A 57,671-nucleotide genomic window follows, 5' to 3' on the forward strand; every position below is an offset into this window, starting at 1 on the left:
CGGGTTTGTGTTCATACACGATGACCTGCTCGCCCTGCTCCAACTTTCGCCTTGCCATGCTTCCCTCCTATGTTCGGGCCCGTCAGGGCCGGTTTCCGCTGAGAAGCCCAGAGACGGCCACTCAGCGGCATTCTTTCGATTTTCGCTGCCACCCCAGCGCGGACGCGCGGTTTGGCGGCTGTGGCGGCGCTCAGGGCGTCAGACATTCACCAAAGGCCGCTCCCAAGCGCGGTTCGTGAGATATCGCCACGCGTCCATTACCGGCAGGCCAGCGGCCTCGCAGTCGCGCTGATAGGCCGGGATCGCGTCAGTGGCCGCGCGGCGATCGTCCGCGCCCAGCTTCCGCCAAGTCAGGCGAGCTTTCTCTTTGCCTTTGCGCTTCAGTGGGTACGCTGACCAGAACCGATCGAACGACTTGTCGCTCGCGATGCGATCGGCCTCGCGGCGGACAACGCTGAACAGGTCGCGCGGACTCATCCCGCGAAGCGTGGCGATGTCGCATAGGGACTCAATCCGGCGAAGCAGATTTCCGGGCTTCATCTCGGGCAAAGCCGCCTCAAGGGCCCGCCTCGCCTCTGGATTCGCTCTGAGCCGGTTTTCATCATTGACCCAGATTCCGGCGTCGTTGTGCTGAGGCGCGTGCGGCGTCCCCAAAGACGCCGCCGCGCCGTCCTCTCGCGCGCGCGCAAAGGTCGGGGGAAGATCTGGGGCAGATCGTGGGTACGCCATGTACCCCCTTTTGGGAACGTCATGTACCCCCTTCTGACACGCAGCGTACCCCCTTCCATCATCCGCATCCCGCGAAGGGGCTACGCCATGTATCCCCTTTTCCGAACGGGGTACGTCATGTACCCCCTTTTCCGCCGTATCGCCCGGCGCAATGGCATCATCGCCGATGCTCGTGTCGGGGTCGCCTTCAGCGTCCTGCGCAGACTTGGGTTCGTTTTGACCCCAAGTGGATTGCGTGGCCTCGTGAGTGTCGCCATCCTTTGCCATCGCGCGCTGGAGCTCCTCGATCGTCTGGTCAGGGATGAAATCGTAGGTGATCTTGCGGCCGCGCCCGTCGCCTTCTCGCCTGGCAGAAAAAACCTTGGCCTTTTCAAGATTGCGCAGCTCGGCCTTGACGCGGTTGCGGCCGGTCCGGCGGATCGCGGCGATGGTCTGCTGTGATGGTCGCGCGCCGGCGGCTGTGCCGCTATCTGCATGGCCGAGAACGATCATCGCGGTGACCTTCTCGGCATTCGTCAGATCGCTTAGCAGGATCGACCAGAAGGCCCGGAACCAGGGCGATTTCTTACTGCCTCGTTTGCGCAGGACGCGCGCCCGGATCTCCGCAGGTGATTTTTCAGGTGAGAAATCCATGATCGCCGCCTTTCGCGCTTGCTTTTCGCGCGCCGACGCGGCAACCTACAGGCGCGTTTGATGATTCGTGAATGTGCCGCGGGGTCCAGTGTCGGCTGGGCGCCGCGGCTTTTTTCGTTCCGGGCATCACGCGACTTCCTCCTTATTGATCTGCTCGATCAGCGCCCGAATATCCTCGGCGCGCCAGACGGTCGCGCGGCCGATCTTCACCGGCTGCGGGAAGCGCCCCGATTTCACGCCGGCCCACCATCCAGAACGCGAAACCGGAATAATCGGCGGGATCGGCGGGTTCGCCGTGTCGTCGCCGATGATGTGCTTGATCCGCAGGAAGCCCGTGGAAGGCAAATGCTGCATTTTTTCCTCCTTCGTCACTCTTCATCGTCTAACGAAGACCATAAAGGTGCAACTTGCGGAGTCAAGAAAGTATATCTCAACCTAAAATAGATTTTTCTTGGTTTTCATCATTTATTCAAGGCGCGCGTTCGACGAAAGTCGGTGTCAATTGATGATAGACACTTGCGAATGACCGGGATGGCCGCGCGCGATGACTGCCCGAAGCGAGCGGCCGGCGGGGAAGGTTTGGAGTGTGCGGAAGGCGTGCGAGGGGCGTTCAGTTGACGCCGTCGGCCAACTGTTTGTTGCCCTTCTTCTTCATCTCAGAGGCGACAGCACTGGCCGTGGCGTTGCCGATGGCCTGCGGTGAGGCGTTCGTCTGGTTCACGCTCACGCTGACGGAAACGCCGCCCACGTTGGTCACGTGGTTGTTGGTTTCCTTCACCGGCTTGACGATCGGCAGATCGGCCGCGGGGCCGCGCGGCGCGCGCGTGCCCGTGTTCGCGCCGCGGCCAGGCACGACCCCGCTCGGCAAGGTGCGCTGGCGCGCGTCCCCAGCCCTCTTCGCCTGTTCCTTCAGCTTTTCGACCGCGCCCAAAGCTTTCGCGGGGTTCTCCAGCCCGAAGATGTTGCGCCCGATCCAAGTGCCGCGCAGCGACTCCACGACGTCGATGTTTTCGCGCAGCCAGCCCAGCGCATCCGCGAGGCCGCTGATGGCGTCCGCGACGGTCTTGATCGGCGTGCCGACGAGCCAGCCGACGAACTTGCCGATCGCTTTGCCGACGCTGTTGAAGCTGCCAAGCCAGCCTTCCGGCCATTCGATCCCGAGAAGCTCGCCAAGGCCGTCAGAGAGCCGCCCGAACAGCCGCCCGACGCCGGTGTCGGCAAGACCCTTGAGCGAGTCGATGGCCGGCTGCAGGCCTTCGACGAAGCCCGACCACAGCCCGCCGCCGAACGCCGCGAGCGGCTTGCGCAGAACGACGATTGCCGCCGCGATGGCGGTGATCGCCCAAGCCATGGGCGACAAGGCGAGGCCGGCGAGCTTGCTCAGTCCACGCGTGAACAGGCTCAGCCCGCCGGCCGGCCCCGCCAGCTTCGAGAACGCCCCGCCCACGATGCGCGCCGCCGATTTCAGCATGAACAGCTTTGCCGCGGCGCGCGCAAGGCCCATGACGATCCCGAGCCCCGCCATCGCCGTCAGGGCCGTTCCGATCTTCACGAGCCCGCCTGTGATTTCGGGATGCGCCTTGGCGAAATCCGTGATCGCGCCGAAGGCGTCGCGCGTGGCGCGGGCGATCGCGCGCAGGGGCGAGAGAAGGTTCTGATTGAGAACCACCAGCGTTTCCTTGATCGCGTTCCAGGCGCCGGTGAGATCGCTGGACGTCTTGTCGAGCTGGATCAGATATTCACGAGTGAGCGCGCCCGGGCCGCGAAGATGAACGCCGCGTTCAAGCTCGTCGTGCTTTTCGAGCAGCACGTCGAAGCCGCCGATGATCTTGTTGATGCGGCTGGTCTGCGATAGCCCGAGAATATCGACGAGGATTTCCTTGCGGGCGATCGGATCGGTGACGCCGCGCAGGCGTTTGATGAAGCTCAGGAAGCCCGCGAACTTGTTCTCGTGAAGGCTTTCGGCCAGCTCGCGGGCATCATAGCCCAGAGACGTGATCGCGTTCGCGCCCTTCTTCGTGGTGTGCGCGGTCTGCAGGCGGGTGAGGATCATGCGCAGGCTCAGACCAGCCCGGCGGGCCTGCTCGCCCATCGTCAGCATGGCCGCGCCGACGGTGGCCGTCTGCTGCGCGGTAAAGCCGAGCTCTTTCGCGTCCGCGCCGACACGATTGAAGAACTTCAGAATATCCTTCGCCGAAGCGATGGTCGTGTTATCCAGGTGGTTGATCCAGTCGGCGACGGTGCGCACTTCGGTCCAGTCGCGCAGCTTGAAGATGCTCTTCAGGCGGATCATCGCCTTGGCGGACTCGCCGGCGTTCAGATCCAGCGCGACGACCATCTTCGAGATCAGGCGAACGACGTCCTTGATATCCTCGCGCCCGCGCACGCCCAGCCGTCCGGCCTCGAAGGCCATTTCGGCGGCCTGCTTGTGCGACACGCCCAAGGTGCGCGTCATCTTCATCAGCTCGCGGCCGAAGGAGCGCGTGTCAGCGGCCGACATGTCCGTGACTTTGCGGACCTGCGCCATCTGGTCCTCGAAATCGACCGCGAATTTTGTCGGGATGCCGATGGCCGCGCCGGCCCCGATGGCCCACTTCGTCAGCGATTGCTGGTAGTGCTGGAGCTGCTGCTGCTGCTTGCGGATCTGCTGGCCGGCCTGCTCGACTGAGCCGAGCATGTTACGAAAGCCGCCGCGAAAGGACTGATTGAAGTCGCGCCCGACGCGCTTGATGCGCTCAAGCTGTGACCGAATCCGCCGCGCGGCTTGCGTGAACTGATCGCGCAGACGAACGAGAACGGAAACGTCGAGATCGGCCATGCGGCGCGCCCTTTCTGCACGTCGCCCATGCCGTCACTCGATCCGCAGCGCGATCTACATCATCGGAACCGATTTAATCCGATTTAATCCACGCTTGACCAGTATTGTACAACTCTTGGGCGCCATCAGATCGAGAACCAGCCGGCTGTGTGCTTCGTGATGACGGGCCAAATCAAGATCAGCCCGGCTGACGGCTCGATTTCCTCGGATGATAGTCAGTCCTGAACGGAAAAACAACCATCCGGGGGCGATTCAGGCGCGAATTTATGCTTGCGGGCCACAGTCAGGCGCTTGCCCGCGCCAGGGGCGTGACGTTCGCGCCGGCGGGGACCGCGCAATGCGCCGCCCAGGCTTCCATCAGCTTGCGGCGCTTCTCGAAGAGATCGCCGCGCCGGTAGGCCGCTTCGACCTTGTTGTCGATGGTGTGGGCCAGGGCCATTTCGCAGACATCGCGCGGGAAGCTCGACACCTCACCCGCCCAGTCGCGGAACGCCGAGCGGAAGCCGTGCGGGACGTAGTGCCCGCGGGGGCCGTCCTTGCCGTAGCCCATGCGGCGCATCGCCTGCAAAAGCGCCATGTTTGACAGCGGCCGGCCTGGGCGCGCGCCGGGGAACACGAACGGGCTGTTGCCCACGCGCGGCAGGCTTTCCAGAAGCGCGAGAGCAGGGGCGCTGAGCGGGACGCGATGCTCGCGGCGCGCCCCGGCGACGGCCTTCATGCGTTCGGCCGGCACGGTCCACACGCCCGACTCGAGATCGACTTCATCCCAACGCGCGCCGAGCACTTCGCTTGTGCGGCACGCGGTGAGGATCAGGAAGCGCAGCGCGGCGTAAGCGAGGCCGGGCGTCGCCTCCAGCTCACGATAGAAAGCGGGCAGGTCGCTGTAGGGCATCGCGGGGTGATGCGCGGTCTGCTTCACGCGGCTAGGGTTCGGCAAGAGCTTGTCGAGATGGCCGCGCCAGCGCGCCGGGTTCATGGCGTCGCGGTAGCCGTGCGCAGCGCCGTAGTCGAGCACGTTTTCGATGCGCCCCTGAAGGCGCTTGGCGGTTTCGGTCTTGGAGAGCCAGATCGGGCGCAAGACCGCCAGAATGTCGTCGGTTCCGAGCGCATCGACGCTGCGCGCCCCGATCTTGTGGCGCGCGTAGGTTTTCAGGGTCGCAACCCACTGCCTTGCGTGCTTCGGGTTGCGCCAGCTCCGCCGGTGCGCGCGAATGTACTCCGCCGCGAGCGACGTGAAGGTCGGCACGGCGCGCTTTTCGGCGTCGCGCGCGACGATCGGGTCAATGCCGGCCTTCACCTGCCGACGGGCCCGCGTGGCGACCTGGCGGGCCTCAGCAAGCTCGACATCGGGAAAGCGGCCAAGCCCCATGTCGCGGCGCCTGCCGTTGATGGTGTAGCGGAATACCCATTTGCGCGCCCCGCTCGTCGCCACGACGAGGCGCAGCCCGCCGCCATCGTGATAGATGCCCGGCTTCGCGGCGGCCGCCTTGCGCGCGGTCAGTTTATGTACGGCCATGATCCTGGTCCCACATTGCGTCCCACAGTTTGCATAGATTACAGCGGACGCGCGCGGACAGTCAAGGACAATAAATCGCTGATATACAGCGGCTTTTCGGATCGTATCGGACGGCCAAAAACCCCATGTTGGCGGACACCCCCTCCGCCACGCTGCATCCGTCCACGTTCACGCAGCTTCGCCCACAGGTCTTGAGCCGGATTGCATAAGTGCACTAAAAATACACAGGTTCCTGCCGTCGGCCGCACTGTCCTTTCGAGCCAGCACCGTGACTGCGTCCCGTGTCCGGCTCTTTTCGGCGATCATGGCGGAACAACTCTGACGCAGGCGAGGAGCGTCGTGAGCGGATTGACGCCTCACCACGCTGTCCGAGCGCGCAAGACGCGTGCCAGTTAGGGAGCAGCTCATGCATAAACATCTGACGAAATTTGCCAGTGCCATAGCCGTGGCGGCTTCGCTTGCTGCTGGTTCCTCAGTCCACGCACAGGAGGAGCCCATCAAGATCGGCGCGATTTACATCTTCTCGGGCGTCGCGGCGACCTATGGTGAATTCGCGCAGCGCGGCGCGGATCTGGCCGTCGAAGAGATCAACGCGAGCGGCGGCGTGCTCGGCCGGCCGCTGGAGATCACCTATGAGGACAGCCAGATCAAGGCGCAGACCGCCATTCAGGCCATGCGCAAGCTGGTCTATCAGGAAGAGGTCGATGTGCTGATGGGCCTCGACTCGAGCGGCGTGGCCACCGGCGTTGTCCCGATCGTCCCGGAAGTCCAGACGCCGTTCATCATCACCCATGCGGCCACACCCGATGTCACTGGCAAGCTGTGCAACGAGTGGACCTACCGGGTCAGCGTGAACATCAACCAGAACGTCAAGGGCGCGGCGACCATGGCCGCTGAAACCGACGCTCAGACCTGGACGACGGTCGGCCCGGACTATGCTTTCGGCCGGCAGTCCTGGGACTTCTTCCAGCAGTATCTCGGGGAGCTGAACCCCGATGCAGAGTTTTCCGATTCGCCGTCCTTCCCGGCCTTCGGCACGGAAGATTTCACGCCCTTCATCAATGCCGTGATCGACGCGCAGCCTGACGGCGTGTTCGTCTCGCTGTGGGGCGGCGACCTGGTCAACTTCATTCGCCAGGCCAGCGATCTCGGCTTCTTCGAGCAGGACTTCGAGGTCATCATGTCGCTGGGCGCGGCAACCGAGGTTCTCTCGGCCCTGGGCGATCAGATGCCGGAGGGCGTGACCGTGGGCACGCGCTACTGGTACGCCGGCCCCGACAACCCGACCAACGACGCGTTCGTGAAAGCCTATCGCGAGCGTCACGGCACGCCGCCGAGCTATAACGCGCAGAATGCCTACGCAGCGGTCTATGCCTACAAGAACGCGATCGAGACGGCCGGCGAGGTCGACAAGGCCGCGATCCGCGATGCGCTTTCAGGCATGACCTTCCAGGCGCCAATCGGCGAGGTAACCTTCCGTGAAGGCGACCACCAGGCGGTCGTGGGGCCGGCTTACGGCGTCACCAGGGACGATCCCGACAGCGAAATCGCGATGCTTGAGCCGCTGCGGCTGTTAGCCGGTGAAGACGTCACGCCAGCAGTCGAAGACACGGGCTGCAATCTGGCCCAGTAACATGCGCAACGCCGACCGCGGCCGGCTGTAAACCGGCAGGCCGCGGCGGCCACTCGCCCCTCATTCACATCCCCCCGGAGTGATCATGGAAAGCGTCGTCGCGGCACTGTGGAACAGCCTGGAACTGGGCGTTCTGCTCTTCCTGATTGCCGTTGGACTGAACATCATCTTCGGCGTGCTGAACATCATCAACTTCGCGCACGGCGCGCTGTACATGCTCGGCGCTTATGCCGCCTTCACACTGACAGGCCTGCTCGGGCTGCCGTTCTGGATCGCGCTGATTGCCGGGCCGCTGCTGGTGGCCGTGCTGGCCGCGGTCGTCGAGCGCGTGATGCTGCACAACATCTATGACCGGCCGATCACCGACACGCTTCTGCTCACCTTCGCCCTCCTGCTCATTATCGACGAGGCGGTGAAGTGGGTCTGGGGCACGGGGATTCATATCGTCGAGCCTCCGGAAATCCTGGCCGGCACCTTCTCGCTGCTGGGCACGCAGCAGTCGGTTTACAGCCTGTTCGTGCTTGCCGTCGGCATCGTCGTGGGCGGGGGCCTGTGGCTGTTCTTTACCCGCACACTGGCCGGCAAGGTCATGCGCGCGGCGGCCAGCGATCGGAAGATGTCGCGGCTGGTGGGCATAAACGTGCCCCTCGTCTTCACAGCCGTGTTCGCGCTGGGCGCGGGCATCGCCGCACTCGGCGGGGTGATCGCCGCGCCGATCCGCGCGATCTCGCCTGGCATGGGCAGCAACATCATCGTCGAGTCGTTCATCGTCGTGGTCATCGGCGGGCTCGGCAGCTTTCCCGGCGCCTTCCTCGGCGCAATCGTGCTGGGTGCCATCCACGGCTTCGGCTCGCGGTTCCTGCCCGAACTGAACATTGTGCTGCCATTCATCGGGATGGCGGTTGTGCTTCTTCTCAAACCGCAGGGTCTGATGGGGCGCTCCGCGATATGAACTCCTGGAAACTCTTGGCTGGCGCGGTCCTCGCAGCGTTGCTTGTCGCGCTGTGGTTCCTGCCGTCTTGGTCGCCCTACTTCTATATCTTCGTGGCGACCGAGATCCTGATCCTCGGTCTGTTTGCTGCGGGCTTCAATCTCGTCTTCGGCTACACCGGCATGCTGAGCCTCGGGCACGCGGCGTTCTTCGGCTTCGGCGCCTATGTCGTCGCGATGCTGGCGCTGCACCTGGAGGCGCCGCTGTTGCCGGCGCTCGCCGCGGCGGTCATCGGCAGCGGCCTGCTGGCGCTGGTGATCGGCTTTTTCTGCGTGCGCCTGACCGAGGTGTATTTCACCATGCTCACGCTTGCCTTCGGCATGATGGTGTTCTCAATCGCTCAGCAGTGGCGCAGCGTGACCAATGGCTCGGATGGCATCACCGGCTTTCCGGTCAGCGAACTCGGTCTCGGCCTGGGACTGACGCTGGGCAATCCCGCCGTGTTCTATCAGGTGACCCTCAGCGTGGTGGTGCTGGCTGCGGCGGTGCTCTATATCATTACGCTCTCACCGTTCGGCCTGGTGCTGAAGGCCATGGCGGAGAACCCCGAGCGCGTGGCATTTACGGGCATTCCGGTGCGCCGCTACAGGCTTTACAGCTTCGTGCTCTCGGGCATGTTCTGCGGGCTGGCCGGCGGGCTGTTCGCGCCTTTTACGCGCGTCGCCTCGCCGGAGATGCTGCACTGGTCGCAGTCGGCCGAGCCGGTGCTGATGGCCATTCTCGGCGGATCAGCCACCTTTCTCGGCCCGTTTATCGGCTCGGCGATCTTCGTGCTGCTGGAAACCTGGATCACGAGCTTCACCGAGCGCTGGATGCTGTTCCTCGGCATCGTGCTTGCGCTGATGGTGATATTCCTGCGTCGCGGGTTGTTCGGCACGGCAGTGGATTTCGTGCTGGCAAGGGCAAGGAGGCGCGATCATGCAGCGTGATCCAATCCTGCAGGCGGAGAACGTGACCAAGCGGTTCGGCGGCGTGACTGCGGTCGACGGCGTCTCGGTCAACCTCGCAGTGGGCGAGACCGTCGCGCTGATCGGGCCGAACGGCGCTGGCAAGACGACCTTCTACAATGTCGTTTCCGGCCGCATGGCCCCCACATCCGGGCGCATCCTGTTCGAGGGCACCGATATCTCCGGCAAGCCCGCCCACGAGATCGCGCGGCTCGGCATCTCGCGCTCGTTCCAGGTGACCAACGTCTTCAACGAACTGAGTTTGCGGGAGAATGTGCAGGTCGCGCTGGTCAGCCACCGCGGCAAGAGCCTGCGCCTGTTCAGTGTGCTGAGCTACGACCGCGCGTTGCGCGAGGAGGCGGACGCCGTCCTCGCCAGGCTGGGACTGGCCGAGATGTCCGAGCAGCGGACCGGCACGTTGTCCTACGGCGACAAGCGCCTGCTGGAACTGGCGATCGTGCTGGCCACCGAGCCGCGGCTGATTCTGCTCGATGAGCCAACTGCCGGCCTTACGCCGGAGGAAACGCGCAAGGTCATCCGGCTGATTGACGGCCTGCGCGCGGACCAGCCCTACACCTTCTTCATAACGGAGCACGACATGGAGGTAGTGTTCAATCTGGCCGATCGCGTTCTCGTCATGCATCGCGGCCGACTGCTCGCACAAGGCACGCCTGACGAGGTTCGCACGGACCCGCATGTGAAAGCGGCTTATCTCGGCGAGGATGACGAAGCGGCGGCGTAATGCTGGAAGTCAAGGACATCCACACGTACTACGGCGAAAGTCACGCGCTGCACGGTGTCAGCCTGGCTGTCGGAGAAGGCGAAACGGTCTGCCTGCTGGGGCGCAATGGCGCGGGCAAGACGACAACCCTCTCCTCGATCGTCGGCATCCAGCCGGCGCACTCGGGCAAGATCACGTTTCTGGGCCAAGAGATCACCCGCAAATACGCATATGCCATCACGCGGATGGGCCTGTGCCTCGTTCCCGAGGACCGGCGCATCTTCCCGGACCTGACGGTCGAGGAAAATCTTGAGGTCTCCGCGTATCACGGCGACCGAGAGATCACCTGGACGACGGAGCGGGTGTTCGACGAGTTCCCGATGCTCGCCGAACTGCGGCACCAGCCGGGCGGCACGCTCTCCGGCGGGCAACAGCAGATGCTCGCGATCGCCCGGGCGCTCGTGGGCCAGCCGCTGCTGCTTCTGCTCGACGAACCAAGCGAAGGACTGGCGCCGGTGATTGTGCAGCAGATCGGCCGGCTGATCGACCAGCTATCGGAGACCACCACGATCCTGTTCACGGACCAGAACCTCCGATTTGCGCTCAAGCACGCCCAACGCTGCTACATCCTGGAAAAGGGGCAGGTGGTCTATCAGGGGACGACGCAGGAGCTGCGCGATGATCCCGAGCTGCAGCACAAGTACCTGTCGGTTGCCTAGAGACCACCGAAGATCCGGCAGAGCGATCAGCGCCAGCGATAACAGCATCGGCTAACTGGGGGCATTTGGCGGCGTAGCGGGTTTGCCAGCGCGTTCCTTTTGCCCCCCGACCGGCGGGGAACGATCGGTTTTCAGGGTCAAAGAGGAACGGCGGGTTGCCCTCTCGACCGGGGCTCCCACTACCTCGAAGCTCCTGATCCTGATTCAGAGATGCGGTGAAAGCGCCCCCTTTCTCCAAAAAAGCTGGCACCGCCGGGCGCAGTAAACTGCCCGTCGGCACTCTGTTCGGCAACGCGCTCCTGTTGTCTCAAACGAAACAGCATTCATACGGGCTGTGGCGTTATGCGCCCCAGCGCAACGCCGCGGTGTGAACAGGGGCGTCCCACATCGCCTTCATCTCATCGTCGAGCTTGATGAGCGTGATCGAACAGCCGGCCGTCTCCGGCGAGGTGCAGTAATTGCCCACCAGGCTTCGCGCGACGTTGAGACCACGCGTCTCGCAACGGCGCAACGCCGCGTCGAGCCTGGCTGTGCAGCGAGCTTTCGACGGCAACGTCATCATTGGTCAGGACGGTCGCGGTCGGGCCTTCGCCCATCTCGGCCACCATCTCGAAGTTCATGACGATGTCGCCGCACAGGCTCACCTTGACACTGCGCGCCTCGGCCGTCAGCCCGGCGGCGGGCACCTCGATCATGATGACCATGCGTGGCAGCGCGCAGGCGATCCCAGCGCGGCGCAAGTCCGCGACCCTCGGTCATCATTTCGCGCGCCTGTGCGAGTTTGTTTGGGATCGTGACCATCGGGAACATGACGTTCACCGGCCCGAGCGCCGCAGCACCCCCCTTATAGAAACGATGCATATTTCGAAGAAATCTATGGGCTCACCGGCCAGACCCGCCCCCAGTCCTCGGCCATGTCGACGATCAGCCAGCCGCGATCCGGGCCTTCGTCCAGCCCGCGAACCAGCTTGCCGACGGGGCTCTCGCGGTCATAGGCGAATTCGCGTGCGCCATCGGTGTGGTGCACGATCATGCCGAAGCGCGGGCCATCGCCTGCCGTCGTCCATTCCAGCATCTGGAAATCGCCGTCGGAGTTGCCGGCAGCGAAGATCGGGCGCTTGCCGATCCGGCTGTCGATGGCCAGCGGCTTGCCGGCCTTGTCGTTGATGAAAAAGATGCCCGGCTCTTTCAGGATCGCCGGCGCGCCGTTGGCCTCATAATCTGCTGGCCCGACGCTGCCGACCACCTGATGCGGCGGGATGCCATAGGCCTCGGCGGCGAAGGCGCGGATGAAGTGCACGCCGCCGCCCGAGACGATCCAGGTCGAGAAGTCCTCATCGCGGAGATAAGCGAGGAGTTCCAGCATCGGCTGGTAGAGCATTTCGTTATAGGCCATGCCGGTGGTGGGGTGACGAGTGCTCTCTAGCCAATCCCGCACGTCTGCCTGAAACGCGTCGACGCTGACGCCTGAATGCGAAACCGCCAGCACCTCCAGCAGGCCCTCCTTGCCGTGTGCCAGCAACCCCTCGACATCGCCGTTCGCGGCGGCCTTGAGCGCATCCGAGTTCAGGATCGACGGGTCGGCTTCCGCCTTCTCGCGCACGCGGTCGATGGCGTAGAGAAGCTGGAAATAGAACGGCTTCTCGGCCCACAGCGTGCCGTCATTGTCGAAGACGGCGATGCGATCTGGCGGAGTCACGTACTGATCGGAGGCGGGGTCCGTGACGCTCTCGACAAACGCGACGATCCGCGCCTTGGCCTCGGTATCCCGCCACGACGGAAGCGGATCGGCCAGCAGCGGCATCACGCTCAGGCAGAGCGCGGCCCCAGCGGCCAGAGCATATCGGGCAAGCATGGTTCGCTCCTGCCTAGAGTGCGCAACACGTCATGGAGGCGCCTTGGCATCAGGCGCGGGTCAGCGCGCGCCCACCGCCCCCGCCTCCAGGGCTTCCATCACCTGGTCGATGCTGAAGCTGGCCGGCTTCTGGCGCGGCGGAAACTCCTTGAACGTCTCCAGGAACCGCTGCACGTAAGCCTGCGCCGGCACCAGCACGAAGGCGCGGTCAAGCAACCAGTCGTAATAGGTGTTCGAGGTGATCTGCGCCCGCTCGTAAGGGTCCCGCCGCAGATTGAAGAGCAAGGGAATGCGAAGCGGCGTGAACGGGTTTGACCAGGCTTCCAGAGTGTTCGGCCGGCGCTGCTCCAAGAATACCACCTTCCAGTCCTGGTAACGCAGCGCGGACAGGTCGCCGTCGTCCGTGAAGTAGAAGATTTCCTTGCGCGGGCTTTCGTCCGCCTCGCCCTTCAGCAGCGGGAGGATGTTGTAGCCGTCGAGATGAACACGGTAATCGCGGCCGATCGCTTCCATGCCGTCGGTGCGCAGCTTCTCCTGCACGTTCGGATCGCCCGCGATGGCCAGCAAGGTCGGCAGCCAGTCCATGTGGTGAACGATCTCGTTCGTGACCGCGCCCGCCTCGATCTGGCCCGGCCACCGCACGAAGGCCGGGACACGCCAGCCGCCCTCGAAGTTGGTATTCTTCTCGCCGCGGAAGGGCGTCATCGCCGCGTCCGGCCAGGTGTTCATGTGAGGGCCGTTGTCGGTCGAGTAGAAAACGAGCGTGTCGTCGGCGATGCCGAGTTCGTCGAGCAGATCGAGAAACTTGCCGACATGCATGTCGTGCTCGACCATTGCGTCCGCGTACTCGTTCTGGCCGGAGATGCCGCGGATTTCGTCCTTGATATGCGTGCGGAAATGCATCCGCGTGCCGTTCCACCAGACGAACCACGGATTGCCGGCCTCGGTCTGCTCGCGGATGAATTCGATGGCCGCGTCCGAAGTCTCGTCGTCGATGACCTTCATGCGCTCTCGGGTCAGCGGCCCGGTGTCCTCGATCTCTTGGGTGATTTGGTCGCCGTCATAGTTCGCACTGGAGCGTATGACGCCGCGCGGCCCGAACTTTTCGAGGAAGGTCTGCCCATCCGGCATGACCGCATCGCGCGGATAGTCCGGGTGTTCCGGCTCTTCCTCGGCATTGAGGTGGTAGAGGTTGCCGAAGAACTGGTCGAAGCCATGATTGGTCGGCAGGTGCTCGTTCTTGTCGCCCAGATGGTTCTTGCCGAACTGGCCGGTGGCGTAACCCTGTTCCTTGAGGAGCCCGGCGATGGTCGGGTCTTCCTCGCGCATCCCGAGATCGGCGCCCGGCAATCCAACCTTCGACAGCCCGGTGCGGAACACGCTCTGGCCGGTGATGAACGAGGAGCGCCCAGCAGTGCAGGACTGCTCGCCGTAGTAATCGGTGAAGCTCATGCCCTCGTTGGCGATCCGGTCGATGTTGGGCGTGCGATAGCCCATCATCCCGCGGTTGTTGAACGAGATATTGGTGATGCCGACGTCGTCACCCCACAGGACGAGGATGTTCGGCTTGTCCGTCTGCGCCTGCGCCGAGGCGGCTGACAGCAGAACTTGCGCGGCGGCAATGAACAGATAGAGGCCGATAACGTGGCAGATAATGGCGCGCGCCCAGTGAAAGGCGTGTCGGCCTGGGGCGTGATGAGGCATGACTGGCTCCCGCAATGAGGCATCGGGTCAAAGAGCGCGGTGTCGGTCGAGCGGCGACTTGGCCGCTGGTCGCGCTCAGTGCATCGCTTCAGACTAGCGCAGATTCTTCACGCAAGGCACTCGGATATTTGGCAGAAGATAAAGCAAAAAATTTCCTCAGTAGAGGAATTATTCACAAAGCCGATTAAAATTGCGCGTTTCGATCGGACAAATCCGATTATCAAATATTTCATCCATTTATCAAAAACTTGCCTTTCGCGCATTCGCTCCCGCGCTAGTTGCGTTCGAGACCGATGATCCGCTCCTGCATTTTCCCGGCTGTTCTGTCGGCGCTGGCCGTTCTGGCGACCGGCCTGTCGCTATCGGGTGCGCCGCCCGCGCCGCACTACGTGGGCTCGCAGGCTTGCGTCGGTTGTCACGCCGATGCGGCAAAGGCTTGGGAGAAATCGCACCATGCATTGGCGTGGACCAAGGCGAACCAGACGACCGTGCTGGGTGACTTCGACGGCGCGCGCTTCGCCCAAGACGGCGTGTGGACGCAGTTCAATATCGAGGACGGCCAGCATGTCATCGCGACCGAAGGCCCCGAGGGAAAAGAGCGCGCCTATCCGGTCAAGGGCGTTGCCGGCATCGAGCCGCTACAGCAATACCTGCTGGAAACCGCGCCGGGCCGGCTGCAAGCCTTCGACATCGCATGGGATACTGAGAAAAAGCACTGGTACCACCTCTATCCCGGTCAGGACCTGAAGCCCGGCGACGGGCTGCACTGGACCGGCCCTTACAAGACCTGGAACGCGCGGTGCGCCGATTGCCACGCGACCGGGTACGAAAAGAATTACGATCCGAAGGCGCGGCGGTACACGAGCACGCAGGCCGAGATTGGCGTGGGGTGCGAGGCGTGCCACGGACCGGGCGCGGCGCATTTGGCGTGGGCGGAAGCCCCTTCGCGCCAACCCGTCGGACCGGGCTTGACCGACAAGGGCTTCACCATCGGATTCGACCCCGACAGCGCCGAGACCGAAATCCAGCAATGCGCCGCCTGCCATTCCCGCCGCGAGCCGCTGGGCGATGCCAGCCCTGTGCCCGGCACACCGTTTCACGATGCCTACAATCTGGCGCTGCTGCGCGAGGGGCTTTATCACGCCGACGGGGCAATCCTCGACGAAGTCTTCGTCTACGGCTCCTTCCTGCAATCGAAGATGTACGAGAAAGGCGTGCGCTGCAGCGACTGTCATGAACCACATTCGGCGGAGTTGAAGCTTGAGGGCAACGCCATCTGCACGCAGTGTCATTCACCGGCCGGCAACCCGCGTTTCCCGAGCCTGCGCAAAGCGGAATACAGCGATCCCGCGCATCACTTCCACGAGCCGGGCGCGCCGGGTGCGCAGTGCAGGAGCTGCCACATGATCGAGCGCGTCTACATGGGCATCGATGGCCGGCGCGATCACAGCTTCCGCGTGCCGCGCCCGGACCTGTCGGTGAAGATCGGCACGCCGAACGCCTGCACCGACTGCCATGCGGACAAGGGCGCCGAATGGGCGGCCGCGAAGGTCGCGCAGTGGTTCCCCGACGGGCGGTCGGGCACGCCGCATTACGGCGAGACGCTGCACGCCGGGCGCACGAATACTTCGCCCGAGACGCGCGACAAGCTGCTGGCGCTGGCGCGCGACACCTCAGAGCCCGCGATTGTGCGCGCAACGGCACTGGACCTGCTGCGCCGGATGGTGGACGCGAGCGTACTGGATGAGACCGTGCCGCTGCTGCGGGACGACAGCCCGCTTCTGCGTGCGGCGGCCCTCCGGCTGTTTCAGGCGGCTCCGGCGGAGCGCCGCCTTCAGGCCGCCGCCGGGCTGCTTGATGACCCCGTGCGCTCCGTCCGGCTGGAGGCCGCGAAGCTGTTGATCGGTCAGCCCCTTGGAGCACTTTCCGCAGCGCAACGGCAGGCCGCCCAGGCCGTGCTGGCGGACTATCAACGCACGCTGTTCGCCCGCGCCGACTATCCCGAGACGCAAATGCAGATCGCCGGCGTGGCGATGACCCTTAGAAATTTCGGCGCGGCCCAGGGCGCACTGAAAGAGGCCTTGCGGATGGACCCGCAGCTCGCGGATGCGTGGCTTACGCTGTCACGGATCCAGGCGGCGCTGGGCCAGCGCGACGAGGCCCTCAAGACGCTGGAGCGCGCGTCCCGGAACGTGCCGGACAATGGCGACATCTTTCACCTGCTCGGCGCGCTCTACGCGCAGCAGCAGGCGCACCAGAAGGCAATCGAAGCGCTTGAGAGAAGCTTGGCGCTCGCGGGGTCGTCGCCCGAACGGCTGGAAATGCTCGCGCTTGAGAACTTGTTCGCAGGGAACCGCGGTAAAGCGCGCGAATATGCCGGCCGATTGCGGGACTCCTATCCGGGCCATCAGCCAAGCGCGCCGATCCGGCGACTGCTTAAGCCGAACTGAGCCGCCTCACTGCACGGGCACGAAGACCGTGAAGAAGGCGGCGTCGCCCTCAAGCCGGTTTTTCGCGTCGAACTCGTGATACCAGCGCAGCCGCCTCGACACCGGCGTCTCGCCAATCTGGAAGTTGTAGCCGACGAACGGCCCGACCGCCGCCACGCGCCCCTTGAAGTCGCCAAGGGCAGGCGGCCCCCCGCTGTCGGCACTGATCTGCTCGTAGTAGTAGCCGACCACGCCCGCGCTGAACTGCTGAGTGAAGCTCTTGATCGCCGCGAATTCCAGATGGAACTCGTTGCCGGTCTGGTAGCCTGTATCCGGGTTCTCCGCGTGGGTCGTGAAACCGGCGGCAGCGGACAAATCCAGCCCGATATTCGGGTCGAGCCATGTAACCGCCGCGGTCACGTCCAGCCCCCATCGGTTGAAGCCGATGTCTGCAGCGGAATTTTCGTCCCATTCGCCAATCGGAATGTTGAGCAAGGCGCCGACATTCCAGTGCCAGTTGCCGCGGTTCCAGCCCACGAAGGCGGAGGCAACCGGATCGCCAAAAGCGAGTTCATCATCACGGATTGTTCGCCGCAATGCGGCGTCCTCCGAGGAGAGATTGCCGGCCGCGAAAATGTCCTTCCACCCGATGGGAACGATCATGCCGAAACCGAAATTCCCGCCCAGCACGGTCAGCGGGGTGACGACCAGCGGCGTCAGCAGCTTGTAATAGGCATCGGCCTCGACCTCGAAGCCCGCCTGAACCGTCACATCGCCGATCTCGAAGGCGCCTGAGCCGGATGCGTCTCCCGTGTAGTAGTAGTCGTCGCTTTGCAGATAGACGCCGGGCGGCGGGATGATGCCGGCTTGCGCGTTCTTGGAGCCCAGCAGGTAAAAGCTTGACGCGCCTTCCGCGGCTTGCGCGTTGTCCGTGTGTAGCGTGCACAGCACGACGCCCGCGCAGATCAGTCCCGCCAATCGACGAAGCATCGTTGTCCCTCCAGTGCCCGGCGTGTGTGGCATAGGAACACACGCTCAGATTGCATACCGGGACTTTCCGCAACGAATCAGGGCACGTCAACGTGGAGCGGGTGCGCTTCACGCCATTCACGCGCAAGCACGCGCGCTTTACCCGCTGATGGTGTAGCGGGGACACAGAATTGGGGTCGCCGCATCAGCCCGAAGCGCGGTGCTTGAGGCTTTTGCCGGTGCACGCATCACCACGCCGCGCAAGCGCGGGCCGCCCGCGGGGACCGGGGGACAAGCCTCCAATCTGCTTGGCGTTTCGTCTCCAAGTCATCGCGGATAAGCTTACAAGAGGTGAGCCTGCTCGTGGCAACTGAGGACGTACCTTGCCGAGCGACGCCGCCTCGGGGTGAACTGGTGCGCTCCTCGGCTTGGTGCTTGCCGTCAGCCACTGCCACCCTGCCGATGTCTGCCGTGTCCATGGCCGGATATGTGCCGCTCTCGAACCTCCGGCGCGTTTTTCCAATGATTTGCGACAGTAGCGACACAGCCGCCACCCTGGTCGCTGGCCTGGGTTAGCGTCGTGGACCCCGGGCTTCTCCGGGTCACCGCTCGCTCGGGCCGACCGCTGACGCGTTGGCGCATCGCGCGGTCGCCGGGCACTACCTGATGATGAGCTTGTCTTCCGCCTGCGCGGGCGACACTGGCTCCTCGATGCGCGGGGCGGCGCCGCCGCGCAGGATCGAGTTTCCGGCATACAGCGTGCGCTGATCAATTGGCGACGGGTTGAGCCAGTCCTCTTCGGACATCTGGCCGCTCTGGCCATACGCCGCGAGCGCGTTCGCGTAGCAGGCCTTGTGGATTTGCTCCTGCGGAATGCCGCGCTCGGCTGCGAGCTTCGCCGTCTTGGGAACGGCAAGGCTATCCGAGACGCCCCAGTCGCAGGCCGAATCCACGATGATCCGCTCCGCCCCGTACTGCTTGAGCAGTTCGACCATCCGCTCGTTGCCCATCTTCGAGCCGGGATAGATCGAGAAGGCGGCCCAGAAGCCGCGCTGCAGCGTCTCGGCGATGGTCTCCTCGTTGTTGTGGTCGACGACGACCTTGTCCGGCGGCAAGCCATGTTCCTCCACCACGTCCATCGAGCGCGATGTGCCGCGCTTCTTGTCGCGATGCGGCGTGTGGATCATCACGGGCAGGTCGAGTTCCTTGGCCAGTTCGAGCTGGGCGCGGAAATACTTGTCCTCCAGCGGGGTCTGCTCGTCATAGCCGATCTCGCCGATCGCCACGACGCCGTCCTTCAGCGCGAAGCGCGGCAGGATCTCCATCACCTGCTCGGCCAGTTCCTCGTTATTGGCTTCCTTGGAGTTCAGCCCGATCGTGCAGTAGTGGCGGATGCCGAACTGCCCGGCGCGAAAGCGCTCCCAGCCGACGATGGTGGACAGATAGTCGATATAGGTGCCGACATATGTGCGCGGCTGGCCGATCCAGAAGGCCGGCTCGATCACGGCGACGACTCCGGCGGCGGCCATGGCCTCGTAGTCGTTCGTGGTGCGCGAGATCATGTGCGCGTGCGGGTCGATGTACATCGGCGTGGTCATGGCGCGGCTCCTTGTCTTCACGCGGCGTCGAGACGCGCGCTCAAGACGTCCCAGGTCAGGGTACCGTCCGCAATTTGCGCGGCGAGCTCATGCATTGCGGCAAGGCGCTCGGCGGCCAGCGGCGACGGGCTTACGCTCAGCGCCAGCGCGGCGGCCGCTTGTTCATTCGGGTCGCTGCTACGCGCGGCCTGGTCCAGATCGGCGAGCGCCGCCTCGTCTTGCGCAAACGGCCCCACGCACCGCCAAAGCTCGGGCGAGACCGGCCGCCCGGCCGCCCAGCGCTCATGGGCATAGTCGCGCAGCATCTGCGCCAGTTCCGCATTGGCCCGCTCATCCAGCCCCTGGATCGGGTGCAGCCGGCTGTCCACGAACAGCGCCTTGAGCACCATGTGGTTCCAGCGCGACTCGTCAAAATACAGGCGCGGATAGGGGTTATTGTGCGCGACCGCCTCGAAGATCGCGCGCATGTTCGATCGCACGCCCTCGGCGGCCTGGGGCTCCAGCGCCTCGGGCGACGGGTAGAGGATCAGCCCGCGATAGAACGCAATCGCCTCCGCCACGTCGGCTGTTCGGCAGAGCTGGCGGAAGCGCTCGGGAAAGTCGTTGCGGCCCGCGACGGTCTGCAAGAGGGTCAGGACGCGAGCGGTGCCGTCGACGCTCCACCCTTGCGGGGACCACCCCGGCTGCACGCGTTCAGCAGCAGCAAGGTCGTCGGCGGTGAGATCGAGATCGGCCTTCCCGAGCTTGCGCGGGATCAGCCCCAGCGTGATGAAGAGGTCTTTCTCCGGCGTCGCTGCGCCTGCGGCATTGCGCTCCTCAAGCCATTGCCAGTGCTCGGGCGGAAGCTGGCGCTGAAGCCAGCCTTGCATCAGATCGCGTGCTGTCATGACCGGGCCTCTATCGTTTTCTGAAAGCGTTGTTCGGCCCGTTGCTTCATCGGCTTGTTATCTTTAAGCATCTCACCGAGCACGGTAGCCAACAGCCGCCAGCTTGTGAAGGGCAGATCACCGCCAGGTATCACCGGCATCGCGGGGAGATGATGACACCGACACTGGTCATCCTGGTCGTCGGGCTTTCGCCCGATCTTGTGGGAGAGCACACGCCGAACCTGTCGCGTCTCGCCAAACAGGGCGGCATGCGCCCGATGAAGCCCGTGTTGCCCGCCGTCACCTGTAGCGTTCAGTCCACGCTGATGACCGGCCGGCCGCCTTCGGGCCATGGCGCTGTCGCCAACGGCTGGTACTTCCGCGATCTCGCCGAGGTGCTGCTCTGGCGGCAGCCGGACATGCTGATCGACGGCGAGATGATCTGGGAAGCGGGCCGCAACCGCGATCCCGACTTCACCTGCGCCAAGATGTTCTGGTGGTACAACATGTACTCCAGCGCGGACTGGAGCGCGACGCCCCGCCCGATGTACCCCGCCGATGGCCGGAAGATCCCCGATCACTACGCGCAGCCGCAATCGCTGCGCGACGAGCTGAACGACAAGCTGGGCATGTTCCCGCTGTTCAAGTTCTGGGGGCCGGCGACCGACATCTCGTCCAGCGAGTGGATCGCCGATTCGACCATCCACGTGTTGGAGACGCGCCAGCCGACGCTCGCCCTGACCTACTTGCCGCATCTGGATTACAACCTCCAGCGGCTGGGACCGGACCTGTCGCATCCGCGGCTGCAAGAAGATCTCCGGGAAGTCGACGCGGTTTGCGGGAGATTGATGGAGGCAGCGGAACGTGAGGGCCGGCATGTCATCGTGGTTTCGGAATACGGCATCACGCCCGCAACCGACGCGGTGCACATCAACCGCGCCCTGCGCGAAGCCGGCCTGATCGCCTGGCGCGAGGAAATGGGGCGCGAGGCATTCGACCCCGGCGCCTCCGAAGCCTTCGCAATGGCGGACCACCAGATCGCGCATGTCTACGTGCGCGATCCAGAGCGCATCGCGGAAGTGCAGGCGTTGATCGCTGGGCTGGACGGTGTGGAACAGGTGCTCGACGAGGAGGGCAAGCGCGCCTACGGGCTGGACCACCCGCGCTCGGGCGAACTCGTGGCGATCGCCGCGCCGGACCGCTGGTTCAGCTATTACTACTGGCTGGACGACGACCGCGCGCCGGACTACGCCCGCACCGTCGATATTCACCGCAAACCCGGCTATGACCCGGTCGAGTTGTTCATCGACCCGGACATCAGGTGGCCCAAGCTCGCGGTGGGCTGGCGGCTGGGTTTGCGCAAGCTGGGCTTCCGGCGGCTTCTGGACGTCATCTCGCTGAAGGATACGCAGCTCGTGAAGGGTTCACACGGCCGGCTGCCCCACAGGCCGGAAGAAGGGCCGCTTGTGATGAGTTCGCAGCCCGACCTGCTACCCGAGGGTACGGTAGAGGCGACGGGCTTCAAGCAACTCGTGCTCGATCATGTCTTCGGTCTGTCCTGATAGACATGCGCCGCCAGTGTCATGCTCCCCAGCGCGCCCGAAGGACGTGCCGAGCCGCCGACTGGCGGCCGGCCCGTTGGGCCGAAACCGGCGGACGGATGTCCGCCGGAAAGCCAAGAAACCGGATTGCTTCGCTATGCTCGCAATGACGTGATTCTGGCGGCTCAAGTGCCGGGAATGACGCGCTGAAAGGCGATCGTCAGCAGGAACCCGGCCAGCGCCACCGCCGCCAACTCTGCGGAGAAAATGCTGATCAGCGCCGCATCATAAAGTGCCATGCCCGCGATCAGGCTCACGACCCCGCGCGGCACGTCTCCCGGCGCGCGCCGCAGGAAGCGGCGCACGGCGAGCGCGGCCCAAGTTGCGAACACGGCAAGGATCAAAATCGGGAGAATCGCCCCCTGCGAAAGCACCGCGACGATGATCAGGGGCAGCGTCAGCAACAGCAGCGGCCACAAGCTGCCCATCTGGTTCAGCGACTCCTGCTTCGCCGCATAGGTCAGCCCCGCCGTGTAGCTCCATAGGCCGAGGGCGGCCAGCAGCACGGGCGTTTCTGCGGGCCCGGCGACCGCCGCCGCCGCGATCAGGTACACCAGAAACCGGCAGGCGCCCATAATGACAGGCGCGAGCGTGGTGCGCTTGTGCAACCAGTCATAGAGCAGGATAGCGCCGGCGAGTGCGACACCCAGCCAGCCCGCGGCCGCGCTCACGGCGAACAACAGGAGCACACCCGCCAAGAGTTGCCCCGCGCCCAGCAGGAACACGGTACTGCGGCTGATCTTGCCGGTCGGTATGGGCCGGTTCGAGCGCTGCGCCGCGTCGATCTCCGCGTCGAACGCATCGTTGAGGAACATGCCGCCCGTGTAGTGAAGCGACACCGCCAGGATCAGCAGCAGCATCGTCGCGAGGTCGGGCGCCATGAACCGCACCGGCTCCGCCGCGAAGGCCGCGCCCAGCACGGCCCCGGCCAGCAGGTTCGTCCAGACCGTCGGCAGGTTCGACACCCGACCCAGGATCAACAGCGTGCGCAGCATCAGGCATTCAGGCGGGTCGTCACCCAGGACAGCTCGCGCGCGATGGCGTCCTCGACCGGCACATTCCGCAAGTCTGGCGGCAGGACATCCCAGGTATAGGTTTCCACTTCGAGGTGATCGGAGATCGGCGCTTGCCGGTGCAACTCCAGAACCTCGGCGAGCACGTGCTGGGTCGTGCTGAAGTGCTCCAGCTCGGCAAGGAACAGCGGCACGTGGAAATGCACGCGCCACTCGTCGTAGCTCTGCGCCTCGGCGGCCGCAAAGGCATCGGGCAGATCGAGAAACCGCTCCAGTGTCTCGCCGCGCCGCGCCACGACCTGATGCAGATAGGTTTCCTCATCGAAGGCGCGCAGGCGTTCGAGCGTCTCGGGCGTCACGCGCCGCAGATGCAGCGCCGCGCTAAGCTGGAGCTTGGGCACGGCGATGCCCGCTCCCCGCAGCGCGGCGACCGATTCCCCGGGGTCTTCGTACTCCACGGCGGCGTGGCAGACATCGAAGCATACGCCGAGATGCCGGCGCAGCGCCTGTTCCGCCTGCGCCGAAGACAGGCCGGTCAGTTCACCCATGCGCCGAACAGAGTTGACGTTTAACAGCCAATCCTGAAAAAAGGTGAGAGCTTCGCCGGTCGTCTCAAGGTAGCAGTGCGGCTCAGGCTCCAGCGCCAGCGCGATCTGCTTTCCGGTCTCCTCGGAAATCCGATGCAGATGCACCGCATGGCGCAGAAGATGCTCGCGCATCGCCTCTTCCTGTCCGCGCCCGACCGGGCGAAAGGCGCAGGGTACCGTGCTGATGCTGCCGGTCATGCCCTCCGGCAGCAGCCGGGCCAGCAGATCCGCCAGCCGGTTCGTATAATCGAGCCGCGCACCCTCGGCCCAGCTCGGCTCATACACCTTCGCCTTCACGGTGGTGTCGTGAAACGGGCCGTAGGGAAAGCCGTTGATCGTGAAGACGTAAAGATCGTTTTCCGAAAGGAGGGCCGCGAAATCCTCTAGATTGTTTGGTGCGGCCAGCGCCTCCGCCGCCCGCGCCGACAGCCGCAGGCCCACGCCGAAAGGCTGCTCGGGGCAAACCCGCTGCTTCACCCGCGTGACGCGCTCCGCCACCGTGCGGCGCGTTTCCGCCCAGGTCTCACCCGGATGAATGTTCGTGCAGTAGGTCAGGCAGCCCAGCTCCCCCCGCAAGTGCATCAGACTTCTCTTCGCTTTTCCAGCCAGTCTATGGCTTCGAGCACCTTGTCTTCGGCGATCTCGTGAACGTCCACGCCGGTGCCGATGTCGCTGAGCATGGTCACGGTCAACTCGCCGCCGAGATGCTCGCGGAACTCCCGCAGGCCGCGCAGGACAGCCAGGTTGCCACTCGCGTCGATCTTGCGCAGCGCCGGATGCCACAGCTTGAAACCCAGATGCTCCAGGAGGAAGCAGACGCGATCATCCTCTCCTTGCGGCAGCAGCCCGGAAAGCACAGAGTAACGCGTGTCGAGCGCGATGCCGATGGCGACTGCCTCGCCGTGGCGCAAGTGGTGATGCGTGATCGATTCCAGCTTGTGCGCGGCCCAGTGGCCGAAATCCAGCGGCCGCGCGCTGCCCGTCTCGAACGGGTCGCCGCCATGCGCGATCTGGTTCATGTGAAGTTCGGCGCAGCGCCGGATCATGTAGGCCATCGCATCCGGCGCGAAGATCGACAGCGCGTCGGCGTTGCGCTCCAGCCAGCCGAAAAAGTCTGCGTCGCGGATCAGCGCGACCTTCACCGCCTCGGCCATCCCGGCGATCATTTCGCGCACGGGCAGCGTGTTCAGCAGCTCGGAATCGTTGATGACCGCAAAGGGCGGGGCGAAGGTCCCGACGAAGTTCTTGACGCCATTCAGGTTCACGCCGTTTTTCACGCCGACGCCAGAGTCGTTCTGGGACAGCACGGTGGTGGGGATGCGAACGTGGCGAACGCCGCGATGCGACGTTGCCGCGACCAGCCCGACCATGTCCAGCACCGCACCGCCGCCGACCGCGATCACATAGGAGTGGCGGTCGATGCCGTGCTCGTAAACCTGATCCTGGGCCTGCTCGACGAAGGCCAATTCGTTCTTGACCTTTTCGCCGCCCGGGACGGGGCGCGGCGGCGCCACCAGCGTCATGCGGTTGCCGTGGGCCGTGGCGTATTCGGCGATCCGGGACGGGAGGTCGGGCGCGCAGGCCAGCAGGCCGTCATCGACAAAGACGAGACAGCGGTGCTGCTTGTCCGGTTCAAAACGTGTCAGCGTGTCGATCAGCGCCGGGTTGTCCGGACGAAACACGCCCGAGGTAAACACAACCGGGTACTCGTATGGCACCGAAAACCGCTGCCAGTGGATATTCGTTGCCGATGCCTCTCCCGTCTCAACTCTGCTCATGCCAAACTCCCGGCTGTGTCTTCCGCACTCTCTCAGGCCTTGCCACTATGGCGCAATATCCCGTAGGGAACGAATTCGAAAACAATGATCATTCTGCGCATGGGAGGGCCGCATGCGTTACATCTCTGGCGCGCTCGCGCTGTTTCTGCTCCTTTTCGCCGTGGCTCAGTACAACGATCCGGACGGGCTGTTCTGGGCGGTGGCGTATGGGGTTCCCGCTCTGTGGGCGATTGGTTTCGCTTTCGCTCCGTCGGCGCTACGCGGCACTGTGCCGGCGGCGCTGTTCACCGCCTGCGCGATCATCGCTTTCGTCGGCGTATACTACTTCTGGCCGCAGGCCAACGAATGGTGGCGTCAGGACGTCTGGTGGAACGATGAGGCTGCGCGCGAAGGGATGGGGCTGATGATTGTCGCTGCATCATTTCTCTTTCTCGCTGTGGCGATATTTCGCACCCGCCGACATGCGTGATAGGGTCGCACCTGTTTCTCCGCTGTCAACCTAATCAACTGAGGCGGCGGAGCAATGACGGGCTTGCGGGTATCACCCCTCGTGATGCTCGCAGGCGCGTCCAACTAATTGGCTTTGCCCAAAACAGGGAACGGTTGCTGACGCCCTGCGTTGGGGCAAGGCCGCAAAAAGGAGGAAGAAATGAACCGCGTATTATCGACGCTTGCAGCTACAGCCATCGCCCTCGGGCTCGGCACCGCGGCGCACGCGCAGTCGGTCCCGCAGACCGTGGACGAGGTGGCGGAGCCTGGCGGCACGCTGCCGGGCAACCCCGAGATCGCGCTCGTCAAGGTGGCTGAAGGCTTCGCTGACCCGACGAACGTCACCAGTGCCAACGATGGCTCTGGTCGCATTTTCGTCGTAGAACGCGTCGGCCGCGTGAAGATCGTCAATCCGGACGGCACGGTTCAGGAAGAGCCGTTTCTGGACCTGACGAACATCAACCCGCTTGGGTCTGACGTGCAGACCGGCTTCGTGGAGCAGGGCCTCTATTCCTTGGCTTTCCATCCGAATTTCGAGGAAAATGGCTATTTCTTTGTCCATTACGCCTCGCTGCCGTTCAACGGCGACGGCGTGATCGTGCGTTTCCAGGTCGATCCGGAAAGCCCGAATGTCATGACGCCCGAGCGGACCAACGAGACCGCGAAGGTCATCATGCGGATCGAGCAGCCCTACTATAACCACAACGGCGGACAGATCGCGTTCGGTCCCGACGGCTATCTCTACATCGGCAGTGGCGACGGCGGCTGGGAAGGCGACCCGCTCCAGGCGGGCAAGGACCTGTCCACGCCACTCGGCAAGATGCTCCGCGTTGACGTGGATGTCCCGGAGGACGACCTGCGGCCTTACCGCATCCCGGCGGACAACCCCTTCGCCACGGCAGCAAAAGAGCGGCTGATGGTCCTCTTCGGCATCACCGAGGAAGAGTTCGCCGAAATCCGCACCAAGGCCGAGCCGGAAATCTGGGCTTACGGTGTCCGCAACCCGTATGAATTCTCGTTCGACCCGGAGACGGGCGATCTCTACATCGCCGATGTCGGCCAGAACCATTGGGAAGAGATCATTTATCAGCCAGCGGACAGCAAGGGCGGCGAGTATTACGGCTGGCCGGACATGCAGGGCACGTTCTGCCATCCGATGACCGGTGATCCCGCAGAGCAGGAGTGCTCGGTCGTGGGCGTTCTGCCGGCCGCCCAGTATCCGCACCAGACACCCTACCCGGGCGCTGAGGACCTTGAAGAAGGTTTCGGCTGCTCCGTGCAGGGGCTCGGCGTGGCCAACTACGGCGGCATGGACGGCGTTTACCTCGCCGGCGACTGGTGCTCCGGCCGCGTCTTCGGCCTGGGCTGGGACGAAGACGCCGGAAAATGGCAGCTGCAGGAGCTTCTGCAGACCGGGCTGCAGTTCACCGCCGGCGGCTACGACGAAGACGGCAACGTCCTGGCCGTGACCGCCAACAACTTCTACCTCGCCGATCAGGGCCCGCTGCAGAACCCTCCGGGCGCGCTTTGGCGCGTTGTGCCTGCGGATGAGGTTCCCGAAGGCGCCGAGGTCGCTCGGGTCAAGGAGTAAGTCCCTTCCTGGACTTCGGTAAATCGGAGTGCGCCGAGCCTTCGGGCTCGGCGTTTCTTTGGAAGAAACCTCTCACCCAACGAACAAGAGCAAAAGAGAGTGGAGAATGCGTTCCGCACTTATCGGCATCAGCCTTTTGGCCCTCGTGGCCGCAAGTTTCTCATTGCTGCCTTCCAGCCTGTCGGCGCAGGACAGCGCGCCTGAAAAGAAGGACGGCAAGGTGGTTTTCCGGCACGTTCTGGACGATGCACCGATCGAATTCGAGTTCAAGCCGGAACAGGAAATCACGGAGGCCGTCGAGATTTTCCATCAGACCGCCGAAAACCCGTACTCGGGCAACGAGGAAGCCATCGCGGATGGCAAGAAGCTGTACAACGGGCTGTGCTCCGCCTGCCACCTGCCGGATGGCACCGGCCGGATCGGACCGAACCTCGTTGACGACAAGTACGGCTATGACGACATCGCAACCGACAAGGGCAAGTTCGAGATCATCTATGCCGGCGGCGCAGGCGCGATGCAAGCCTTCGGTCGGCGCCTCACCCAGGACGAGATTTTGCGCGTCATGGCCTACCTTGAGAAGCTGAAGGCCGAGGCGTCCTGATTCCTGACGGATGTTCGCGGGAGGGGCAGATCCGCCCCTTTCCCGCCACATCTCATTCGCCCGCAACTCCCTTGCGGCGGGCTCCAGGCGACCGACTGCGAAAGGAAATTTTCGAGCTTTCTCAAGACCGTCACGCAGTCGAAACGGGGCACCGGCTTTCCCGGACGGGGTTAACCGTTGCCTACCCCCGCCCTGCAGCCGTAATCTTTCTCCCAGCGGCGCAAAACAAACCAGCTCCCACCAGGAGCCCAAACGCCGCGGCACCAAGGGAGGAAAGACGTGAATCTCAAATCAATAATCTCATCCTGCCTCAGCTTCATCGTGGCCGCCGTACTCGCGGCAGGAACGGCCACCGCTCAGGAAAAAATCAAGCTCGAACCCTTCGTCGAGGGCCTGAACCAGCCAGTGGCAATGGTCCAGACGCCTGACGGCCGCATGTTCGTCGCCGAGCAGTGGGGTCGCGTCCGCGTGGTCACCGCCGATGGCCAACTCCTCGGCGAGCCGCTCCTGGACATTCGCCACCTCATAGTCGACCAGATACCGGACTTCGACGAGCGTGGTCTCATCGGCCTGGCGCTCCATCCGGATTTCGAGAACAACGGCAAGTTCTATGTCGCCTACTCCGGCCACAAGGACTGGCAGGGGCGCCTCAACGAACTGCTCTGGTACGACCACAACAACGTCGTCGCCGAGTACACGATTTCCGATGAGAACGAGAATCTGGCGGACCGGTTCTCCGGGCGTGTGCTCTCGTCGATCGCATGGCCGCAATTCAACCATAACGGCCACTGGATGGATTTCGGCCCGGATGGAATGCTTTACGTCTCTGTGGGTGACGGTGGCTACGCGAATGACTGGGGCATCGGCCACAATGTGCGTACCGGCAATGGTCAGGATGTCACGACCGTCCTCGGATCGATCATGCGTCTCGATCCGGAAACCGGTGAAGCGGCTGAAGGCAACCCGGACCTGGGGCCGGACGCCGACCCGCGCATCTGGGCCTACGGCCTGCGCAACGCATGGCGCTGCTCCTTCGACATGGGCGGCGACAATGAACTGTTCTGCGCCGATGTCGGACAGAACAGCTATGAGGAAGTGAACATCGTCGAAGCCGGCGACAACCTCGGCTGGCGCCGGATGGAGGCGAGCCATTGCTTCAACTATCTGGAGCCGGACAACCACCCCGAGGAGTGCGACACGTCAGGGCTGAAGATGCCGATCATCGAATACGAGAACTGCACGGCCCGGCCGCAGAACTGCAAGGGCATCTCCATCACGGGCGGCTACGTCTATCGCGGCAGCCACGAGCCCTGGCAGGGCAAATACATCTTCGGTGACTGGTCCAAACAGTTCGGCGCCTATGACGGCCAGATCTTCTTCGGCACCGAGGGCGAGGACGGCAACTGGACCATGGAGACTGCCGAGGTCACCAACATGGACGGCAATATCCCCTACGTCCTGTCCTTCGCGCAGGACAATGACGGGGAGGTCTACGCCCTGACCTCGGTCACCACCGGTCCGGCTGGCGGTGCTCAGGACACGATCTACAAGATTGTGCCCAGCGAGTAAGCCCTCAGCGGCAGCGTTGGACGACCCGCCTTCAAGACGTGCCTGGACGCCCCGCAGCCGCGGGGCGTCTTGCCGAGACAAGAAGAGAGAAGACCAATGAAGTCCGCTTTCACAGCTGCGCTCTTGGCCGCGGTCATTGCGCTACCGGCATACGCGCAGGAGGCGAGCAAGCCGCCCGAGCCATTCACCGAGGATTTCCTGAGCGACGCCGAAAACATCAACGCCGGCCAAGAGATGTGGGCCGAACAGTGCCGCCACTGCCATGGCCGTACCGCCTATCCGGGGAAGGCGCCGAAACTGAAGCCATACAAGTATAAGCCGGAGTTCGTGTATCGCCGCGTTACCGACGGCTTCCGCAAGATGCCTTCCTGGGAAGAGGTCTACACGGACCTCGAGCGCATGCAGATCACGGCCTACGTGCTCAGCGACGATTTCTCGCCGTGAGTGGAGAACGGTGCCGGCTGGCGGCGGTGATCGCCGCCGAGCCGGCCCTGCCGGCCCTGACCGCCTGCTGCGCGCTGTTCTTTTCATGCAGTCCTGCTGAGCGCGCGCTTCGCGTAACAAGCAAGGCCCGGCGGGCAGCCGCGAGCGCGTGTCCGCTCTGGCGGTTCGCGGGTATAAGATGGCTGGACCGGGCACCAATTTTCAGCATTGGAGGCGCAGGCAATGAACTTGGCGAGAATGGCGGCGAGCCGGATGGAAGCCGGTCGGCCTGTGCGGGCCGGCCTCATCGGAGCCGGCAAGTTCGGCTCGATGTTTCTCGCGCAGGTGCCGACCATCGCCGGGCTTGAAGTAACCGCCATCGCCGATCTGGCACCGGACCACGCCCGGGCAGCCTGCCGGACCGTCGGATGGGACGATGCGCGGACCGAGAAAATCGCGTTTACCGAAGACGGCACTGCGCTCGCAGCGCGCGATGATGTCGAGGTCGTCATCGAGGCCACCGGACAGCCCCGCGCCGGGATTTCGCATGCGCAGGCCGCGATCGCGGCCGGCAAGCATGTCGTGATGGTCAATGTCGAAGCCGATGTTCTCGCCGGTCCGGCGCTGGCGCAGCGCGCGGCGAGCGCAGAGGTCGTCTACTCGATGGCATATGGGGATCAGCCGGCGCTGGTGGCCGAATTGGTCGACTGGGCACGTGCTTCCGGCTTCTCGGTCGCGGCCGCCGGCAAGGGGACGAAGTATCTTCCTGAGTATCACCACGTCACGCCTGATAACGTCTGGGAGCACTATGGGCTGAGCCTGGACGAGGCGCGGCGGGCCGGCATGAACCCGCAGATGTTCAACTCGTTTCTGGACGGGACGAAAAGCGCAATCGAAATGGCTGCAATCGCAAACGCGACCGGCCTTGCTGTTCCCCGTGCCGGCCTGAGCTTTCCGCCCTGCGGAGTCGACGATCTTCCACATGTCCTGCGGCCCCGTAGCGCCGGCGGTCAGCTTGAGCATTCCGGCATGGTCGAGGTCGTCTCCAGCCTGGAGCGCGACGGGCGCCCGGTCTACCGGGACCTTCGCTGGGGCGTTTACGTGCTTCTTGAAGCGCCGAACGACTATGCCGCCGCGTGCTTTCGCCAATATGGCCTGCCGACCGACAGCACGGGCCGCTATGCGGCCATGTACAAGCCGTTTCACCTGATCGGTCTCGAACTGTCGATCTCGGTGCTGAGTGCGGCGCTGCGTCGTGAGCCCACCGGGTGCGCCCACAGCTTCCGGGGAAATGTAGCCGCGGTCGCCAAGCGCGATCTTGCGGCGGGCGAGATGCTGGACGGCGAGGGCGGATACACTGTCTGGGGCAAACTGGTGCCCGCGGATGCGGGCGCGTCCGCCGACGTCCTGCCCATCGGGCTGGCCCACGGCATTCCGCTGGTGCGCAACGTCAGCGAGGGCGAAATTCTGACATTCTCCGATGTCAAAATCCCCGACGATGAGGTCATTGGCATCTACCGGGAGGCGACGCTGACGGCATGACGGCCTCTGGCCCGGCACGGGGGCGCATCCACAGGCCCTGCTGCGGGATAAAGCGCGGCGATCTTCCTCGGCGGCTGCGCAACCCCGTCAGGACTGAACAGGTCGCGGCCGAGCGGGACACACGGGCAAAACGAATTTCCTCGTGTATAAGTTGTTAAACGCTGCGCATGGCCACGTTGACTCTGCAGGCGCGCTGGGGGGAAGCTGGATCAAGCGCAAACGGGGTGTGCTTTCACTTGCTTGCGCGCAACGGGACGGGAGGGATTCGTGGGAAGCAGTCAGACGGATGGGGGCTACGGGCTGAATGTCACACCGACGGGCTTGGCCGAGCAGCGCCTTCTCTTGGGCGATCAGATCGACCAGGCGATCGCGCGCGTTCTGGCGCATGGGCAGTTTATCCTTGGCCCGGAGGTGACCCAGCTTGAGCAGCGGTTGGCCGATTTCTGTGGCGCGCGCCATTGCGTCACTTGCGCCAGCGGCACGGACGCGCTCCAGCTCCTGCTGATGGCAGAAGGCGTCGGTCCGGGCGATGCCGTATTCGTGCCCGCCTTTTCCTTCGTGGCGACCGCCGAGATCGTGCCGCTCGTCGGCGCCGTACCGATTTTCGTGGATGTCAGCGCGGACAGCTTCAACATGGACCCGTCGAGCCTCGAGGCGGCGATTGGTCTGGCGACGCGCCTCGGACTACGGCCGCGCTGCGTGATCGCTGTCGATCTGTTCGGACAGCCCGCAGACTATGACGCCATAGACGCCGTGGCCGCACCCCACGGCCTGACCGTGATCGCCGACGCCGCTCAGAGCTTCGGCGCCAGCCGCCACGGCCGCGCGGTCGGCACACTCGGCCATCACACGGCCACAAGTTTCTACCCGACCAAACCGCTGAGCTGCTACGGCGACGGCGGCGCGATCTTCACGGACGATGATCACGTCGCTGATCTGCTGCGTTCGTTGCGGGTCCACGGGCAGGGACGATCCAAGAACGACAATATCCGGGTCGGGTTGAACAGTCGGCTCGATACCATCCAGGCGGCAATCCTGCTGGCGAAACTCGACCTGTTCCCCCAGGAAATCCTGGAACGGCAGGCCAGGGCCCGCCGCTATAGCGAAGGACTTGGCGATATCCTGCGGGTGCCCGAGGTGCAAGAGGGCGCGAGCTCCGTTTGGGCACAATATACACTGGTGCTGCAGGACCGGGACGAGCTGGCGGCGCTGTGCCGGCAGGCGGGCATACCCGCAGCCGTTTACTACCCCGTGCCGCTCCATGCCCAGCCAGGCTATCGGCGCTTCCCCGCCACGCCCACCGGCCTCACGAATGCGGAGTGGCTTGCCAAACACGTCATCAGCCTGCCGATCCATCCCTATCTCGATGCTGAGACGCAGGACGCGATCATGCAGACTGTTCGCAGGGGGCTCCAAGCCGTCGGGAAACTCTCTCTGGATGCACAGTATGCCTGACACCCGGTCTCAGGGACCATCGCCAATGGCAGATCCTATCCGCGTTGCCGTCGTGGGGGCCGGCTATTTCGGGCGCTTCCATGCGAAGCATTACGCCGCCGCGCCGCGAGCGAAACTCGTAGCCGTCGTCGATACCGACGAAGCGCGCGCCCGAACGGTGGCGGCAGAAGCGGGCTGCGAGTATTTCTGCGACTATCACAGTCTCGTCGGGCGCGTGGACGCGGTCAGTGTCGCGGCGCCCACGCCGGCGCACTTCCAGATCGCGAGGGACCTGATGGCGGCCGGCCTCCACGTTTTCGTCGAAAAGCCGCTGACCGATAGCGTGGAGAGCGCCAGTACGCTGGCTGAACTCGCCGAGTCGCAGGGTCGGGTGCTGCAGGTCGGTCACGTTGAGCGCTACTCAGCGGCTTTCCGCGCCCTGGCGAAACGCGTCACGCGCCCGCTGTACATAGAAAGTTACCGTATCGCGCCCTGGCGGGAGCGCGGGGTCGAGGTGGACGTGATCCTCGACCTCATGATCCACGACATCGACATCGTCATGGGGCTTGTCGGCTCGCCCGTCACGCAGGTGGAAGCTGTCGGGACGCCCGTTCTGAGCGGGACGACCGATCTGGCGAACGCGCGGCTCGTTTTCGAGTCCGGGTGCGTCGCCAACATCACAGCGAGCCGGGTGAGCTACAAGACGGAGCGGCGCGTCCGTGTGTTTCAGCCCAACCAGTACGTGATCTGCGACATGGCCGAGGGGCGCATATTTCAATATCAGCTTCGCGGCAACCCGGCCGTCGAGGGGCCGGCGGCGATCGCGAGCGACTCCGTCGAGATCCCGAAAGAAGACAGCCTGGCCAACGAGATCAGCGAATTCCTCGACTGCGTCGCCACGGGGCGCCGGCCGACGGTGGATGGCCGCGCCGGATGCGAGGCGGTGCGCGTGGCGGGCATGATCAACGCGAGCATCGGTGCGCATCACGAGGCCGCGCTGGCGCTATCAGAGGTTTGATCGGCCGGCGTCCGGGTTTGGGACTGATCCTGCGTCTGCGCCCCGAGAAATCGAAGGCCAGCAGATGAAGCGCACAATCTTGGAAGGGCGTTGGTGGCAAAAACAAACCCGGGGACCATCCGCCTGATGAACCCCGGGTCCGGACTTGGTAACGGCGGCATTTGCGGGGTCAATCTAGAGACCCAGAACGACCAGAAAAGTAAGGGCCACGACGAAAGCCATACCCACCTGATTGAAAGCCGGCTGTTCGGCCCACCATCCAACGAACTTCATTTCCCAGCTCCTCTTCATGGAAATTGACAGGACCATCCTGTCCCGACCTTCGTGGATATGGTTCGACCGACAAGCAAGCGGAATGGCTGCATATCTCTTATGCGGTAACAGCGACGATCACGCTGGAGCTGGACGCAGGTGGAAAAGAGACGCACCTCGCAGCGGCCTTTATAGCCGGAGGCTTTGATCCCACGCGCTTTTTCTGTTGGGCGAACGGACTTTGCCCGAACCGCTGCGGTCAGCCGTTCGGAGCGCAGCGCGGGGCGCCTTCATGCCACACCACGGTGCAACGCGTTAAAGCGCGCTGAGCGGCCGGCAAGCTGACGGCGCAACCCCACGGACCGCTCTATTCAGGGCACCCCGTCCGCCCTCGCCAAGGGACAGAACTGGACATGGCGATCCGCAGGCATCGGCCGCCCGCCAAAGCGTTGCCGAACGCGCCCTGCCCGATCGGCCGATCCGTATCGCCGGATCGGCCCCCGGTACAGTTCATGGACTGGAGATTGCCCCCAACCACTGCGAAGCTGGCAATTCCGTCCCGAGAGACGGCCGCCAAAAAAGCAAATAAGGGAGGACGGACTATGAGAAGAATCGCGACCGCCAGCATCGCCCTGGCGCTGACCGCGACGGCAGCCAGCGCGCAATCCGACGAGGCGAAGATCAAGGAAGCACTGAGCGCTGCCCCGCCCCAACTCCGCGACGAGGTCACGGTGCGCGATCTTGACGGAACGCTCCTGCGTCAAGGCGAGAGCAACTATGTCTGTATGCCCGGCCCGCAGGGCTTCGCCGGGCCGATGTGCCTGGATGAACCGTGGAGACAATGGTTCGAGGCCTACCAGAACCAGAAGGACTTCACCCCGGAGCGGATCGGCATTTCATACATGCTCGCCGGGGACGCACCCGGCGGCGGCGCGAGCAACAGTGCACCCTATGACAAGAAACCGACGCCGAATAACGACTGGGTCGTTGAGGGGCCACACGTGATGATCATCGTGCCTGACGACTCGATCCTTGAGGGCCTGCCCGTCACGCCGGACACGAACGGTCCCTATGTCATGTGGCCGGGCACGCCCTATGCTCACATAATGCTGCCCGTGGACCAGCGCCCCGAGCAGCGTCCGGTCAAGTAAATCGACCGAGCAGAGAGCCGCGAGCCGGGTGTTTCATGGAAATTCCCGGCTCCGGCTTTGCGGGGATCGTGCGTGCCGCGCCAGGGAACCGCATCGCTCCCTGCTGCGCGCGGCGCCCGCGACCCCTCTTCAAGAACGGATCTGCGCGGCACCCGGAATTTTGGACGGAGGTGATGGACCGGCAGGCTCGCAATACCCGCATCGTTGCACGACCTCCGTCATTCGCTGACATCCCGCGCAGTCTTGCGCTCAGGTGAACGCCCGCAGAAGCAGCCCGTACAACCCAAGGTGGCCAGACGCCGGCCAGCCTAAGCCGGCTGCCGCGCGTCCGCGCCGACACGCCCGCGGCGAAGCCGAACGCTCACACGCTCGCCCGCGACCAGAAGCGTCGGCGTCAGGATCAGCGTCAGGATGGTCGCGAAGACGAGCCCCCCGGCAATGGCGGCTGAGAGTTGCGTCCACCACTGTGTCGACGGCGCACCAAAGGCGATCTCGCGGCCGATCATGTCAACGTTCATCGCCAGCACCATCGGCATCAGCCCCAGCACCGTCGTGATGACCGTGAGCACCACCGGCCGCAGACGCTGAGCGCCAGTACGCAGCGCAGCTTCCAGCGGGTCGAGCCGGGCCCGGCGCCGCAGATCGTTGTAGGTGTCGATCAGCACGATATTGTTGTTCACGACGATGCCGGCCAGCGCGATCACGCCGATCCCCGCCATCACGACGCCGAAGGGCTCGCCCCGGATCAGCAGCCCGAGCAACACGCCGGCCGTGGACAGCACGATCGCGCTCATGACGAGAAGCGCCTGGAAGATGCTGTTGAACTGGGTGACGAGCAGGATCAGCATCAGACCGACCGCGGCGATAAACGCCTTGACCAGAAAGTCCATCGTCTCGGCGATGTCCTCGTTCTCGCCTTTGAAGGTCGCCTCGGTGCCGCGCGGCAGGGAAACCTCCGCCAGCGCCGCCTGCAGCTTCTGCACCTGGGTGTCAACGAGCAGTCCTTCCGCCACATCGGCTTCGACGGTCATCACGCGCTCGGCATCGACCCGGTCGATCGTTCCGGTTTTCGGCGCGGGCTCGAAGCGCACGAAATTGCCGATCGGGACCTGCCCGTTTGCCGTCGGGACCGTGAGCTGGTCGAGCTGTTCGAGGCTGCGCGCGCCGAAGGGGAAGCGCACGCGGATGTCAACCTCTTCATCAGTGTCGTCCGGCTGGTACTCGGCGACCTTCACGCCGTTGGTCACCATTTGCACGGCATAGCCCAGCAGCGAGATGTCCGCGCCGTAGCGCGCGGCCTCGGCCCGGTCGACCTCCAGCCGCCATTCCACCCCCGGCAACGGCCGGGAGTCGGTCACGTCCACGAAACCGCCGACCTCGCGCATGGCCTCACGCACGTGCGCCACCGCCTCCGGTAACTGCTCCGGCGCTTGCGTCGTCAACTCGATCTGCACCGGCTTGCCCTGCGATGGACCGCCCTGCTCCTCGCGGACCTGGATCTTCACGCCAGCGATGTCAGAAAGCTGCTCGCGCACCGCGGCAAGCACCTCCGCCGCTGGCGGCCGCGTGTCCCATTCGGTCAGTTCGAGCTGAATGACCCCAATCACGTCCTCGGCCATGTTGCGCCGGGACTGGCCACCGCCGATCGTCCGCGCATAGACGTTTTCAAAGACCGGGTTTCCGAGCAACCGCTCCTCGACCCGGCGCACGATATCGTCGCGCTCATGAATCGACAGGTTGCCGCGCGCCTGGATCTGAACCTGCGCGAAGTCAGGTTCCACATCGGGAAAGAACTCGATGCCCTTGCCCAGCGCGCCATAAAGCGCGTAGGCCCCGATCACCACCCCGATGACGGCAGCGATTGTGGAGGCGGGCCGCTTCGCCGAGGCACGCAGCACCCCGACATACCAGCCGGTGACGCCGCCGATCTTGCTCAGATCGCCCCCTTCCGCGGCCGCCATCACCGACGTACTGCTGGAGCGGCCGCCGCCGCGCAGAACCTTACCGATGACGGGGATGAACACGAGCGCCATCGCCAGCGAGGCAACCAGCGTCACGATCACCGTGATCGGCAGGTATTGCATGAACTCGCCGACGACGCCGGGCCAGAACAGCAGCGGAAAGAACACCGCCACCGTGGTCGCGATGCCAGCGGTGATGGGCCAGAACATCCGCTTGGCCGCCCCGGCGAATGCGGCGGCCCGAGGCTCGCCCTCGTCCATCTTCCGGTCCGCCAGCTCGACAACGACGATCGCGCCGTCAACGAGCATCCCGACAACCATGATGAGGCTGAAAAGCACCACGATGTTGAGCGTGAAGCCCATCGCGTCGAGGACAAGGATGCCGGCCAGGAACGCGCCGGGGATGGCGAGGCCGACGAGCAGGGCGGAGCGCAGCCCCAGCGCGGCGATCACGACGATCATGACGAGGACGATCGCGCTCATGACGTTGTTCTGCAGGTCACCGAGCAGGGTGCGCACATTCTCGGACTTGTCCTGGAGGTAGGCAACCTCGACGCCAGCGGGCCAGGTCTGGCGCATCTGCTCGATCGCCGCGCGGGATTGCGCGATGGTCTCGATGATGTTCGCGCCGACGCGCTTCTTGATCTCCAGCGCCAGCGCGGGCTGTCCCCCGACCCGGGCGAAGCCCTCCGGATCCTTGTAGGTGCGGCGCACGACCCCGACATCGCCGACGGTGACAACACGGTCGCCATCGACCTTGATCGGCATCTCGCGCACTTCTTCGAAGTTCTCGACGACGCCCGGAACCTTAAGTGCGATGCGGCCCGCACCCGTGTCGATGTTTCCGGCTGCGACGAGCTGGTTGTTGTTGGAAATGCGCTGCAGCACCTCTTCGTAGGAGAGGCCGTAGGTCTGCATGGTCGTGGGATCGAGCAGGACTTCGACGACGTCCTCACGGCTGCCGCCGATGTCCACCTCCAGCACGCCCGGCAAAGCCTCCAGCCGATCCTTCACCTCGCGCGACAACTCAACAAGCGTGCGCTCGGGGACGCTGCCGGAAAGCACCGCTGTCAGCACCGGGAATAGCGCGACGTTGACCTCCTGGACGCGCGGCTCTTCGGCGTCGGCGGGCAGTTCGGATTTCGCGATATCAACTTTCTCGCGCACGTCCTGGAGGGCGCGGTCGCTGTCGAAGCCGGCCTCGAATTCCAGCGTGATCGTCGCATAGTTCTCCGTCGCGGAAGCCCGCATCTCGTCCAGCCCCTCGATGGACTGGAGTTCCTTCTCCAGCGGGCGGACGAGCAGCCGCTCGGAATCCTCCGGCGAAATACCGTCCTGGTAGACCGAGATGTACATCGTCGGGATGGTGACGTCCGGCTCGGCCTCCTTCGGGATCGAGACATAAGCCATCGCGCCGGTCACCATCAGGGCCAGAAAGATGAGAATGACAGTGCGGGAGCGGTCGAATGCCGCGTCGAGAAATCTGCTCATGGCCGCGTCCTCAGCCCGCGCTGCCGGTGCTGACCACGTCGCCTGCCGCAGGGGCGTCGTCGAGAGGTGGTGAGTCCGGAGACGCCCCGTCTTCGAAGACAGGCTTGACTGTCTCTCCGGCGCGCACGAACCCCTGCCCCACGGTGATCACGCGGGCGGTTTCCGGCAGTCCGGCGACCCAGACGCCCTCTGGCGCGGCCTGAATGGGATCGACAGGGTGAAAGACCACCTTGTTCTCGGCGTTCACGGTCTTGACGCCCAGGCGTCCTTCCGTGTCGAGGCTGAAAATGGCGGGCGAGACGAAATGCGCCTGCACCACCTCGGTCGGGATGCGCAGCGTCGCGCTCATCCCGGCGCGGAAGGCGCGCGCGCCGTTCTCGACCTCCACCTCCACCCGGTAGGTCCGGGTTGACTCCGCCGCCACGGACGAAACGAGCGTGACGGTACCCGTCGCCTTCTGGCCGGTGATGAATTCGATGTCCGCGGAAGATCCTTCGCTGATCCGATTGACCTTCTGCTGCGGCACATGGGCGGTGATTTTCAGCGGATCGTCGTCGACCACGGTGGCGACCTGGTCGCCGACAGAAACGTAATCGCCCATCTCAACCGGTCGTGTTTCCAGCACGCCGGAGAACGGCGCCATGATACGCACATCCGAGATCTCGTCGCGGATTGCCGCAAGCCGGGCTTCGGCAGTGGCGAGCGCGGCTCTGGCTTCCTTCACACGGTTCTGCGCCTGAAAGCCCTTTTCGCCGAGACGCTGCGCGGCGGCGTATTCGCTCTTCCGCTGCGCCACCAGCGCCTTGGCTTCCTCCAGCCGCGCCTGGCGATCATCCATTGAGAGGGCGGCGATCTCTTCGCCTTGCGCGACGCGGATGCCACGCTCGCCCGCCAGTTCGACAATGCGCCCCGCGGTCTCGGCCCGCACGGTGGCGACGCGATCGGCTTCGGCCTGTCCCTGAAGCTCGACGAAGCGCGTGACGTCCTCGGCCGTCATTTCGCGGACCTGCACCTGCGTCAGCGCACGTTCTGCCGGCGCCTGCTCCGGCCCTGCCGTCTCAGCCTGATCGCGTGCGCCAATGATGCCGCTCGCCATCCAGGCGACAAGCGCACAGACGATCAGGATCGTGATCCACTGGGATTTCAGAATACGCAAAAGGTCCATTCCTACTGCTCCGGGCCGGTGCTGTGGCCGCCGATACTGTGATCGCCCTCGCGTGAAGGGCTATTGAACGAAATTGATCGACTCCTGCACGCGTCATGTCGTTCATCGTTGATCGTCAAAGCGCGCTACCAATTCCTCGAAAGTTTCGGCCAACGTCGCGTAAAACGCGCCGAGTTCGTCCAGCCGCTGCCGCCGCTCGTTGTCCTCGGGCGAGACCTCGGCCTTCGCATCGGCGACGACGCCCTGGGCCTTCTTGATACGTGCGACCGAACCTTCAAGCAGCCGCGCATAAGGCGCCTTTGCGAGCTGAAAATGATCCTGCCGACTTCCCTTGACCGTCACCCGTTCGATCACGCCGATCCGCTCCAGAAAACGCGTATTTGTGCTCACGCTCGCACGACTGATATCCAGGCGCTCGGCGATTTCGGAGAAGCTGAGCGGCCCGCCTTCGAGAACCATCAGGCCCATGATCCGTCCGGCAATGCGGGACAGACCGTCAGCTTCCGCGACGAGGCCCATACGGTCGACGAACCTATCCAGTTTGTCCTTCGCCAGTGTCATAACGGTACGGATTTGGGGCCGTTCTTATGTTCAGTCAAGATTGAACAGAACGAACGTTTTTGGCGCGTGGACATCGGCGTGCGGCGAAAGGCCCTGCGCAGCGCACTCCGCCAAGCGCAGCATTTCGTCTCACCGCCATCCCGGATAAGCTGGAAACATGGCGATCAATGGATTCGCGCGGTCAGCTCCGGGAGATTTGACATGACTTACGATTCCATCCTGCGCGCTTGCGGTTTTTCCGAAACCGAGCTCACCCGCGGCACTTTGTCCGTGACCACGCCCATCGACGGCTCCGAAATCGCCCGGCTGCACCAGCACAGCCCGGCCGAAGCCGAGACGATGATCGCCCGCGCCCATGACGCCTTTCTCAGATGGCGCGAGGTGCCGCCGCCGCGCCGGGGCGAGCTTGTGCGGCTGCTGGGCGAAGAGCTGCGCGCAGCGAAGGACGATCTCGGCGCGCTGGTCACGCTTGAATGCGGGAAGATTCTGCAGGAAGGCCTCGGCGAAGTGCAGGAGATGATCGACATCTGCGACTTCGCCCTGGGCCAGAGCCGGCAACTCCACGGGCTGACCATCGCCTCCGAGCGGCCCGGCCATTCGATGCGCGAGACTTGGCACCCGATGGGCGTGACCGGGGTGATTACCGCCTTCAACTTCCCGGTCGCGCCGTGGTCGTGGAATGCCGCGCTGGCGCTCGTCTGTGGCAACCCTGTCCTGTGGAAGCCATCGGAAAAGGCCCCACTGACCGCGCTGGCGGTCCAGAAGATCTGCGAGCGGGCGATGGCGCGGTTCGGCGCTGACGCCCCCGAGGGGCTCACCCAGGTGATGGTCGGCGGACGCGAGCTTGGCGAGACATTGGCGAGCAGCCGCAACGTCCCGATCGTGTCGGCGACTGGTTCGGTGCCGATGGGCCGCGCGGTGTCGTCGACGGTCGCGCAGCGGCTCGGACGCTGCATCCTGGAGCTGGGCGGGAACAACGGCGCCATCGTCGCGCCTTCGGCCGATCTGGAACTGGCGCTGCGCGCGATCGTGTTCGCGGCTGTGGGTACGGCGGGCCAGCGCTGCACGACCCTGCGCCGACTGGTTGTGCACGAAAGCATCTACGACCAGTTGCTGCCGCGCCTGGTCAAAGCCTACGAGAGCCTGCCGATCGGTGATCCGCTTGAGGACGGGGTGCTGGTCGGACCGCTGATCGAACAGTCGGCTGTCGCAGCGATGGATCGCGCGCTCGAGCAGGCGCGCGCCGATGGCGGCATCATCCACGGCGGCGGCCGAGTCCACACCAACGCGTACCCGAACGCCGCTTATGTGCAGCCTGCCATCGTGGAGATGCCCGACCAGACCGAGATCGTCCGCGAGGAGACTTTCGCGCCAATCCTTTACACGATGAAATATCAGCGTTTCGAGGACGCGATCGCGCTTCACAATGGCGTACCGCAGGGGCTTTCGTCCTCGATTTTCTCCACGGATGTGCGCGAGACCGAAGCGTTCCTGTCTGCAACCGGCTCCGACTGCGGCATCGCCAATGTCAATATCGGCCCGTCAGGCGCGGAGATCGGCGGGGCGTTCGGCGGCGAGAAAGACACGGGCGGCGGTCGCGAAAGCGGCTCCGACGCATGGAAGGGCTACATGCGGCGGCAGACGGGCACGGTGAACTATTCGCAAGAGTTGCCGCTGGCGCAGGGAATCAAGTTCGAGATCTGATCGCTAGGCTCCGTCACGGCCGCCACGGGGTTCGGGTGCGAGCGCAGCTTTTACAGGTGCATGCGCTCGGCCTTCGGATCATACATCGGCTTCAAGGACGCCTCGGCGGGCACGCGCGCGCCGGCAATCTCGATCTCGTAGGTCGAGGAGAGCAGGTCGGCTTCGCTCTCCCCCGCGCAGGGCACATAGCCAAGGCCGATCGCGCCGCCGAGAGAGTGGCCATAGTTGCCCGAGGTGATCGTCGAGACGATCTGCCCGTCCCGGACAACGGCCTCGTTGTGGAACAGCAGCGGTTCCGGGTCCTTCAGCCGAAACTGCATCATGCGCCGCGTCAGTCCCGCCTCGCGCTTGCGCAGCACAGCATCACGCCCGATAAACTCGCCCTTGCGCGTCTTCACGGCGAAGCCCAGCCCGGCTTCCAGCACATGGTCCTCGTCGGTGATGTCATGGCCGAAATGGCGGAAGCCCTTCTCGATCCGGCAGGAATCGAGCGCATGAAGCCCGCAGAGCTTGAGGCCGAACGGCTCCCCCGCTTCTTCCAGAGCCTCAAACACATGGGCGGCCTGATCCGCCGAGACGTAAATCTCCCAGCCGAGTTCGCCGACATAACTTACCCGGTGCGCGCGGGCGAGACCCATGCCGATCTCCATTTCCCGCGCCGTGCCGAAGGGGAAGGAGTCGTTGGAAAAATCGTTGGGGCTGACCTGCTGGATCAGATCGCGGGACTTCGGCCCCATGAGCGCCAGAACGGCCTCGGATGCCGTCATATCGGTGATGACAACGAATTCCTCCGGGTCCAGGTGCTTGCGCATCCATGCAAGGTCACGCTGGAGCGTCGCCGCCGGCACGACCGCAAGAAACGCCGTGTCCGACAGCCGCGTCACGGTCAGATCGCTTGCGATGCCGCCCCGCGAGTTGAGCATCTGCGTGTAGACGATCCGGCCCGGCGCGACGTCGATCTGGTTGGCGCAAACCCGCTGCAGGAAAGCGAGCGCATCCCCTCCCTCGATCCTGATCTTGCCGAACGAGGTGAGATCGAGCAGGCCGACGCCGTGCCGGACGGCCAGGTGCTCGTCGCGCTGGTTCTCGAACCAGTTCTGCCGCCCCCAGGAATAACGGTACTCGCGCTCCTGCCCCGGCCTGGCGAACCAGTTGGCTCGCTCCCAGCCGGCGACCTCCCCGAAGACCGCGCCCCTGGCCTTGAGATGCTCATGCAAGGGCGAGCGCCGCACGCCGCGCGCGGTCGTCATCTGCCGATAGGGGAAATGATCCGCGTAGAGCAGGCCGAGCGTTTCAGTGACACGCTCTCGAAGATACCGCCGGTTCTTCTGGAATGGCTGTGCACGGCGGATGTCGACCTCCCAAAGATCGAAGGGCGGCTGGCCGTCATTCATCCACTGAGCCAGCGCCCAGCCGGCTCCACCCGAGGAGGCGATGCCGATCGAGTTGAATCCCGCGGCAACCCAGTAGCCGCGAAGCTCCGGCGCTTCGCCGAGGTAATAGCGGTCATCCGGCGTGAAGCTCTCCGGGCCGTTGAAGAAGGTGTGGATGCCCGCAGTTTCGAGCATGGGCATGCGCCCAACAGCCATCTCAAGGATCGGCTCGAAATGCGCGAAATCCTCCGGCAATTCATCGAAGCAGAAATCCTCGGGAATGCCGTCCATGCCCCACGGCTTGGCCTTCGGCTCGAACGCGCCGAGCAGCATTTTGCCGGCATCCTCCTTGTAGTAGGCGCATTCATCCGGCACGCGCAGGACCGGCAGCGCCGGCAGACCCTCGATCGCTTCGGTGACGATGTAGAAATGCTCGCAGGCGTGGAGCGGCAGGGTGACGCCGGACTGCGCGGCGAGATCGCGGCCCCACATGCCGCCGCAGTTGACAACGAGGTCCGTCTCGATGGTCCCCAGTGCATCGCCCTCTGCCCATGAGACGCCGCTCACCCGGCCATGACGGCTGTGCACGGCCGTGACTTTGACGTTCTCGAAGATTTTGGCGCCACCATTGCGGGCCCCCTTGGCCAGCGCCATCGCGAGGCTGGCGGGGTCGCACTGACCATCGCCGGGGAGGTGCACCGCACCCTTGACGTCCGAAATGTTCAGGTAGGGGTACATGTCCTTGACCGCCGACGGCGACAGTTCATCGACCTCGACATCAAAGGCGCGCGCCATCGTCGCCTGGCGGTAGATTTCCTCCTTGCGTTCGTCGGTGAGAGCAACGGTGATCGAGCCGTTCTGCCGCATCCCGGTCGCCAGGCCGGTCTCGGCTTCGAGTTGCGTGTACAGGTCAGCGGAATACTTGGCCAGCCGGGTCATGTTTTCAGACGCGCGTAACTGCCCGACGAGGCCGGCGGCATGCCAGGTCGTGCCGGATGTGAGCTGTTTGCGCTCCAGGAGCACGACGTCGGTCCAGCCCAGCTTGGTCAGGTGATAAGCGACCGAGCAGCCGGAAACGCCGCCACCAATGATGACGACACGGGCTTTGGACGGAAGTTCATGCATGACACAGCCTTTCGGTTTGCCGCCGTGAGGCGGCGCGGCACGACAATCGGCTCAGAGCTTCTTTCACTTATTCTACAGGATGGGCCCTGTTCTCAAACCCGAAGGGTACACGACTGTTGTTCAGCGCCCGAAGGGCCGATCAGGCCGGGCCCTGGACATTGGGCGGCGGGGATCGCGGGCCGTCACATCCCGAGGGCAACGGCATCCGGTCCGGCCTGGGTGTACGCTACCGGCGTGGACGGAGTGCTGGCTTTTCAGGGAAGGGCGGGCCGCGGCAGGGGCTGGCGGCTAGTCATCCACCGCCAGCAGCGGCGCCCAGTCCGCCGGGTCGAGCCGATAAAGCCAGGTCTCGCTCAGCGCTTGGCCCGCCAGCGAGAGGAAACCGCGCAGGTCGATCGTTTCCTGCGCCGGAACGATCATGTCGAACTCCATGCGCCAATGGCCCGTCTCCTGGACATGAACCACTTCGATAATGTTCACGGTCCCGCGTGATGCGGTGATTTCGGCGCGTGGCCTGCTCTTCTCACCAAGGGACGCGAGCGCGCCGCCGGCGAAATCGACGACGAACTTGAGGCCGGGTCCGTGGGCGCCGGGCCGGCCGGCGCGTCCGATCCGCGTCGCGACGACCGCGCCTGGCCACGGCAAATGCGACGGCGCGCCATCGCCCCACCACATCCGATAGGAAAGCTTGTGTCCTGTTCCCGCCTCGGCGGGCCGATCGGGCCGCCAAGCCGCGACAATGTTGTCATAAATATCGTCGTCCGTTGGCAGCTCCAGCAGCTCGATACGCCCCCGGCCCCAATCGCCCATCGGCTCGATCCACAGGCTGGGCCGGTCTTCGTAATCGGCGCCGATATCGTTGTAGCTGTCGAAGCTGCGGTCGCGCTGCAGCAGCCCGAACCCTTTGGGATTGTCATCGGTAAAGGTGCTCACCCGCGGCACCCGCGGGTTGGCGAGAGGGCGCCAGATCCACTCGCCGTTGCCGCGCCGCATGGCCAAGCCGTCGGAATCATGGGCTTCGGCCCGAAACGTGCGCCGGTCCAGCCAGTCATTTTCCCCGGCGTAAAACATTGACGTCGTCGCCGCATAGCCCAGCGTGTCGAGCCGGCGGCGCGGGAAAACAACGGCAACGACGTCGACCTCGGTCCCGCCGTGCCAGCGAACGCCGAAGCTGTACGCGCCCGTCACGCTCGGACTGTCGAGGAGAGCGTGCAGCGTGAGCGTGCGGCTACCCGGCTTCGGCCGCTCGATCCAGAAATCCGTGAAATCTGGAAACTCTTCATTCCCGAGATCCAGCGTGTTCACGGCCAGCCCCCGCGCCGAAAGCCCATACTGCATCGACCGGCCGACGGCCCGGAAATAACTTGCCCCCAGGAACGAGATGATGTCACGCGCCGGGTCGGATTCGTGAAAGACGCGGAACCCCACGTAGCCCAGCTCGGCGCGGCCGCTGTCGGCCACGCGTGCCAAGAGGCCGGTTTCGGGATAGGAGAAGTTCGACGGGTCGAATGCGATACGCTGTATCCCGCTCCCTTCCACAATGTTCATGCCAACGGGCCGGCGGTAATAGAGGCCAGGGTGAAACAGCTCGACGGAGAACGGTGTCTCACCGTCATCCCAGACGCGCCGGCTGCGCTTGAACGCGATCCGCTGATACTGGCTGTAGGTCATCTCCGGCAGCGCGGATGCCGGGATTGTGGGGCGCGGGCGATAAGGTTCGCGGGCAAGCCTGCGCGCACGCTCAACGAGGCGAGTTCGGTCAAATGTCGTCTCATCCGCCAAGGCCTGATCTGACCGAACGCTTCCCAGACCGCAAAGCGCGAATCCGGCCAGCCCGCCGCAAAGAAACTCTCGACGCTTCATCATGGCTCTCGTGCCTGCGTTTTCGGGGCAAGCTCGTCCAGCGCCTCTGACCACGCCAGCAGAACGCGACAATCCTCAAGAGTCAGATCCTGAAGGCCGTGAGCCATGGCAAAGCGGCGTGCCTCGTCGCTCTGTTCTGCGTCTAGGGTGATGGGGGATAATGGCGTCAAGCCCATGTGCAGTTGCAGCCATGCGAGGCTGCGCAGGACGCTGATCGGATCGCGCGTCTCACGGTTCTCCGCTTCAGGGGTGCGCAGCCGCTTGGCATAGTCGCGTTGCACCTGCGCAGGGTGTTTCTCCTCGGGTATGCTCAACAGTCCAAGACGACGCAGAGCAAGATCCACATCCCGCCGACCAGTCAGCACCGCGAACGGAATCGCAAGCACCGCGCTCAACAGGATCGGCGTCAGCCACAGGGAGGCCGCAGTTGCCAGGAGTGTTCCGAGCGCGGCAACGATGATGGCAGCCAGCAGCACCCATCTCAGGGGCCGTGTCGCCTCCGCCCAGGTCACGTGCGCCGCGTCGCGCTCTGGGGCCGTCCACGCGACACTCCGGCCGAGCAGAACTTCGACGACGAACCGGCTGTGCGCGAGCATCACGGCCGGGGCAATCAACGCGAACAGCGCTGTCTCCAGCAGGCAGCCGCCCGTCGTTCGAAGCGTCCCGCCCTGCGCGCGCTTCGTTGCCTTGGCAAACAGCGCCGCGAACAAGCCCATCAGCTTTGGCCCGAGCAGCAGTATTGCCGTCAGCCCAATAAGCGTGAGCACATCAGCATCCAGCGTCAGGGGTGAGAATTGCCCCGCGCCGGTGGAGTCCGGGCCGACGCGCGTTTGCGCGGAGACGTCGGCAACGCGCTCGGACACGCCGCCGCCCAGCGCCACCGCGATGCCGACAGCCACGAAAACGAGCCAGACCGGCGCAACCAGAAAGCTCAGGATGCCAACCAGAAGGTTGATGCGGCTGACCGGATGCAGACCGCGCGCCAGCAGAACGCGCAAATGCTGCAGATTGCCCTGACACCACCGCCGGTCGCGGCGCAAGCTCTCGACAAGGTTGGGTGGCGCCTGCTCGTAGCTGCCGGCGATATCCGGGTCGAGGCGAACCGCCCAGCCGTTGCGCACCAGGAGGGCGGCCTCGACGAAATCGTGGCTGAGGATCTCCCCGCCCAATGGCGGGCGGCCCGGCAACCGGGGCAAGCCACAACTCTCGATGAATGCGTGGCAACGGATGATGGCGTTGTGGCCCCAGTAGTTGCTCGCGCGCCCGCCGAGCGCGGCCATGCCGTGCACCATCAGCGGGCCAGCCACCGCGGCCGCGAATTGCTGCGCGCGGGCAAACACCGTCGTGCCGCCAATCGGCCTTGGCCAGGTTTGCAGCAACCCGAGCGAGGGATTGGCGTTCATGCGCCCCACACATTCGAGCAGCGCATCGCCGCTCATCAGGCTGTCAGCGTCCAGGACGACCATGTAGTCGTATCCATTACCCCAGCGGCGGCAGAATTCGGCGATGTTTCCGGCCTTCCGGCCCGCGTTCGTGTCGCGGCGGCGATAGAACAGGCTGTCGTGCACCCCCAACTGCCGGCAGGTGTCGAACCAGCGCCATTCTTCTTCCAGGTAACGGCGCGGATCGGTCGAGTCGCTGAGCACGAAAAAGTCGAAAACCCCGGCGCCGCCCGCTTCGTCGACGGAGCGGATCATCGCGGAAATGCGTGCGAAGACGTCGCGCGGGTTTTCATTGTAGAGCGGTATCAGGACGGCCGTGCGGGCAGGCGCGCTTTGCACCAAGGGGCCGCTGGAGGACTCTGGCCCGGCCAAGCGCCTCTTGGCCATTGCGAACGCGCCGGCCACGCAGAGCCAGAAATTTCCAGCCAACCACAGCAGAAGCACCGCATAGACGAGGACGAGGACGGCCTCGAACACAGTGATTCCGTTCCAGCTCAACCGATCCGCAAGCAGCCAGACGCCAAAACCCACCGTCCCAAAGACGCCCAGTGCGAAAAGGAACCGCGCCGCCTGCACACCCGCTGGCTCGGGCCTCATGCGGCGCAGGCGATCTTGGACGGCGTCCGGCGGGTCGAACACGCGCAGCGATTGTTCTGGCATCTCCGCCACGCGCTCGGGCGGAAGGGCGATGAGATTGGATTCTGGCATCTTCGCTCAAGGACACTTGTCCAGCCACGTCCGATGACGTGAATGTCAGCGAAATCGAAGATGCGCACGAGACGTTCCCTAGCAGCCCATGAAACTGCGACGCAGGTTTAAATTGTGATTGTATTGTTTCAAAGACGCACGTGGACAGATATTTATTGATATTCCTCGAATTCTTGTTGTGCGTATTTTAACTTTTTCCTCATGGCTTTTGGCTCAAGGGAGCCGACTTAGGCGGCCTGGCAGCAGGTTTGTCAACTTACAACAGCTTCCGCTTCCCCTTGCCGGGCTGATCCTTGGGACGACGTTTCCCGGCAGCGCAGACCGCGGCAGAGGGAGGCAGCCGGCGACGATCTGTTTGACATTCCCGGGAGAATGATCGATGCCCGGAGGAGCGGGCGAAGACTGGGCAGGAACCCGGACGAAGCGCCGCAAACGGAGACTCCCGAATGAGCTTTGACCGCAGCATCAAGATCGCCCCGTCAATCCTGTCTGCCGACTTCGCCAATTTCGGCGGTGAAATCCGTGCGATCGAGGCGCAGGGCTGCGACTGGGTGCATGTCGACGTGATGGACGGGCATTTCGTGCCCAACCTGACCTTCGGCCCGCCGCTTTGCCAGGCCATCCGTCCGCATGTCACGACCGTCATGGACGTGCACCTCATGATCGCGCCGGTCGATCCGTATATCGATGCCTTCGCCGAGGCCGGGGCGGACATCATCACGGCGCACCCTGAAGCTGGGCCGCACACGCATCGCACGCTGCAGGCGATCCGCGCCACGGGCGCCAAGGCGGGCATCGCGCTCAACCCCGGCACGCCGGTCGAGGCGGCGGAATATCTGCTGGACCTGTGCGATCTGGTGCTGGTGATGACCGTGAACCCCGGCTTCGGTGGGCAGAAGTTCATCGCCTCCCAGCTCGACAAGATCCGCAAGCTGCGCGCAATGATCGGCGACCGGCCGATTCATCTGCAGGTGGATGGTGGCATTACGCCGGAGACCGCGCCGCTGGTGGTCGAGGCCGGCGCAGACGTGCTGGTCGCCGGCTCAGGCGTTTTCAAGGGCGGCTCTGTCGATAACCCGGAAGTGTACGGGGAAAACATCCGCGCGATCCGCAACGCCGCCGAACGCGCCCGCGCGGCGGCATGAATGCTTCCATATGCTGTCCCAAGAGATTAGCCGGAACCGCGGCGATCGCGCCGGGATCAGCAAAGGTTAGGCGTTGAGGCAAACAGTAGCGCGGGCGTTAACGCGCGCTTTCAGCATCCGCAGCTTCCTCAGCATCCTCGCGGCAAAACATATCGTAGACGACCTCCAGAAGCCGCCGCGGACGGTCGTCCGCCAGGCGGTAATAAATCGTCTTGCCGTCCCGACGCGTTGTCACCAGCCCCTCATAACGCAGCCGGGCGAGTTGTTGCGACACGGCAGCCTGCCGGGCTGAAACCATGTCCTCAAGCTCCTTCACCGACTTCTCACCGGAGACGAGGTGACAAAGGATCATGAGCCGGCCCTCATGACTGATGGCCTTCAGGAAATTTGAAGCTCGTTGCGCATTTTGCATCATGCGCTCCAGATCCTCGGCACTCATGTCTCGTGTGATGACGGGCAGCGGCATTCGATTTGACCTAAAATGTTATTCGAATTTGATGGCATTTAAGTTTATTCGTTGGCGATCGGCATCCAGATCAGGGAAAGGTCACCAGAAACGCCGATTTCGCCATCAGGCGAGCCCGCGCCGCCACACCGCAGGCTGTAGACCCCGGACGCATGGCAACCGCCCGATCTGTCCGCACAGCTCTGACTGAACGGGGCGATCGGCAAAAAGATCCCAATCAGGCCGACAAAAGAAGGGCGAGAAAGCGCGATGCGCTTGATCGTCGGCATCCGCTGAAAAACGGCACCCTGAAGATCGCGCTGCATGTCTGCAGCGTGTGACGCCTCTACTTTGCCATATACGCGCCAGTTCTACGTCACAATTGTCCAGCAGCGGGACGCCAGAGTTTTCAAGCCCACTAAAAACTCACCAACGCGGAAGATGAACGTCGGCCAATCCGGTTTTCGCAAGTAACGTCTCCCTCTGAGCAGCGCTGGCGCGCCCCCTCACGTCAGTGAATTTGCTGCGCGGCACCGATCCGCGCGGCGTTGCAGAACCCGCAAAACTGGAGTCCCGTCATGAGTACCAATCTCGTCTCGATCGCAATGCAGTACATCACACCCGAAATGATCGGCCGGTTCGCCTCGGCGCTCGGCATTGACCGTCGGCTGATCAGCCAGGCCGTATCAGCTGCCGTTCCCGCGCTCATCGGCAGCTTTGCCGGCATCGCGTCGAAGCCGGGCGGGGCGGCCACCATCGACGCTGCGGTACGCGATCAGGACCCCAGCATTCTCGACAGCATCTCCGGGATGCTCGAAGGCGGCAGCCAGCAGGACCTGATCCAGAAGGGTAGTAACACGCTGGCGACCTTGCTGGGACCGTCATCCGTGCCGTCACTGGCAAGCGCGATCGGGAAGTTCGCCGGCATGAGCCAGGGCACCAGTTCGTCGCTGCTCGGCATGCTTGCCCCCGCCGTGCTCGGCATCATCGGCAAGCAGAAGGAACAGAAAGGCCTCGACACTTCGGGCATGGCCCGGCTCCTCAGCGCGCAGAAGCAGCATGTCAATGAGGCATTGCCGGCAGGCTTCTCGAACTATCTCAAGGGCGTCGACATCCCCGGCCTGAGGGCGCCTGCCACGCCCACGCGCGAGAAAGTGGCGCATGCCGCCTTTTCCCAGGCAAAGCCCGCGGAGAAACGGTCATCGCCCCGCATCCTCACCTGGCTCCTGCCGATCGCGGCCGTCGCGGCCGTGGCGTGGTGGTTCCTGGGTGATCGCGGTACCACGGTCAGCGAGACGCCGGTCGACGAGACCGTCGTCGGCGAGCGCACGACAAGCACCCAGACTGTCGAAACCGGACCGGTCAGGCTGGTGGCCGGCGGGGTCGATCTCGCCACAGCTTGGGACAAGACCTTTTCCGAGCTTCGTACCACGCTGGAAGGCGTGAGCGACGTCGAAACAGCCCAGAGCGCGCTACCGAAGCTGCAGGCCGCCGCCAGCGAGCTTGAGCGACTGGCGCAGCTGTCGGAAGAACTGTCGCCGGCAGGGCGCACCGCGCTTGCACGGCTGGTGGATCAAGCCCAGCCGAGGCTCGCACAGCTTTATGAAAAGGTGCTAGCCATTCCGGGCGTCGCCGAGATCGCGCAGCCACGCATCGAGGTGGTACGCTCGCAGCTTAATACCCTGGCGCGGGCCTGAACGCGGCACCGTGAATGCAAGAACGTGAGATGGGGAGGGTGCGCCGGCGGCGCGCCCTTCTTCATGCCCATCTGAGCAGATAGGTGTCCATGATCCAGCCATGCGCGGCGCGCGCCTGCTCGCGGGCCGCCACGATTTCCGCACCGACTTTTGCCAGCGGCCCGGCGCGCAGGATTTGCCTCTCCATCCCGAGGTAAGCGCCCCACCAGATGGTCACGCCCTCCGGGTCGATCGCCTGAAACGCGCATCCCCCATCGAGCATCACCGCGACCGTGGTCGCGCCGTCCGGCCAGCCCTCTTCGCGCAAGCGCCGCCCGGTCGTGATGAGCACTGGCGCGCCGATCTCGTTCAGGGGGATGCGATGCGCCGCCGTCAGCGCCTGCAGCGCCGTGATGCCGGGGACGATGCGGATGTCCGGCTGCGGGTCGAGCCGCGCGGCGATGCGCAGCGAGCTGTCGTAGAGCGATGGGTCGCCCCAGATCAGCAGGGCGGCGGAGGCCGCAGGCGGGGTCTGCGCGGCGAGCGCGGCCTGCCAGGCGGCGGCCACGGCATCATGCCAGTCGGCCACGCCGGCCATGTAGTCGCCGCTGTCGTTACGCGTCGGGAGGTCAAACTCGACGATCCGCGCGTCGTCGCCCAGCAGGCGCGCGCAAATCTCCCGGCGCAGATCGGCCAGATCGCGCTTCTCCGCGCCCTTGCGCGGGATCAGCACCAAATCGGCGGTTTGCACCGCGCGCACGCCCTCCAGCGTGATGTGGTCCGGGTTGCCCGTGCCAATGCCGATGAGCCGAAGTTCCATGCCCTACTCCGACGTGTCCGCGAGCGGGCCGAACAGGATGATCGCCGGCTTGTCGCCCGGCTCTTCGCGTAGCTGCGCGGCCAGTTCGGCAACCGTACTGCGCTGCAGGCGCTGATCCGCGCGGCTGATGGCCTCTGCCAGCAACGCCGGCGTATCGGGCGGCAGCCCGCGTGCCAACAGCGTGTCGACCAGCGCGGGGAAGGTGCGCTTGCCCATGAACACGGCGGTGGTCGTGCCCGGATCGGACAGCGCGTCGAGGTCGATGTCCGAAGGCAGCCGGCCGCTGACGTCATGCCCGGTGATGAACTGCACGCGCCGCGCCGTGAGCCGGCGGGTGAGCGGCATCTCCGCCGCCGCCGCCGCCGCGCAGACCGACGGCACCCCGGGAATGATCTCGCAGTCGATGCCCGCTTCGCGCAGCGCGTTCAACTCTTCCTCCAGCCGGCCGAACAGCCCCGGATCACCGGATTTGAGCCGCACGACCCGCGCGCCCGTGAGCGCATAATCCACCAGCAGGCGGCTGACATGCGGCTGGCGCGGCGACGGCCGCCCCGCGCGCTTACCCACGCCGACAAGGTCCGCGCCCTTGCGCGCATATTCAAGGATCGGGCCGGATGACAGATCGTCGAACAGCACCGCATCCGCGCGCTTCAGCCGGTCGACGGCCTTGAGCGTCAACAGCTCGGGGTCGCCCGGCCCCGAACCGACAAAACTGACGAAGCCGGTCATGCGCCGGTCTCCGCGATCAGGTGGAAGAAGGTGCCGGTGACTTGCCCGCGGCGCGAGCCGGTCTCGGGGACGGGGTTGCCGTCGGCATCCGCGACCTCGGCCAGCGGCGCGTCGGGCTCATCGAGGATGGTGGAATAGTGGAACTCGTGCCCGCGAAGAACCGCGCCCGCCGCCCGCCCCGGCATCGGGGCAACCAGCCGCGCGCCGCGATAGCCCAGATGCAGCTTGCGGGTCTCATAGCTCGTCACGAGGCCGAGCAGCCCGGCCATCTCGTGGCGCGCGCCGGCCTTGTCGATCAGCGCCGCGCCGAGCGCCATGTAGCCGCCACACTCGCCATGCACCGGGCGCGTCTCGGCGTGGCGGCGCAGGCCCGCCTTGAACGTTTCCGCCGCCGCGAGCCGGCCGGCGTGCAACTCCGGGTAGCCGCCCGGTAGCCAGACCAGATCAGCCACCGCGTCGGGCGCTTCATCGGCAAGCGGCGAAAACGGCACGATCTCCGCGCCCGCTTCGCGCCAGCCCTTGAGAAGGTGCGGATAGGTGAAGGAAAACGCTTCGTCCCGCGCGAGCGCGATGCGTTGCGCTGGCGGTTGCGGGAGCTTGCCGGGCATGTTGGCCGCCCCCGCCAGCGCCGCCGCGCGGATCGCCGCCAGATCAACGTGTTCGCGCAGGAACGCCGCATATCCCGCAATCGCCGCCTCCAGATCGGGATGCTCCACCGCCTGGATCAGCCCCAGATGCCGCTCCGGCAGGGTCAGATCGCCGCGGCGCGGCAGCACACCGAGCACGCGCAGGCCCGCCTCCTCCATGCCCAGCCGGATCAACCGCTCATGGCGCGGGCTCGCCACGCGGTTGAGGATCACGCCCGCCAGAGGCAGGTCCGGCCAGTAGCGCGCAAAGCCAAGCGCCGTCGCCGCTGCCGACTGCGCCTGCCCACCGACATCAAGCACCAGCACCACCGGCCAGCCCATGCGCGCCGCCGTCTCTGCGCTCGATCCGAAACCGGTCGCCCCGCGCGTCGCCACGCCGTCGTAAAGCCCCATCGAGCCTTCCGCGACGATAATATCCGCGCCTTCGGCCTGCGCCGCGATCGCCGCGAGCAGCCGCTCATCCATCGCCCATGTGTCGAGATTGAACGAATCGCGCCCGACGGCGGCGCGGTGAAACGCGGGGTCGATGTAATCCGGCCCGCTCTTGAACGGCTGGACGCTCAGCCCGTCCTCGGCCAGCGCGCGGAGCAGGCCGAGCATCACGGTCGTCTTGCCGGTGCCGGAGCTGGGCGCGGAGATCATCAGGCCGGGAATGCTCATGTCGCGCCTCCATTTGCGCTGCGGGGGCGGAAACGGCGGTCGTAATCGGCGGCGTAAAGCCGGCTGTCGTCGAAGCCTTCGCCCGCCAGCGCCGGGCCGACGAGGATCAGCGCGGTGCGCTCGATCCCCTCGCCCAGCGCGGCCTCGATTTCCGCAAGTGTCGCGCGAACGATGCGCTGCTCCGGCCAGCTTGCGCGGTAGACCACGGCGACCGGGCAGTCCGGCCCATAAGCGGGCAGGAGATCGGCCACGACCTCCGCGAGGTTATGGATCGACAGGTGGATCGCTAGCGTCGCGCCCGTTGCCGCGAAGTTGCGTAGAGTCTCGCCTTCCGGCATGGCCGAGGCGCGGCCCGGCGTGCGCGTCAGCACCACCGATTGCGCCAGCCCCGGCAGCGTCAGTTCCGCCTCCAACGCGGCGGCAGCGGCTGAGAAGGACGGCACGCCCGGCGTCACGCTCACCGGGATGCCTTCCGCGCGCAACCGGCGGATCTGCTCGCCCATCGCGGACCAGATCGACACGTCCCCCGAATGCAGCCGCGCGACGTCATGGCCCGCCTCGTGCGCCGCGCGGCATTCGGCGATGATCGCATCAAGATCGAGCGGCGCGGTGTTAACGATGCGCGCACCCGGTGGGCAATGCGCCAGCACGCCTTCGGGAACCAGCGAACCCGCGTACAGGCACACCGGACAGGACGCGATCAGATCGCGCCCGCGCAAGGTCAAAAGGTCCGGCGCACCCGGCCCGGCGCCGATGAAGTGCACGGTCATGCGCCCTCCCCTATCGCGATGGCGCAGGTTGCCAAGCGGTCGGCGGAGATGTGGCGCGGAGCGAGCAGGCGAGCGCCCGGCCCGGCGGCGGCGAGCGCGGCGGCTTCGGCGACGCTGCCGGTGTGGCGCGCGGCGCGCACGCGGGGCGCTTCGGTCGGAGTTTGCTGGCGGCTCAGGTCATTGGCCGAGATGGCGCGGACGCTCACGCCCATCTCCCTTGCCAATTCGCTCAGGCAGGCCGCCTGCGCTTTATCCTCAGGCGCGGCGAAGGCCGTGACTTTGCGCTCGCCCGCCGCGTGCGCCAGCGCATCGCGCAAACTGTCCGCCGTCGCCGCCGCGCGAAAGCCGAAACCCGCCACGATCATCGCATCACGCTCCATTGCACAATCGGATAGGCCGCGCGCCAGCCGCGCTTGCTGCCCAGCGGCGCGGCCTCGGAAATGTCGAAGCGCATCAGCCGGCCGCCCTGCGCCGCGTGCCAGCGCGCCAGCAGCGCCTCGGATTCCAGCGTCACCGCGTTCGCGACGATGCGCGCGCCCTCTGGCAGCCGCGCCCACAAATCCGCCAGCAGCGCCTCCGACAGCCCGCCGCCGATGAACACCGCTTGGGGCGCAGCCGAGCCCTCAAGCGCCTCCGGCGCGCGCCCCTCGACAACCTCCAGCCGGTCCACGCCCAGCCGCTCGGCATTCGCCCGCGCGCGCGCCGCCCGCTCCGGCACCGCCTCGATCGCCGTGGCGGTAGTCTGCGGATGCGCCAGCAGCCATTCGATGCTGATCGCGCCCGACCCCGCGCCGATATCCCACAGGTGCTCGCCCGCGCGGGGGGCCAGCGCCGCCAGCGTCAGCGCGCGCACAGGCGCCTTGGTGATCTGCCCGTCATGGTCGAACAGGTCGTCGGGCCGGCCCGGTGTGGCCGAGACCACCGCGCCCTCGCCCGCGACTTCCAGCGCCACGCAGACCGGATGCGCGATGTCGGCAAACGCCATCTCATCCGCCCGCGCCTGCCGGATGCGCTCGCGAGGCCCGCCCAGCGCCTCCATCACGCAGAGCGTGCTCGCGCCGAAGCCCTGCGCCGTCAGCCATTCCGCCAGCGCGCCCACCGCCTCGCCGTCGCGCAGCAGCACGATCAGCCGCGCCCCCGGCGCGAGATGCGGGCGCAGGCGCATCAACGGAGCGGCATGCAGCCCAAAGCACGTCACCCGCTCCAGCGGCCAGCCGAGCCGGGCAGCGGCCAAGGACGCGCTCGACGGCGCGGGCAGCGCGCGCCACTCGCCCGCCTCAAAATGCCGCGCCAGCACCGATCCCGCCCCATGCCAGAAAGGATCGCCCGAGGCCAGCACCGCCACGCGCTGACCCCGAAAGCGCATCAGCAGCGGCAGCCCTTCCGCAAACGGCACGGGCCATTCGATGACCTCCGCGCGCAGCGGCGGCAACAAGCCGAGATGCCGTTTCGGCCCCATGACGATCTCGGCGGCCTCCAACGCCGCCATGCTTGCCGGCGGCAGGCCATCCGGTCCATCCTCGCCGATCCCGATGATGGTGAGCCACGGAGCCTCAGCCATGCGCGTCAAACTCCTGATCCTCGGCGGCACCAGCGAGGCCAGTGCGCTCGCCCGCGCCGTCGCCGCGCGCGGGATCGACGCGGTGATCTCCTACGCCGGCCGGGTGGAGCGCCCGCGCGACCTGCCCATCCCGCGCAGGGTCGGCGGCTTTGGCGGCGCGGGCGGGCTGGCGGAATACCTGCGCGCGAACGCCATCACGCATGTGGTCGACGCCACCCACCCCTTCGCCGCGCAGATGAGCCGCAACGCCATGGAGGCCTGTGCGCAGACCGGCGTGCCGCTCGTGGCGCTGACGCGCCCGGCCTGGACGCCCGGCCCCGGCGATGACTGGCGCGAAGTGCCCGACATCCCAGCCGCCGTTGCCGCGCTGGCCGGGCCCCCGCGCCGCGTTATGCTGCCGATCGGGCGCATGCACCTTGCCGAATTCGCCGCGCAGCCGCAGCACGCCTACTTGCTCCGCCTCGTCGACCCGCCCGAGACCCCGCCGCCCCTGCCGCGTCATTCCATCGTGGTTTCGCGCGGGCCGTTCACTGTGGAGGGCGATACGGCGCTGCTGCGCGAGCACGGCATCGAGTTGATCGTCGCAAAGAACGCCGGCGGCAGCGGCGCGCGGGCCAAGCTGGACGCGGCGCGGGCGCTGGGCCTGCC

At 65.1% G+C, this 57,671-nt stretch carries 47 protein-coding genes (1 of these 47 running past the window's edge); 20 read left to right on the forward strand and 27 right to left on the reverse strand.

Annotated elements, in window-relative coordinates; translation table 11 throughout:
- Nucleotides 1-198 precede the first annotated feature (198 nt).
- The 4 genes from BXY53_RS13245 to BXY53_RS13260 all read right to left on the reverse strand — a co-directional run bounded on the left by BXY53_RS13245 (nt 199) and on the right by BXY53_RS13260 (nt 5,696).
- Nucleotides 199-1,221 (reverse strand): hypothetical protein, encoded by a 1,023-nt coding sequence (locus BXY53_RS13245; protein ID WP_147361568.1) that lies wholly within the window; start codon nt 1,219-1,221, stop codon nt 199-201.
- 267 nt (nt 1,222-1,488) lie between these two features.
- Entirely contained in the window at nt 1,489-1,716 is a 228-nt protein-coding gene (locus tag BXY53_RS13250; RefSeq protein ID WP_119062496.1) for a helix-turn-helix transcriptional regulator, read from the reverse strand.
- A 256-nt stretch (nt 1,717-1,972) separates the two neighbouring features.
- Complete coding sequence (locus tag BXY53_RS13255) at nt 1,973-4,180, reverse strand: phage tail tape measure protein (protein ID WP_119062497.1); 2,208 nt, start codon at nt 4,178-4,180, stop codon at nt 1,973-1,975.
- A 283-nt stretch (nt 4,181-4,463) separates the two neighbouring features.
- Nucleotides 4,464-5,696: a tyrosine-type recombinase/integrase gene (locus BXY53_RS13260; RefSeq protein WP_119062498.1), complete on the reverse strand. Its 1,233-nt coding sequence runs from the start codon at nt 5,694-5,696 to the stop codon at nt 4,464-4,466.
- 406 nt (nt 5,697-6,102) lie between these two features.
- Here BXY53_RS13260 and BXY53_RS13265 point away from each other — a divergent pair, with 406 nt between their 5' ends.
- The 5 genes from BXY53_RS13265 (at nt 6,103) to BXY53_RS13285 (ending at nt 10,707) form a co-directional block, all read left to right on the forward strand.
- A complete protein-coding gene (locus BXY53_RS13265) occupies nt 6,103-7,329 on the forward strand; it encodes an ABC transporter substrate-binding protein (protein WP_119062499.1) in 1,227 nt (408 codons plus the stop codon).
- 85 nt (nt 7,330-7,414) lie between these two features.
- On the forward strand, nt 7,415-8,281 hold the full coding sequence (locus tag BXY53_RS13270) for a branched-chain amino acid ABC transporter permease (RefSeq protein WP_119062500.1): 867 nt from the start codon (nt 7,415-7,417) through the stop codon (nt 8,279-8,281).
- Nucleotides 8,278-9,249, forward strand: a complete 972-nt coding sequence (locus BXY53_RS13275; RefSeq protein ID WP_119062501.1) for a branched-chain amino acid ABC transporter permease — start codon at nt 8,278-8,280, stop codon at nt 9,247-9,249. Before BXY53_RS13270 ends, BXY53_RS13275 begins: the two co-directional genes overlap by 4 nt.
- On the forward strand, nt 9,239-10,009 hold the full coding sequence (locus tag BXY53_RS13280; RefSeq protein ID WP_119062502.1) for an ABC transporter ATP-binding protein: 771 nt from the start codon (nt 9,239-9,241) through the stop codon (nt 10,007-10,009). Before BXY53_RS13275 ends, BXY53_RS13280 begins: the two co-directional genes overlap by 11 nt.
- Entirely contained in the window at nt 10,009-10,707 is a 699-nt protein-coding gene (locus BXY53_RS13285; RefSeq protein ID WP_119062503.1) for an ABC transporter ATP-binding protein, read from the forward strand. The genes BXY53_RS13280 and BXY53_RS13285 overlap by 1 nt, the downstream gene beginning before the upstream one ends.
- A gap of 340 nt (nt 10,708-11,047) precedes the next feature.
- Here the strand turns inward: BXY53_RS13285 and BXY53_RS13290 are convergent, their stop codons facing one another.
- The 3 genes from BXY53_RS13290 to BXY53_RS13300 all read right to left on the reverse strand — a co-directional run bounded on the left by BXY53_RS13290 (nt 11,048) and on the right by BXY53_RS13300 (nt 14,266).
- Complete coding sequence (locus tag BXY53_RS13290) at nt 11,048-11,269, reverse strand: dihydroxyacetone kinase subunit DhaK (protein WP_119062504.1); 222 nt, start codon at nt 11,267-11,269, stop codon at nt 11,048-11,050.
- A 312-nt stretch (nt 11,270-11,581) separates the two neighbouring features.
- On the reverse strand, nt 11,582-12,562 hold the full coding sequence (locus tag BXY53_RS13295) for an HAD family hydrolase (protein ID WP_119062505.1): 981 nt from the start codon (nt 12,560-12,562) through the stop codon (nt 11,582-11,584).
- Between the two features lie 60 nt (nt 12,563-12,622).
- Nucleotides 12,623-14,266: an arylsulfatase gene (locus BXY53_RS13300; RefSeq protein WP_119062506.1), complete on the reverse strand. Its 1,644-nt coding sequence runs from the start codon at nt 14,264-14,266 to the stop codon at nt 12,623-12,625.
- A 293-nt stretch (nt 14,267-14,559) separates the two neighbouring features.
- Between BXY53_RS13300 and BXY53_RS13305 the strand changes: the two genes are divergently transcribed.
- Nucleotides 14,560-16,716, forward strand: coding sequence for a multiheme c-type cytochrome (locus BXY53_RS13305; RefSeq protein ID WP_119062507.1), 2,157 nt, complete (start codon nt 14,560-14,562; stop codon nt 16,714-16,716).
- Nucleotides 16,717-16,722: 6 nt separating this feature from the next.
- Here BXY53_RS13305 and BXY53_RS13310 read toward each other — a convergent pair whose 3' ends face one another.
- From BXY53_RS13310 to BXY53_RS13320, 3 genes are all read right to left on the reverse strand, one after another.
- Nucleotides 16,723-17,685 (reverse strand): SphA family protein, encoded by a 963-nt coding sequence (locus BXY53_RS13310; protein WP_170144462.1) that lies wholly within the window; start codon nt 17,683-17,685, stop codon nt 16,723-16,725.
- Nucleotides 17,686-18,323: 638 nt separating this feature from the next.
- Nucleotides 18,324-19,262 (reverse strand): TatD family hydrolase, encoded by a 939-nt coding sequence (locus BXY53_RS13315; RefSeq protein WP_245410479.1) that lies wholly within the window; start codon nt 19,260-19,262, stop codon nt 18,324-18,326.
- A gap of 17 nt (nt 19,263-19,279) precedes the next feature.
- The gene (locus tag BXY53_RS13320; RefSeq protein WP_119062510.1) at nt 19,280-20,149 is read right to left on the reverse strand and encodes an EboA domain-containing protein; all 870 of its coding nucleotides are present in this window, start codon (nt 20,147-20,149) and stop codon (nt 19,280-19,282) included.
- A gap of 149 nt (nt 20,150-20,298) precedes the next feature.
- Between BXY53_RS13320 and BXY53_RS13325 the strand changes: the two genes are divergently transcribed.
- Nucleotides 20,299-21,690 carry an alkaline phosphatase family protein gene (locus tag BXY53_RS13325; protein ID WP_245410480.1) on the forward strand — a complete coding sequence of 464 codons (1,392 nt, stop codon included), beginning with the start codon at nt 20,299-20,301 and terminating at the stop codon, nt 21,688-21,690.
- A gap of 164 nt (nt 21,691-21,854) precedes the next feature.
- Here BXY53_RS13325 and BXY53_RS13330 read toward each other — a convergent pair whose 3' ends face one another.
- The 3 genes from BXY53_RS13330 to BXY53_RS13340 are packed head-to-tail and all read right to left on the reverse strand — an operon-like array spanning nt 21,855 to nt 25,107.
- Complete coding sequence (locus tag BXY53_RS13330) at nt 21,855-22,724, reverse strand: UbiA family prenyltransferase (RefSeq protein WP_119062511.1); 870 nt, start codon at nt 22,722-22,724, stop codon at nt 21,855-21,857.
- Nucleotides 22,724-23,911 (reverse strand): metabolite traffic protein EboE, encoded by a 1,188-nt coding sequence (gene eboE / locus BXY53_RS13335; RefSeq protein ID WP_119062512.1) that lies wholly within the window; start codon nt 23,909-23,911, stop codon nt 22,724-22,726. The genes BXY53_RS13330 and eboE overlap by 1 nt, the downstream gene beginning before the upstream one ends.
- Entirely contained in the window at nt 23,911-25,107 is a 1,197-nt protein-coding gene (locus BXY53_RS13340; RefSeq protein WP_119062513.1) for a 3-dehydroquinate synthase, read from the reverse strand. Before BXY53_RS13340 ends, eboE begins: the two co-directional genes overlap by 1 nt.
- Nucleotides 25,108-25,219: 112 nt before the next feature.
- On the opposite strand from BXY53_RS13340, the gene BXY53_RS13345 reads away from it, so the two are divergent.
- The 9 genes from BXY53_RS13345 (at nt 25,220) to BXY53_RS13385 (ending at nt 35,177) form a co-directional block, all read left to right on the forward strand.
- Complete coding sequence (locus BXY53_RS13345; protein WP_119062514.1) at nt 25,220-25,576, forward strand: transmembrane 220 family protein; 357 nt, start codon at nt 25,220-25,222, stop codon at nt 25,574-25,576.
- 180 nt (nt 25,577-25,756) lie between these two features.
- Nucleotides 25,757-27,187 (forward strand): PQQ-dependent sugar dehydrogenase, encoded by a 1,431-nt coding sequence (locus tag BXY53_RS13350; protein ID WP_119062515.1) that lies wholly within the window; start codon nt 25,757-25,759, stop codon nt 27,185-27,187.
- 106 nt (nt 27,188-27,293) lie between these two features.
- A complete protein-coding gene (locus BXY53_RS13355) occupies nt 27,294-27,788 on the forward strand; it encodes a c-type cytochrome (RefSeq protein WP_119062516.1) in 495 nt (164 codons plus the stop codon).
- Nucleotides 27,789-28,067: 279 nt separating this feature from the next.
- A complete protein-coding gene (locus BXY53_RS13360) occupies nt 28,068-29,357 on the forward strand; it encodes a PQQ-dependent sugar dehydrogenase (protein ID WP_119062517.1) in 1,290 nt (429 codons plus the stop codon).
- A gap of 96 nt (nt 29,358-29,453) precedes the next feature.
- Nucleotides 29,454-29,801, forward strand: a complete 348-nt coding sequence (locus BXY53_RS13365; RefSeq protein ID WP_119062518.1) for a c-type cytochrome — start codon at nt 29,454-29,456, stop codon at nt 29,799-29,801.
- 222 nt (nt 29,802-30,023) lie between these two features.
- A complete protein-coding gene (locus BXY53_RS13370) occupies nt 30,024-31,322 on the forward strand; it encodes an NAD(P)H-dependent oxidoreductase (RefSeq protein WP_119062519.1) in 1,299 nt (432 codons plus the stop codon).
- Between the two features lie 267 nt (nt 31,323-31,589).
- A complete protein-coding gene (locus BXY53_RS13375) occupies nt 31,590-32,777 on the forward strand; it encodes a DegT/DnrJ/EryC1/StrS family aminotransferase (protein WP_245410481.1) in 1,188 nt (395 codons plus the stop codon).
- A 25-nt stretch (nt 32,778-32,802) separates the two neighbouring features.
- Complete coding sequence (locus BXY53_RS13380) at nt 32,803-33,774, forward strand: Gfo/Idh/MocA family protein (protein WP_119062520.1); 972 nt, start codon at nt 32,803-32,805, stop codon at nt 33,772-33,774.
- Between the two features lie 854 nt (nt 33,775-34,628).
- On the forward strand, nt 34,629-35,177 hold the full coding sequence (locus BXY53_RS13385) for a hypothetical protein (RefSeq protein ID WP_119062521.1): 549 nt from the start codon (nt 34,629-34,631) through the stop codon (nt 35,175-35,177).
- A gap of 308 nt (nt 35,178-35,485) precedes the next feature.
- On the opposite strand, the gene BXY53_RS13390 is transcribed toward BXY53_RS13385, so the two are convergent.
- From BXY53_RS13390 to BXY53_RS13400, 3 genes are all read right to left on the reverse strand, one after another.
- Nucleotides 35,486-38,629, reverse strand: coding sequence for an efflux RND transporter permease subunit (locus BXY53_RS13390; RefSeq protein ID WP_119062523.1), 3,144 nt, complete (start codon nt 38,627-38,629; stop codon nt 35,486-35,488).
- Between the two features lie 10 nt (nt 38,630-38,639).
- Nucleotides 38,640-39,794, reverse strand: coding sequence for an efflux RND transporter periplasmic adaptor subunit (locus BXY53_RS13395; RefSeq protein ID WP_119062525.1), 1,155 nt, complete (start codon nt 39,792-39,794; stop codon nt 38,640-38,642).
- A 102-nt stretch (nt 39,795-39,896) separates the two neighbouring features.
- Complete coding sequence (locus BXY53_RS13400) at nt 39,897-40,355, reverse strand: GbsR/MarR family transcriptional regulator (protein WP_119062527.1); 459 nt, start codon at nt 40,353-40,355, stop codon at nt 39,897-39,899.
- 201 nt (nt 40,356-40,556) lie between these two features.
- On the opposite strand from BXY53_RS13400, the gene amaB reads away from it, so the two are divergent.
- Complete coding sequence (gene amaB / locus BXY53_RS13405; protein WP_119062528.1) at nt 40,557-42,059, forward strand: L-piperidine-6-carboxylate dehydrogenase; 1,503 nt, start codon at nt 40,557-40,559, stop codon at nt 42,057-42,059.
- Between the two features lie 50 nt (nt 42,060-42,109).
- Here amaB and BXY53_RS13410 read toward each other — a convergent pair whose 3' ends face one another.
- The 3 genes from BXY53_RS13410 to mdoH all read right to left on the reverse strand — a co-directional run bounded on the left by BXY53_RS13410 (nt 42,110) and on the right by mdoH (nt 48,570).
- Nucleotides 42,110-44,557 carry a GcvT family protein gene (locus BXY53_RS13410; RefSeq protein WP_119062529.1) on the reverse strand — a complete coding sequence of 816 codons (2,448 nt, stop codon included), beginning with the start codon at nt 44,555-44,557 and terminating at the stop codon, nt 42,110-42,112.
- Between the two features lie 288 nt (nt 44,558-44,845).
- Nucleotides 44,846-46,423, reverse strand: a complete 1,578-nt coding sequence (locus tag BXY53_RS13415) for an OpgD/OpgG family glucan biosynthesis protein (protein ID WP_119062531.1) — start codon at nt 46,421-46,423, stop codon at nt 44,846-44,848.
- Nucleotides 46,420-48,570, reverse strand: coding sequence for a glucans biosynthesis glucosyltransferase MdoH (gene mdoH / locus BXY53_RS13420; protein WP_119062533.1), 2,151 nt, complete (start codon nt 48,568-48,570; stop codon nt 46,420-46,422). Before mdoH ends, BXY53_RS13415 begins: the two co-directional genes overlap by 4 nt.
- A gap of 446 nt (nt 48,571-49,016) precedes the next feature.
- On the opposite strand from mdoH, the gene rpe reads away from it, so the two are divergent.
- A complete protein-coding gene (gene rpe, locus BXY53_RS13425; RefSeq protein WP_119062535.1) occupies nt 49,017-49,715 on the forward strand; it encodes a ribulose-phosphate 3-epimerase in 699 nt (232 codons plus the stop codon).
- Nucleotides 49,716-49,812: 97 nt separating this feature from the next.
- On the opposite strand, the gene BXY53_RS13430 is transcribed toward rpe, so the two are convergent.
- Both BXY53_RS13430 and BXY53_RS13435 read right to left on the reverse strand, forming a co-directional pair.
- Nucleotides 49,813-50,181, reverse strand: a complete 369-nt coding sequence (locus BXY53_RS13430; RefSeq protein WP_119062537.1) for an ArsR/SmtB family transcription factor — start codon at nt 50,179-50,181, stop codon at nt 49,813-49,815.
- Nucleotides 50,182-50,225: 44 nt separating this feature from the next.
- Nucleotides 50,226-50,486: a hypothetical protein gene (locus BXY53_RS13435; RefSeq protein ID WP_119062539.1), complete on the reverse strand. Its 261-nt coding sequence runs from the start codon at nt 50,484-50,486 to the stop codon at nt 50,226-50,228.
- A gap of 252 nt (nt 50,487-50,738) precedes the next feature.
- Here BXY53_RS13435 and BXY53_RS13440 point away from each other — a divergent pair, with 252 nt between their 5' ends.
- Nucleotides 50,739-51,857, forward strand: coding sequence for a DUF937 domain-containing protein (locus tag BXY53_RS13440; RefSeq protein ID WP_119062540.1), 1,119 nt, complete (start codon nt 50,739-50,741; stop codon nt 51,855-51,857).
- 61 nt (nt 51,858-51,918) lie between these two features.
- On the opposite strand, the gene cobF is transcribed toward BXY53_RS13440, so the two are convergent.
- The 6 genes from cobF to cbiE are packed head-to-tail and all read right to left on the reverse strand — an operon-like array spanning nt 51,919 to nt 57,023.
- Entirely contained in the window at nt 51,919-52,656 is a 738-nt protein-coding gene (gene cobF / locus BXY53_RS13445) for a precorrin-6A synthase (deacetylating) (protein WP_119062541.1), read from the reverse strand.
- Between the two features lie 3 nt (nt 52,657-52,659).
- The gene (cobA, locus tag BXY53_RS13450) at nt 52,660-53,385 is read right to left on the reverse strand and encodes a uroporphyrinogen-III C-methyltransferase (RefSeq protein ID WP_119062543.1); all 726 of its coding nucleotides are present in this window, start codon (nt 53,383-53,385) and stop codon (nt 52,660-52,662) included.
- The gene (locus tag BXY53_RS13455; RefSeq protein ID WP_119062544.1) at nt 53,382-54,692 is read right to left on the reverse strand and encodes a cobyrinic acid a,c-diamide synthase CobB; all 1,311 of its coding nucleotides are present in this window, start codon (nt 54,690-54,692) and stop codon (nt 53,382-53,384) included. The genes cobA and BXY53_RS13455 overlap by 4 nt, the downstream gene beginning before the upstream one ends.
- Nucleotides 54,689-55,462 carry a precorrin-4 C(11)-methyltransferase gene (cobM, locus tag BXY53_RS13460; RefSeq protein WP_119062546.1) on the reverse strand — a complete coding sequence of 258 codons (774 nt, stop codon included), beginning with the start codon at nt 55,460-55,462 and terminating at the stop codon, nt 54,689-54,691. The genes BXY53_RS13455 and cobM overlap by 4 nt, the downstream gene beginning before the upstream one ends.
- Nucleotides 55,459-55,827: a cobalamin biosynthesis protein gene (locus tag BXY53_RS13465; protein WP_119062596.1), complete on the reverse strand. Its 369-nt coding sequence runs from the start codon at nt 55,825-55,827 to the stop codon at nt 55,459-55,461. Before BXY53_RS13465 ends, cobM begins: the two co-directional genes overlap by 4 nt.
- Nucleotides 55,824-57,023, reverse strand: a complete 1,200-nt coding sequence (gene cbiE, locus BXY53_RS13470; RefSeq protein WP_119062548.1) for a precorrin-6y C5,15-methyltransferase (decarboxylating) subunit CbiE — start codon at nt 57,021-57,023, stop codon at nt 55,824-55,826. The genes BXY53_RS13465 and cbiE overlap by 4 nt, the downstream gene beginning before the upstream one ends.
- Between cbiE and BXY53_RS13475 the strand changes: the two genes are divergently transcribed.
- Nucleotides 57,022-57,671, forward strand: the 5' portion of a protein-coding gene (locus BXY53_RS13475) for a cobalt-precorrin-6A reductase (RefSeq protein ID WP_119062549.1). Its footprint extends 106 nt past the window's final position; 650 of the gene's 756 nt are visible here — the first part of the coding sequence; its start codon is at nt 57,022-57,024; its stop codon lies off the right edge, out of view. The genes cbiE and BXY53_RS13475 overlap by 2 nt on opposite strands.

Source organism: Dichotomicrobium thermohalophilum (assembly GCF_003550175.1).
GTDB lineage: Bacteria > Pseudomonadota > Alphaproteobacteria > Rhizobiales > Rhodomicrobiaceae > Dichotomicrobium > Dichotomicrobium thermohalophilum.

Coding starts and splice junctions, on each gene's coding strand:
- BXY53_RS13245 (WP_147361568.1), bottom strand. CDS start 1,221: ATGATCGTTCTCGGCCATGCAGATAGCGGCACAGCCGCCGGCGCGCGA.
- BXY53_RS13250 (WP_119062496.1), bottom strand. CDS start 1,716: ATGCAGCATTTGCCTTCCACGGGCTTCCTGCGGATCAAGCACATCATC.
- BXY53_RS13255 (WP_119062497.1), bottom strand. CDS start 4,180: ATGGCCGATCTCGACGTTTCCGTTCTCGTTCGTCTGCGCGATCAGTTC.
- BXY53_RS13260 (WP_119062498.1), bottom strand. CDS start 5,696: ATGGCCGTACATAAACTGACCGCGCGCAAGGCGGCCGCCGCGAAGCCG.
- BXY53_RS13265 (WP_119062499.1), top strand. CDS start 6,103: ATGCATAAACATCTGACGAAATTTGCCAGTGCCATAGCCGTGGCGGCT.
- BXY53_RS13270 (WP_119062500.1), top strand. CDS start 7,415: ATGGAAAGCGTCGTCGCGGCACTGTGGAACAGCCTGGAACTGGGCGTT.
- BXY53_RS13275 (WP_119062501.1), top strand. CDS start 8,278: ATGAACTCCTGGAAACTCTTGGCTGGCGCGGTCCTCGCAGCGTTGCTT.
- BXY53_RS13280 (WP_119062502.1), top strand. CDS start 9,239: ATGCAGCGTGATCCAATCCTGCAGGCGGAGAACGTGACCAAGCGGTTC.
- BXY53_RS13285 (WP_119062503.1), top strand. CDS start 10,009: ATGCTGGAAGTCAAGGACATCCACACGTACTACGGCGAAAGTCACGCG.
- BXY53_RS13290 (WP_119062504.1), bottom strand. CDS start 11,269: ATGATGACGTTGCCGTCGAAAGCTCGCTGCACAGCCAGGCTCGACGCG.
- BXY53_RS13295 (WP_119062505.1), bottom strand. CDS start 12,562: ATGCTTGCCCGATATGCTCTGGCCGCTGGGGCCGCGCTCTGCCTGAGC.
- BXY53_RS13300 (WP_119062506.1), bottom strand. CDS start 14,266: ATGCCTCATCACGCCCCAGGCCGACACGCCTTTCACTGGGCGCGCGCC.
- BXY53_RS13305 (WP_119062507.1), top strand. CDS start 14,560: ATGATCCGCTCCTGCATTTTCCCGGCTGTTCTGTCGGCGCTGGCCGTT.
- BXY53_RS13310 (WP_170144462.1), bottom strand. CDS start 17,685: ATGCTTCGTCGATTGGCGGGACTGATCTGCGCGGGCGTCGTGCTGTGC.
- BXY53_RS13315 (WP_245410479.1), bottom strand. CDS start 19,262: ATGACCACGCCGATGTACATCGACCCGCACGCGCACATGATCTCGCGC.
- BXY53_RS13320 (WP_119062510.1), bottom strand. CDS start 20,149: ATGACAGCACGCGATCTGATGCAAGGCTGGCTTCAGCGCCAGCTTCCG.
- BXY53_RS13325 (WP_245410480.1), top strand. CDS start 20,299: ATGATGACACCGACACTGGTCATCCTGGTCGTCGGGCTTTCGCCCGAT.
- BXY53_RS13330 (WP_119062511.1), bottom strand. CDS start 22,724: ATGCTGCGCACGCTGTTGATCCTGGGTCGGGTGTCGAACCTGCCGACG.
- eboE (WP_119062512.1), bottom strand. CDS start 23,911: ATGCACTTGCGGGGGGAGCTGGGCTGCCTGACCTACTGCACGAACATT.
- BXY53_RS13340 (WP_119062513.1), bottom strand. CDS start 25,107: ATGAGCAGAGTTGAGACGGGAGAGGCATCGGCAACGAATATCCACTGG.
- BXY53_RS13345 (WP_119062514.1), top strand. CDS start 25,220: ATGCGTTACATCTCTGGCGCGCTCGCGCTGTTTCTGCTCCTTTTCGCC.
- BXY53_RS13350 (WP_119062515.1), top strand. CDS start 25,757: ATGAACCGCGTATTATCGACGCTTGCAGCTACAGCCATCGCCCTCGGG.
- BXY53_RS13355 (WP_119062516.1), top strand. CDS start 27,294: ATGCGTTCCGCACTTATCGGCATCAGCCTTTTGGCCCTCGTGGCCGCA.
- BXY53_RS13365 (WP_119062518.1), top strand. CDS start 29,454: ATGAAGTCCGCTTTCACAGCTGCGCTCTTGGCCGCGGTCATTGCGCTA.
- BXY53_RS13370 (WP_119062519.1), top strand. CDS start 30,024: ATGAACTTGGCGAGAATGGCGGCGAGCCGGATGGAAGCCGGTCGGCCT.
- BXY53_RS13380 (WP_119062520.1), top strand. CDS start 32,803: ATGGCAGATCCTATCCGCGTTGCCGTCGTGGGGGCCGGCTATTTCGGG.
- BXY53_RS13385 (WP_119062521.1), top strand. CDS start 34,629: ATGAGAAGAATCGCGACCGCCAGCATCGCCCTGGCGCTGACCGCGACG.
- BXY53_RS13390 (WP_119062523.1), bottom strand. CDS start 38,629: ATGAGCAGATTTCTCGACGCGGCATTCGACCGCTCCCGCACTGTCATT.
- BXY53_RS13395 (WP_119062525.1), bottom strand. CDS start 39,794: ATGGACCTTTTGCGTATTCTGAAATCCCAGTGGATCACGATCCTGATC.
- BXY53_RS13400 (WP_119062527.1), bottom strand. CDS start 40,355: ATGACACTGGCGAAGGACAAACTGGATAGGTTCGTCGACCGTATGGGC.
- amaB (WP_119062528.1), top strand. CDS start 40,557: ATGACTTACGATTCCATCCTGCGCGCTTGCGGTTTTTCCGAAACCGAG.
- BXY53_RS13410 (WP_119062529.1), bottom strand. CDS start 44,557: ATGCATGAACTTCCGTCCAAAGCCCGTGTCGTCATCATTGGTGGCGGC.
- BXY53_RS13415 (WP_119062531.1), bottom strand. CDS start 46,423: ATGATGAAGCGTCGAGAGTTTCTTTGCGGCGGGCTGGCCGGATTCGCG.
- mdoH (WP_119062533.1), bottom strand. CDS start 48,570: ATGCCAGAATCCAATCTCATCGCCCTTCCGCCCGAGCGCGTGGCGGAG.
- rpe (WP_119062535.1), top strand. CDS start 49,017: ATGAGCTTTGACCGCAGCATCAAGATCGCCCCGTCAATCCTGTCTGCC.
- BXY53_RS13430 (WP_119062537.1), bottom strand. CDS start 50,181: ATGCCGCTGCCCGTCATCACACGAGACATGAGTGCCGAGGATCTGGAG.
- BXY53_RS13435 (WP_119062539.1), bottom strand. CDS start 50,486: ATGCAGCGCGATCTTCAGGGTGCCGTTTTTCAGCGGATGCCGACGATC.
- BXY53_RS13440 (WP_119062540.1), top strand. CDS start 50,739: ATGAGTACCAATCTCGTCTCGATCGCAATGCAGTACATCACACCCGAA.
- cobF (WP_119062541.1), bottom strand. CDS start 52,656: ATGGAACTTCGGCTCATCGGCATTGGCACGGGCAACCCGGACCACATC.
- cobA (WP_119062543.1), bottom strand. CDS start 53,385: ATGACCGGCTTCGTCAGTTTTGTCGGTTCGGGGCCGGGCGACCCCGAG.
- BXY53_RS13455 (WP_119062544.1), bottom strand. CDS start 54,692: ATGAGCATTCCCGGCCTGATGATCTCCGCGCCCAGCTCCGGCACCGGC.
- cobM (WP_119062546.1), bottom strand. CDS start 55,462: ATGACCGTGCACTTCATCGGCGCCGGGCCGGGTGCGCCGGACCTTTTG.
- BXY53_RS13465 (WP_119062596.1), bottom strand. CDS start 55,827: ATGATCGTGGCGGGTTTCGGCTTTCGCGCGGCGGCGACGGCGGACAGT.
- cbiE (WP_119062548.1), bottom strand. CDS start 57,023: ATGGCTGAGGCTCCGTGGCTCACCATCATCGGGATCGGCGAGGATGGA.